Genomic DNA, 57671 nt, shown 5'->3' on the forward strand with positions numbered 1-57671 from the left:
TATCACCTCGGCGTTTCACATTGGCGTGTCAAATCAGCGGCGGTATTATATCTCAGCGCGAAGGCTTTGTCGGTGGCTATACATAAAAGTCACGCACCACTGCAATGCACCCAGTAAAGGCGCACCGTATTGCGTGATAGCTGAAGCATCGCTGCACAATAATAGTAAGTGTGGAAGCCCATAAGGCTTAGAAACGAGATCCCGGATTACCAACAAGGCTCATTTCCCTGCATTGTATAACCATATTGGAATTGATGAGGCGATTATTAGCGCTATTCGACTCATAATGTGAGGCGAATAGGTTTGTTAATCGCCTCATTATGTGAGTAGAATAGGCTTGTTATTCGACTCATGGGGTAGATATGTGGATTTGGCAGCAAGCCGATTGGCCTAAGTTTCATTGGAACACCAGCAACATTGATGCCTTGCTGCGTCAGGTCTATTTCAATCAGGGCCAGTTACTTGGCAAGCAAATGCTAAGTCACGACGATAGCTTATTAACTTCAGACGCTGCACTCGAAACTTTACTCGCTAACATTATCCATTCCAGTGCCATCGAAGGTGAAAAGCTCAATGCTGCTTCGGTACGCTCATCCTTGGCTAAAAAACTCGGCGTGACTGAAGATAAACCGTATCCGACAACAGCGCAAACCGATGGTTTAGCTGACATTATGCTCGATGCTTTAAAAAATTTAGAGACTGAATTAACCCTCGAACGGATATTGGGCTGGCATAAACAGTTATTTCCCCAGGGTTATACATTGTTTAACCCCGTTATTGGTGGAACGCTGCGTGGCGATACACCTATGCAGGTTGTCTCTGGCCGCATTGATAAACCAACAGTACATTTTGAAGCACCCTCTAGAGCGTCATTGGATGCTGAACTCTCGCAGTTTATCGAATGGTTTAATGCTTCACGGCAAGCGCAGGTTTTAGATCCGCTTATCCGTGCGGCGATAACACATCTTTGGTTTGTTACTCTGCATCCACTTGATGATGGTAATGGGCGCATCACGCGTTTATTGACTGATTTGGCTTTGGCGCAAGCGGAGAAACGCTCGATTCGTTTTTACGCTATGTCGGTCAGTATTCTTGCCCGTCGCCAAGCTTACTATGACATTTTAGAGTCTACCCAAAGGGGTGATGTCGATATTACTCCTTGGTTAGTATGGTTTTTTGAAACCCTCAATGATTGCTTACTCAATGCGATGGCAGATGTGAGCAGAACGCTGTTGAAAACTCAGTATTGGCAAAGTGTCGACCAACCTTTATTGAGCCAGGAGCAAGCCAAAGTGCTCAATCGGATGTTAGATGGCGATTTTGAACTAGGGATTAATAGTAGCCAGTATCAAAAAGTCGCGAAGGTGAGTCGCGCCACCGCCACCCGTCATCTTGCGCAAATGGTCGAACAGCACTTTTTAGTGAAAGCCGACGCCGGCGGCCGCAGTACCAGATACTTATTGCCACTTAGTTTGAAACGATAAGGGTTAGGCATGTTATCAAGCACTTGCATTCCAGTGACTCGGTGAATAGAAACCTAGGGTTTCTAAGTTTATGAACGAGAGCCATGGAAGGCGAACTGGCAGTTAAATAGGGAAGTTGTTCAAGTCCTTGGATGCTCAACCGTGACGTCCTGTCACGGATGGTCGCTTCCATGCGAGTGCCTAATCCTGTTAGCCTTCGCGCATATCTGTTAGCTATTAGAACCAATCGCTTAATAGAAATTTGAGATAGATTCTGGCTCAAAGTCGACGTCGGCGGCCGAAGTACAAGGTACTTATTGCCGAGTGGTTGGTAAGTAGATTGCGGAATTTGCCGTCTAAATGTAATCAGCGGCAACAATCATTTTGCATTTTGTGAGTGATTACCCTGTGCGATGTTATGTCCAAATCATTAAGTGCTAGGCATTTGATGTGACTCATAGTCCGTAGACGTATTGTCTACAAGTAAAGATCATCATGAAAACTCTTCAAAGGATTATTCATGGAAGATCATTTGCTTACCTCATTCGGTACTCATCTAAAAAGTTTGCGACTTGAGAGATCTTTTTCTCAGGAGCAGCTTGCATTAAAAGCTGACATGGACAGAACCTATGTCAGCGGCATTGAACGTGGGCAACGCAATGTTAGTTTGATTAATCTTTTTAAGCTTGCCAGTGCTTTAGATATCCCGGCGAAACAACTTCTTGATTTTACCGTTGAGGGATCATTATGACTCAACGAGCATTTTATTCGGCGAGTTTTAAAGATTTTCTATCTGCTGAGCCCGATGCGATTACCGGGCAGATATCACGTTTCCATACTCAGCATTTATTGCATGCACAAACTCGTGCTTGGTGTGCTGAAATTGAAGTTCTCAAACGCTCCTTGGCCGAGAGCGTTGAGCGAGAAGGGCATATTTTCATTGAGTTTATGATCCCACGAATGGGACGACGTGCCGATGTCGTGATTATATTTAAAGGGATTGTTTTTGTTGTAGAGTTTAAAGTTGGCGCAAAAGTATTTACTGCTGCAGATATGAGGCAAACTCATGGATATGCTTTAGATTTAAAAAACTTTCATCGCGGTAGTCATGATAAATATCTAGTTCCTCTGCTTGTCGCCACTAAAGCGACGAGCCAATCGAAAGATCCAGTATTCGCAGGCGATAATGTTGCTTCGACCTTGTGTATTTCACCCAGTGAATTGTTTTCAAGAATGCGCCAAATCGCTGAACGGTTGAATCAACCTACTTTTGACCCAAGCTTGTGGGCTGATTCTGGCTATTTGCCGACACCAACAATTATCGAAGCGGCGCAAGCGCTATATGCGCAGCATAAAGTCGAAGATATAGCTCGTAGTGAAGCCGACACTCAAAATCTTGGACAAACGAGTCAGCAATTACTTCAGTTGATTCACGATGCTCGTATCAATAAGCGAAAAATAATTTGTTTCGTTACCGGTGTTCCGGGGGCGGGAAAAACCCTTGTTGGGCTTAATATTGCGAGTATTCACGCAAACAGGGAAGAGAACGAGTATTCTGTTTTCCTCAGTGGTAATGGGCCTTTAGTGACGGTATTACAGGAAGCCTTAGCTAGGGATAGATCTTCTAGAACTGGTGATTCTATCAGCGAAACCAGAAAGGAGACTGAATCATTTATTCAGAATATCCATCGCTTTAGGGATGAATATCTGAATGGCGGTGTGCCGCCTGAAAAAGTGGCCATATTTGATGAGGCTCAACGGGCGTGGGATAAAGAGCAGGCAAGCGATTTTATGCGTCGTAGGCGAGGTATTGTCGACTTTGATAAATCAGAGCCTGAGTTTCTCATCGAAGTAATGGACCGTCGTCAAGACTGGGCGTTTATTATTGCACTAGTTGGTGGTGGGCAGGAGATTAATAAAGGTGAGGCAGGCCTAGCAGGTTGGTTGGACGCACTTAAGGACAGGTTCTTAGATTGGGATGTCTATTTTTCCACCGCTTTATTGTCTGGTGAGTATGTCTCAATGGGCGTAGACCTGAATGCGGTTTCAAGGGCGAATATCTTACCTAACTTACATCTTGCCACATCCATGCGATCTTTCCGTGCTGAAAAGTTATCGAGCTTTGTTCATTACTTGGTTTCTGGGCAATGCGGACTTGCAGTTAGCCTCTATAAAGAGATAGAGCATGTCTACCCAATCAAAGTCACTCGGGATATAGCTAAAGCCAAAGCTTGGGTTAATCTGCACAAACGAGCCAATGAGTCTATGGGGCTGCTTGCTTCTTCTAACGGCATTAGGCTTAAAGCTGAGGGTATTTTCGTTAAGAACGAGATAGACCCTGCTAAGTGGTTTTTAAGTGGTGCTGAAGATATTCGTTCTGCCGAATTTTTAGAGGATGTTGCTACTGAATTTGATGTACAAGGGCTAGAGCTAGACTGGTGCGTTGTGGCTTGGGATGCAGATTACCGTTTCAATGCTCAAGCATTTGAGCACTGGCAGTTTGTAGGAACCAAATGGCAAAAACGAAGCCAATTAGTTCGGCAAAAATACCTTGAAAATGCTTATCGCGTATTGTTGACGCGGGCTCGTCAGGGCATGGTGATATTCGTTCCTAAAGGCGATAAATCAGATGAGACTCGAGATCCCAATTTTTATGATCATACTTATAAGTACTTGATAGATTGTGGGATTGGTGTGATTTAGTAAAAGAAAGGGTCGGAATTGTTCGACCCTTTTGGTTATTTTGAAACGAAAAAACTAATAAATTCATCAAGGTCACTAAAGACCTTGATTTGTTTGTCTTGAATATTACTTGCAGCAGTTTTTATCCAGTCAAAAGCTTTTTGTTTATAGCCTTTCCCACCTAGTAAAATGACTAAATTGTGCTCTGGCGCGAGGCGAAGAGACTCTAGGAAAAAAGGAAATTTTTGATCGACAGAGCCGCTTTGCTCTTGCTTATGAGCTTCAATTCGGACTGCTCCTAGTGTTTGATGTTGTACTAAGAATGCCGCTTTTCGAATTCCACCATACATATCTGTATAAGGCACACTTTTAAGGAACTCGTTTTGAGACGGAACACCTTGTACTTCACGGAAGCCAAGCGCCACAAGGGATTGTTCTACTTGATCACAAAACTTCTGATTGGATAACATGCTTGCTTCATATTTACCTGAGTCGACTTCAGGTAGATCTTCAAAAAGTGATTCTTGGTTCATTCTCCATCCTTGGTTATTAAATCGCCCTTTAATGTATCATTGAGAGTGGCTGATTTTCAATCAGTTAGAGCAACTACACAAAATTGTTCTATCACTTTGAAATTTATCTTAACTTGCCACTCCCCAACAACTCCATCAAAAACTCGAGCAATACACTCACCTTAGTCGGCAAATGTTTTCGCTGTGGATAAACCGCATAAATGCCATGTTCGGGGAGGGGATGGTCTGTGAGCAAGGCTTGTAGGCGGCCTGCTTGTAAGTCGGCGTCGATCATGAAACAGGGTAGGTTGGCTATGCCTACACCATCGAGTGTGGCTTGGTGGATGGCATCACTATTTGAGCGCTGTTATAGCAGTCGCCTTACCCTATGCTCTAACCCGTTCAGGATGCTGTGCTGGATATGTGGGGGGAAATCATCTGGCAGTTGCGCTTGTATCCGTTGGATAACCATAGGCGTTTTTTCAACAAACTCCTCAAGAAGCTCGTTCATGGCTTGTTGACTAAAGCCGACTCGATTTGCTGTAGCGAGAAAATGGTGGGGAAAGATTTGTTCAATCTGGTATTTTTTCCCTTTAGTGGCTGTCAGTCCCATGGCCAGTTTCGCATCGCGGATGTTAAGTCCTGTACCACCCAGCACTGGATAAACGGAGATGATGTCGTAGAGTGGGGTAAGCTCGTATTTTCCTTCGGGCCTGATAAATAGCGAAAAGTTTTTAGCGTGGCCGTCTGTCGCCGCCAGTAACCAAAATAACACTTGTGCTTTCATGAAGATGCGCCGATCTCTTTCTGGGGCAAGCGATCCCATCAATACGTACATTATCTCGCTAATGCCTGGTCCGTCTTGGTTCTCGTATTTCCTCGCTGAGGGGATATTGAGGGTTTGGCAAAAATCTTCCTGTGGTAGGCGCATCAGCCAACTATTGTCCGCTGCGTAGCGGCGATCGAAGCGTTCAACAGCGAGTGCTTTGATATTCCCAACCTTAAGGATTTCGCAATCGGGTACAGGTAAACCATATTCTCGAGCAATAGACATGCACAGGTACTCGTTTTCGACACTGTCCGATAGATCTAAGGTGTGGGAATGGGTGACTATCTGGCCGATAGGGAGTTTTATTATGTGACTGGTTGGCGTTGAACCATGGGGTAAACACCACAGACCATCATATTTCAGCAGGGCGGTTTTTTCCTGTGCTCCAGCAACTGAGATCCGAAAATCGTCATATTCTTCGAGCATGCCTAATGGGATCTTGGATTGGTAACCTGCTAAGACCCGTACTAGGGCTGCGTCATCCAGTGGTTCACATTCAATTTTTTTAATGTCTTTGGGTTCAATACCTTGTGGTACCAGTTGCAAGGCTCCGACACTATCTTGGCCGACTTTAGTCAATAAATCGAAGGGTTGGGTTGAACTAGCTTGATAGCGTGCGAGGATACGCTGGCGAATTTCCGGTGAGTCAGGCAGTAAGTTATCAAAGAAGTTATAAACTTCATTGCCCTGATAATGGCGTTGGCGTAGAGGCATAGACAACGATATGGGGCGATTTCCTGGAATAGCCAGCCAGTCGCTATTGTATTGAAATCGATGGGCGCCTGTCTCTTCTTTAGAGAAAGTACCGACTAAAAAGCCATTCATATAAACGTCAAGTGCTGCCATTACCACTCCTGAGCCCATTGTTTATGGTTAGATGGGCCTGTATCACTGTCACTCGCGTTGCGAGGTTTGAGTTCTATTTCGAGTTCGAGGGCTGATAAGAGTTTGAAAAATGTATCAAGTTTAGTGCTGTCGGGATTCTGTTCGAAGTTGGAAATAGTGCCTTGGCGTAAGCCAATTTTCTCACCAATTTTAGCCTGGGAGAGTCCCTGTGATTGGCGAACATCTTGTATATAAGCGCTAAGCTGTTTGGTTGTGGTGATCTTCATCTTGAATTCCCATTATTTCCCAATACGCTTTAAAGTATAAACATAACTTAACACGCTACAGCGTGTAGTTAATGTTTAAGACGTTACAGCGTATAATTTTTTTATATACGTTATAGCGTATAAATATGGGCTAAAAATGCAAGTGTAGTATTGATTAAAAACATAAATCTGATTGTTCAAATGATTCGCTATCAGCCGCTCGAGAGAGTCAGTCTGATGGTCTCTGGTCTATTGTTTATTTTTCATAGGGGGTGAAAGAGAGTTGTCCTTCCTCATTACTGACAAGTGAAAATTTACCCTAACTTGCCACTCGCCAGCTTCTCCATCAAAAATTCAATCAATACACTCACCTTAGTCGGCAAATATTTCCGCTGTGGATAAACTGCATAAATGCCATGTTCGGGGAGGGGATGGTTTATGAGCAAGGCTTGTAGGCGGCCTGTTTGTAAGTCGGCGTCGACCATGAAGCGGGGTAGGTTGGCTATGCCTACACCATCGAGTATGGCTTGGTGGATGGCATCACTATTGTTGACTTGATAGTTACCGTTCGGCTGGATGCGAGTTGGGCCCTGCGGGCTTAAGAAGGTCCATTCAACACCATCACGAAAGTATGAGTAGAACAAACAGTTATGTTGGCTAAGTTGCTGTGGCGTTTGTGGCGCAGCGTGGCGAGCAAGATACTCGGGTGAGGCGCAAATGACACTTAAACAAGGGGCGATTTTACGGGCAATAAGGTTTGAATCTGGCAGATCGCCGATGCGAATTGCCAGATCGAATCCGCCAGCAATTAAATCGGTTGTCTTATCATCCATCTGCATTTGTAGCTGTATTTTTGGATAGCGGCGTAGAAACTCGGGGATTAAAGGGGCGATATGTAAGCGACCAAATACCATAGGAACTGCGATGCGCAGACTGCCCTGAGGCGCTTGTTGTAGCTCAGAAATGGCGTCCAAGCCGTCTGCTGCGAGTTTAACGGCAGGACGAACATAGTCAAAATAGCGGGCGCCCGCTTCGGTAAGGCTTAAGCTGCGAGTGGTACGGTGCAAAAGTTGAATACCCAGACTTTGTTCTAATAGGGTAATGCGTTTACTCACCGCCGATTTACTCAGTCCAAGCTTTTGACTGGCCAGCGAAAAGCTACCGCATTCTACTACAGTGACAAAGATAGGTAGTGCTGAAAAGTGCTCCATGGTGTCCTTAGATTATCGCGTTCCCTTGCCATTATTGTTGATGATACCTCAACAGTCAGTTTTTATTATCGTGGTTATCATCGCCCTTGATGCAAGGTAGACTAATGCACTTGCTGGTTGCGGGTGTCGACTGTGAAGCCTAGTTATTTTCGCGCTCATCGCTCATGTTTATCGCTTATCTTGATTACTGCTAGGCAGTTAGCCACAGTGTTGCCGCAATCGCCGATGTACCATTCTCGATGCCACTGAACGGCATGGGATGGGTCTTAGCTATTTTGTCAGAAAGAGAGTTCCTATGTCCTTGCCTTACCAATGGATTTTGTTTGATGCCGATGAAACCCTATTTTATTTCGATGCTTTAAAAGGGCTTAAGTTGATGTTTAGTGAGTTTGGGGTCGATTTTACCCAAGCCGATTTTGACGAGTATCAGTTAGTTAACAAACCACTTTGGGTTGATTATCAAGATGGCAAGATAACTGCCGCCGAGTTGCAAACCATACGTTTCGAACCTTGGGCAGCCAAATTATCTGTCACGGCCATGACGCTCAATGGTGCATTTTTATCGGCAATGGCCGAAATTTGTTCGCCGCTACCCGGTGCCCGCGAGTTATTAGCCGCGCTCCAAGGCAAAGCCAAATTAGGTATCATCACTAACGGTTTCACTGAGCTACAAACCGTGCGATTAGAGCGTACAGGATTACAGCATCATTTTGATATTTTAGTGATTTCAGAAAAAGTCGGCATAGCCAAACCTGATGTGGGTATCTTCGAACATGCCTTCGAACTCATGGGCCATCCTGAGCGCGATGCTGTGCTCATGGTCGGTGATAACCCGCATTCAGATATCCAAGGCGGTATCAACGCCGGTATTCATACTTGCTGGTATAACGTCCACGGCCACGATGTACCCGCTGGTATCGCCCCGCACTATCAAGTGAGCTCGCACCAAGAGCTGCAAAAAATCCTGTTACCGTAAACGATTGTTCACTGAGCCTAGCTCAGCACTTGATATTAGTGACTCAGAGTGAGTGCTTTAACTGATACTCCCTCAGTGTCATAAAATACAAAAAGCCCTTACATTAAGGGCTTTTTGGTATCTAAAACGCGTTAACTATCATTACTCAACGTTTTGGATCTGCTCGCGCATTTGCTCAATCAGCACCTTAAGTTCAACTGCGGCTGAGGTGATTTCAGTGCTGATGGATTTAGAGGCGAGCGTGTTCGATTCGCGGTTGAATTCCTGCATCATAAAATCTAAACGGCGACCCTCGCTGCCGCCTTTTTTGAGGATGCGGCGCGCTTCGGCGACATGGGCTTCGAGTCTGTCCATTTCTTCGGCGACATCTTGTTTCTGCGCCAGAAGCACCATTTCTTGCTCGATACGGGCGGGGTCGAGTTCACCTTTGATTTCTGCAAGGCGGTTGGTGAGCTTTTCGCGTTGATACAGCATCACCGTTGGCATGTGCTCGCGTACGACGGCGATTTGCTCGCTGACTCCGTCTAAGCGGCTTAGCAGCATGTCTTTGATGGCTTCGCCTTCACGGCCACGGGCTTCGATGAATTGATCTATGGCTGAGTCGAAGGCTGTCATCAGATCGGCGCCGATCGCATCCATATCTTGTTCACCGCTCGCTAGCACGCCCGGCCAGCGCAGGATGTCGGTCAGATTGACATCGCCTTGTCCCGCTTCTTGCTTGAGCCAAGTGGCGGCGCCTAATAGCTGTTTTGCTAGCGCTTGATTCAACTGCAGCTCGTTATTGCTGTTGTCTGCCAATTCGTAGCGCAGATTGACTTCCACTTTGCCGCGGCTTAAACGTTTACGAAGGCGGTCGCGCAGTACGGGTTCGAAGCTGCGGAAATGCTCGGGTAAACGTAGGTAAGTTTCGAGATAACGTTGATTGACTGAGCGAATTTCCCAGGAGGCAGTGCCCCATTGTGCTTTGTGCTCGATGCGAGCGTAGGCTGTCATGCTTTGGATCATGGGTTGTCCTAATGGTGTAATCGTCATAATGAGAGGCGATTATAGAGTCAATGGCTTTAGGATTAAAGGCATACAGCAAATATACCCAAGCTGCTTCGTCCCGGCGGGTTTTAACGCACTTTATGCTGCGTTGGTTATTTTTAACTTAGTCCACTAGGTCCGCAAATAACCGCAATCGCCATGGATGGCGTGAATGCCATTTATGCAGGAGCAATAAATGGCCTTGCCTAAAGTGCGTTAAACTTCCGCTGAATTCTGCATCTTCAGGTTGTTTGGGTATAAGGACACGGATTAGGCGTTTGAGTGTGATGAGTTTGCCAGAGAATCACCCTAAGCATGGCATCCTAAGGCTCAAGCCCTTATAATATGCAGCCAAAATCGGTCAATGACTCAGAATACAGGAATCTCGCATGCGTCCAAGTAACAGAACGCCAGCACAAACTCGTCCCATCACTATCACTCGCCAGTTTACGGCCCATGCCGAAGGTTCTGTGTTAGTGGAATTTGGCGAAACGAAAGTGCTTTGTACCGCCAGTTTTACTGAAGGTGTGCCACGTTTCCTTAAAGGTCAGGGTCAAGGCTGGGTGACGGCGGAATACGGCATGTTGCCACGTTCGACCCATAGCCGTATGGATCGTGAAGCCGCTCGCGGTAAGCAATCTGGCCGTACGCAAGAAATTCAACGTCTTATCGGTCGTGCTCTGCGCGCTTGTGTGGATATGAAAGCTCTAGGCGAAAACACTATCGTGATCGATTGTGATGTGATCCAAGCTGACGGTGGCACGCGCACTGCTTCTATCACTGGCGCTTGTGTGGCCTTAGTGGATGCGCTGAACTGGGCACGCGGTAAAGGCATAATTAAATCTAACCCGCTTAAATTCCTTATCGCTGCAGTCAGCGTCGGTATTTACAAGGGTGAAGCGATAAGCGATCTAGAATATATCGAAGATAGCGCCGCTGAAACTGACATGAACGTGGTGATGACGGAAACGGGCAAGATCATCGAAATTCAAGGCACCGCCGAAGGCGAGCCATTCAGCCACGAAGAATTACTCGAACTGTTGGCATTGGCGAAGAACAGTATTCGTGAAATCGTCGATGTGCAGAAAACCGCATTGAACTAATATTGTGGTGATGAAAAGGCCCCGTCATGTTATAGAGTGCGGGGCTTTTTATTAACTGCAGCTTTTTATCTGCAGCAAGATGCTAGTGTAGTGCAAGCCCTGTACCGAATAAAAATTCCCCATAATACAAAACCAATAAAAGACAAAGTCGTAAGGAGATATTGTGAAAGCTTATCAACGTGAGTTTATTGAATTTGCCCTAGAACGTCAGGTGTTGCGATTTGGCGAATTTACCCTTAAATCGGGCCGTATCAGTCCTTATTTCTTCAATGCGGGTTTGTTCAATACTGGTCGTGATTTAGCGCGTCTGGGCCGTTTTTATGCCGCTGCGTTAGTGGATTCTGGTATTGATTACGACTTGCTGTTTGGCCCTGCTTACAAAGGTATTCCGATTGCCACCACAACGGCTGTTGCCCTGTGTGAGCATCACGATATCGACATTCCTTACTGCTTTAACCGCAAAGAGAAAAAAGATCACGGCGAAGGTGGCAGCTTAGTCGGTAGCGAGCTGAAAGGCCGCGTTATGTTGGTGGATGATGTGATCACTGCCGGTACTGCGATTCGTGAGTCGATGGAAATCATCGAAGCCCATAAGGCGCAGCTGGCTGGCGTACTAATCGCGCTGGATAGACAAGAAAAGGGCAAGGGCGAGTTATCGGCCATCCAAGAAGTTGAGCGTGATTTTGGCTGCGGAATAGTGGCAATTATTAAACTCGCCGACCTAATCAGTTATCTGTCTGAAAAACCAGGGATGGAAGTGCAACTTGCCGCCGTGAGCCAGTATCGCGAGCAATACGGGATTTAAGTGAAATCAGTTAATCAGCCAGTAATGACCTTATCTAGACCGAGAAGGGTTTGATTGGGTTGGTATGAAAACAAAAAAACGCTGCGATTCTATAGAAGGAATCGCAGCGTTTTTATTGAGCTGTATTGATTACTATTGATTTAGGCACGTTTTAAATAGCGTTAAGTTTCAATACATTTATTTAGACTGGTGCAAAAACTCGGCGCGAGTTGCGGGGTTAGATTTGAAAATACCGCCCAGCGCTGTGGTAGTGGTCGAACTGGTGGAGTCCATCACGCCACGGGATTTGACGCAGTAATGCACGGCATCCATTTTAACGGCAACGTCTTTGGTTTCGAGCAAGGTTTGTAGCGCGACTAACACTTGCTGAGTCAAACGTTCTTGCACCTGTGGACGTTGAGCGAAGAAACGTACTATACGGTTAATCTTTGATAAACCGATGATTTTTTTGCGTGGCAGATAAGCTATGGTGGCAGTGCCATCGATCGTCACTAAATGGTGTTCGCAGGTGCTGGTAAGACTAATGTCTTGCACTCGCACCATTTCATCGAAGCCCATCTTATTGTCGATCACCGTGATCTTAGGGAAGTTCGCATAATCTAAGCCGGAGAAGATTTCATCGACGTACATTTTAGCAATGCGGCGCGGCGTATCGGCAAGGCTATCGTCTGACAGATCCAATGACATTAATGTCAGGATTTCTTTCATATGATGTTCAATCTTGTCTTTACGTTCTTCACTGCTGTAAACGCTTGGGAGCATTGGGGTTTCAAGTCCACGTTCTAATAACGCGGCTTGTACTTTTACTGCTGCTTCACTTAATGCCATCTTATCCTCCACTACGTCGTAGCGGCTATAACAGAAAACCTATGCTGATCATCGCGTGGTACTAGGGCTGTTCAGCATCAGATACAAATTATTGTTATTCTCGCTAGGGCAAGAATAGGGGGACGAGGATAGCGCGAATTGCAGACAATTCATACCGAAAAACGCGCATAGACCACATGAAAAAGCCGATAGTCCTTATCGGATATCGGCTTTAAATCTGCCACTGCCAATCGAGTTTAGCCTATCAGTGTCGGCAAGTTTGAGTTAATTCTAAAGTTTCAGATTGGTTTTTAGGAAACTGAGCATTTGTTCATAGTATTTCGCTCTATGCTCATCGTTATAAAAACCGTGGCCTTCATTGTCCATCACCAGTTTTTTGTAAGGATAATCGTGAGCTTTTAGGGCTTTTTCGAGGGATTCGAGTTGAGTTATTGGGGTTCGCTCATCATCTCCACCATGAACTAGCAACAAGTTCGCTTTGAGTTTGTTGACATTATAGCTTGGTGACATTGCTTTAAGTGTCTCTAAATTGTTTCCAAGCACATCTGCTTGATAGCTACTTCCAGATGCTGAGTTTGCAACATCACTGTCATCTTTCCATAGTGGTAAATCGTAGATACCAGCCATACCTATGGCACATTTAAACATATCTGGCGCTAATACCGCGCTTTGCAGGGCACTATAACCACCAAAGCTGCCGCCAGCGATACAAACCCGTTCCTTATCGGCAAAACCTTGGTCAATAACGTACTGGGTTGCGTCGATAATATCAAATTGAATATCACTGCCCCATTTTTGGTATCCCGCTATCGTAAAATCTGCTGCATAGCCTCCAGAACCGCGAAAGTTAACTTGTAATACTGCTATACCTTGGTTGGCGATCATTTGGGTTTCAGGATTAAATTCCCACCAGTCTCTTCCATTTTTGGGGCCTGTATGAGGGCCACCATGGGGATTGACCACTAGCGGTAGATTTTTAGCTTCTTTTCCATAGGGTAATGTAAGGTAACCATGGATCGTTTTACCATCGCGGCTGGTAAAACTGATGGGTTTGACCTCAGCCATTTGCTCGGGATCGAGCCACTTTCTGGTGGCGGCGAGATACTCGAGTTTAAGTTTTTTCGTATCAAAGACGTAGTAGTCACCAGGATTTCGGTCGTTAAATGCAATGACCACGAGCTTCTCGCCATCCCTAGTTTCGCTGACAATCCGTACTTGGTGACCCGGCAGCGCGGCAAGCAAATCCTTCAGCAGCTTGGCATGGCTGTCTTCGTTATTAACGAAGGCATAGCTTGGGTAGCCATTTTCAAACTCAACGGCGTAGAGTTGTTTATTAGTGCCATTGATCCAAAAATTACTCGGATCGACTTTTTCATCTTGAATAATCTCGGTTTTATCGCCAGTTTCAAGGTTGATTCTGTACACGCCTAAGGTCTCACCTTGGGGGCGGCCAGCGGCATAAATGGTGTTTTTATCATCGGCGAAGGAGATGGGATGAAAATCATTTAAGCCCAGATTGAGTTTGTCGGTATTTACCCATTCGCCATCTTTGCGGTAAAACACTTTAGTGGTGTTTTTACTGTCTTCACCGGCAACGAAGCGAACTTCACCCTGATGGTCTGTCATAAAACGTGCTTGGCCTATGGGTGAGCCAGTGATGCGTTTGCGCGTGCCAGTAAATAAATCGACGCGATAAACATCCTGTGTTAACTCAACATCGAGATTGACCTTATCATTCCAAGGGATGGCATTAACCAGCATATAACGTTCATCATCGGGCAGGGGATCGAGGATAAATGCGCTCGCCCGCATAGGGGTGTTTTTCTTGATATTAGAACCCGTTTGCTGTTCGCCACTATTGTAACCGAATAGGTAAGCCTTACGTGAGCCATCGGCATTTACCGCCATCAATTCTCCGTAATAGATGGGGGTGTCGTGCCAGCCTTTTAGGTATTCCTTCGCTAAAACGATGCGTTCACTGTTAGCCCATTCATAGGTGCCAACCTGTGCGTTACCCGGGAAACGTATCGCATTGAGCAATTTTTTTGTCTGAGCGTCTAAGACTAACAGTACATTTTTACCCTCGACACTGGTAATCGTACTTAAGTATTTGCCTGTTGGAGATATTTTAACATTGGAATATTCATCGCCTTTGCTAAATAACTGCGCCTGCGATAATGCATTCGCGGCTGAAGTAGTGGCAGCAAACGAAGATATAGGCAGCATAGGTAAGCAAAGAGCAGCCAAAGTGGCTAATCGAAAGAGTTTCATCCGACATCCCTGTAAAATTATTGTGATTTTTGTTTCTTAAATGATTTTTGAGAATAAAACAAAAGTGAGAGCGAAACAAGGACGGGCTATAAAAATAAAGGACGCTAAATAGCATCCTTTATTTAAGTAAATCATTAACTTTGCAAAAGCTGGTGTTGGATAAATCGCCACTGTTCATCGAAGTGTGTGGTTGGTTTGAGTTTGAATTCACTTCGTACAAATTGAGCGATGCGGCCTTCGGCAAAGGCTAACAGTAAATTGGCTAATATGGCTTCGTCTAAGTTGAAGCCTTTACCTTCTCGTAGGGTTTTTTCCCGTAAAATTTGCTTTAACTGGGTTTCAATTTTGGCAAATAAGTTACCAATACGACTTCGCAGGCGTTCATTTTCACCGAGTAGAGCATCACCGTTGAGAACGCGGGAAATTCCTGGGTTACGCTCGGCAAAGATCAGCAGCAGTTGCAGTACCAACTGGCAGCGCTTCATGGTGTCTTTTTCGTCATCCATGATTAAATTGATGCGCGACAATAACGACTCTTCGATAAATTCGATTAGGCCTTCGAACATCCGCGCTTTACTCGGGAAGTGGCGATACAGTGCGGCTTCCGATACACCGACTTCTGAGGCCAGTTTCGCTGTGGTGATCCTTTGTCCTGGGTTGGTTTCTAGCATCTGCGCTAGACATTGCAGAATGTGTTCACGACGATTAATTTTTGGGCTTACAGCCATTGCAGTATCCTTGGCTCAATAACGACTTAGGGGATTATTTAGTGCCTGAATGGCCAAATCCGCCTTCACCACGGTCTGAGCTGTCGAACTCATCAACGAGTTTGAATTGTGCTTGTACCACAGGAACAAACACCAGTTGCGCGAGACGATCGCCCATTTCTAAGGTGAATGGACTGTCACCACGATTCCAACAAGATACCATTAAGGGGCCTTGGTAATCTGAATCTATGAGTCCGACTAGATTCCCCAGTACGATACCGTGTTTATGGCCCAGACCTGAGCGCGGTAAAATCACCGCTGCAAGTCCTGGGTCGGCCACATGAATGGCAATCCCTGTTGGAATAAGCACAGTTTCACCCGGTGCTATGGTCAAAGCCGTGTCTATCATGGCGCGAAGATCCATGCCTGCACTGCCTGCGGTGGCGTAAGCGGGCAAGGGAAATTCTGAGCCGATACGGGAGTCGAGAATTTTTAATTCAATCGGTGTTTTCATGTATTTGTTTTTTCTTTCACTATCAACGAAAGTAATTGCCGTGCCAACGTGAGTTTGTCAGTAGCAGGCAAATCTTGACTGCCGTGCGGCCAGAAAACACGCAGGGCATTAGCATCGGCATTAAAGCCTAGGCCAGCAATGGAAACGTCGTTTGCGGCGATCATGTTCAAGTTTTTACGTTTGAGCTTATCGCGCGCATAGGCTTCTACATCATGGGTTTCGGCGGCAAATCCCACCACAAAAGGACGGTTAGGTAAGCTCGCAACCGTGGCTAAGATATCAGGATTCCTCACCAGCGCAAGTTGCATTTCTTCGGTCGATTTTTTGATCTTACAGGTAGCAATATCACTAATGCGGTAGTCTGCAACGGCGGCGCAGCCAATAAAAATATCTTTTTTATCAACGTTATCCATAACAGCATCGAGCATATTTTGCGCCGATTCAACATCAATCCGTGTCACGCCTTCTGGGGTGCTGAGATTTACTGGGCCTGAGACTAAGGTGACTGCTGCACCCATATCTGCCGCGGCTTTGGCCAGTGCAAAGCCCATTTTTCCAGAACTGTGATTTGAAATGTATCTGACGGGATCAATTGCTTCACGGGTTGGTCCGGCGGTGATCAGCACCGACTGTCCTGCGAGTGGCTTAAATTCAACGGCGTCAGGCGTGGCAAAAAATTGTGTAGCCAGTTCCGCTATGTCTAATGGCTCTAACATACGACCAGGACCCACTTCACCACAGGCCTGACTGCCACTGGCGGGTCCCCAAAGTGTAAAACCACGTGATGCTAGGCTAGTTAAATTCGCCTGCGTAGCCAGATTGCGGTACATCTGCTGATTCATTGCTGGACACAGGGCAATTGGCGCCTCAGTGGCAAGACACGTGGTGGTGATTAGCTCATCGGCCATGCCTGCATTAATCCGCGCCAATAGGTTTGCGGTTGCAGGGGCGATGATGACGAGATCTGCCCAACGAGCAAGTTCTATATGACCCATGGCTGCTTCTGCTGCGGGGTCGAGCAAGCTAGATGCCACTGGATGTCCAGACAACGCTTGCAGCGTCAGAGGCGTGATAAATTCCATCGCACTTTGGCTCATCACCACGCGCACATCAAAACCACGCTCTTTCAAGCGACGTACTAAATCAGCACTTTTATAGGCCGCAATACCGCCGCCAATGCCCAGCAGGACGTTTTTATTTGTCAGACTCACAGACATCATCCGAGATAGAAATAATGCCGGCAACAATATCACAAAGCGGTGAATTTTAGTGACTATCCCAGTTCAAAAAATCTCGTCCATACTCAGTAAAGTGAAAATATGTGAGATGACAGGGAGGTCACATGGGGATTAAAGATTGGCCTGAGGGCGAAGGTCCCAGAGATAAACTGTTACAAAAAGGAGCTGCACATCTCTCGGATGCTGAATTACTAGCAGTATTGCTGCGTAACGGTTTAGCCGGATTAAACGCTGTTGACCTTGCTAGGTCGCTTATTAGCGAGTTTGGCGGCCTCAGAAATCTGCTCTGTGCCCCAAGAAATCAGGTGTGTCGACTTCCGGGCGTAGGACCTGTAAAATACGCCCAGCTTCAAGCTGCGGCCGAATTAGCGCGGCGTGTAGCGCAGGAAAATCTGCAAAGAGGTCAGGTTTTGACAAATCCCGATTTAACTCGGGACTATTTAATGCGACAATTGGCCGATCGCTCCTATGAAGTGTTCGCAGTTTTACTGCTGGATAGCCAGCATAGAGTGATTCAATTTGTCGAATTATTCCGCGGCACAATAGACTCAGCCTCAGTGTATCCACGTGAAGTGGTGAGCTTAGTGCTGGAGAAAAAGGCCGCAGCAGTTATAGTTTGTCATAATCATCCGTCTGGTATTGCCGAGCCCAGTCAGGCTGACCGACGAATAACTGAGCGATTAAAAAATGCGTTAGCAACCATAGACGTATCCTTGTTGGACCATATGGTTGTAGGTGATCGAGAGATAGTTTCTTTTGCAGAACGAGGCTGGATTAATTAATCTAACACTTGATCTTCACTCTGTGATCGTGTATAAAATGCGCCCTCTTTGTGCCTCGGGCGACGGCCATACGAGGCACATTAATGCTCGAGCGTTAAAATTGTTTTTGGAGAAGATTGACATGTCAAGAGTATGCCAAGTTACTGGCAAGAAGCCGATGGTTGGTAACAACCGTTCGCATGCAAAAAACGCGACCCGTCGTCGTTTTTTACCTAACCTACAAAACCACCGTTTTTGGTTAGAAGAAGAAAAGCGTTTCGTACAGTTACGTGTATCTACTAAAGGTATCCGTCTGATCGACAAAAAAGGTATCGAAGTTGTTGTTGCTGAACTTCGTGCCCGTGGCGAGAAGGTATAATAGATCATGGCTAAAGCTAAAGGTAATCGTGAGAAGATCAAATTAGTTTCTACAGCTAAGACTGGTCACTTCTACACAACTGAAAAAAACAAGCGTAACATGCCTGAAAAAATGGAAATCAAAAAATTTGATCCAGTTATTCGTCAGCACGTTATCTACAAAGAAGCAAAAATCAAGTAATCCTTGGTTAGTGTTTCGAGAAAAGCCCCTTATTTAAGGGGCTTTTTTTTGCATTTTTTTAGTGGCTAGTCATCAAGTTGAGATAATTGCCTCGCAAACTTAAGCCGCTGAATCATCCCCTGTGAAGTTAAAAAAGTGTGAACACTTACTGAAAATATAAAATAGTGCGGTTCTAAGCACTTTAAATCATAAAATCTGCACTTTAGTGAGAATAAATTCTTTATATGTGAATTAAAATGCAATACCATACGCGAAAGTTAGCGATTCATTCCTGGTGTGTCATCGTGACGCTGCCAGCTCAAAAATGAGGTGTAAATAACGCGTGCGTACCACTGAACTGGTTGATGGATTTCGTCATTCTGCCCCCTATGTTAATGCTCACAGAGGTAAAACTTTTGTGGTCATGCTTGGCGGTGAAGCTTTGGCTCAAAATCAATTCCGCGCCATCTTAAATGATGTCGCCCTGCTGCACAGTTTAGGGATCAAAGTGGTGTTGGTATATGGCGCTAGGCCGCAGATTGATGCTGCATTAGCCGTCAACGGTATTGAACCTGCCTACCACGAAGGTGTGCGTATCACGGATGAAGACTCGCTCAAAGTGATCAAGCAAGTTGCGGGTGCACTGCAATTTGATATCACAGCGCGTTTATCCATGAGCTTAAGCAATACGCCGATGCAAGGCGCGCAAATTAACTTAGTGAGCGGCAACTTTGTGATTGCTCAACCGTTAGGCGTGGATAACGGCATCGATTTTTGTTTGAGTGGCAAGGTGCGTCGTATCGATGTGCAAGGCTTAAAACGTCAGTTAGATAATCACTGCATAGTGTTGATGGGGCCGATTGCGGCTTCTGTGACCGGTGAAAGCTTTAATTTAACCGCCGAGGAAATCGCGACCCAAGTGGCGATCAAGCTCAAAGCCGACAAGATGATCGGTTTTAGCTCACAGAACGGTATTCTCGATCGCAATGGCGACGTGATTGCCGAATTGATGCCAAACGATGCGCAAAACATCATGAGCAAGCTGGCCGAGCAAGGTTCTGCCTGCGTAGGCACTATGGCTTTTTTGAAAGCCAGTATCGATGCTTGCCGTAATGGCGTGCCGCGTTGTCACTTAGTCAGCTACCTCGAAGATGGCGCTTTGCTGCAGGAACTGTTTTCTCGCGAAGGGATAGGCACGCAAATCGTGACTGAGAGTGCCGAGCGTTTACGCTGTGCGTCAATCGCCGATATTGGCGGTGTGTTGAACCTTATCCGTCCATTGGAGGAACAAGGCATTCTGGTGCGTCGTAGTCGTGAGCAGCTTGAGATTGAAATCGAACAGTTCATGTTGATTGAACGTGATGGTTTAGTGATTGGTTGCGCTGCGCTCTATCCTTTTGAAGAGGACAATGCGGGTGAGTTTGCTTGTTTAGTGGTGCATCCCGATTATCGCGATGCCGACAGAGGGAGCTTACTGCTGAAGAACATTATCAATCAGGCTAGAAACCGTGGTTATTCACGCTTGTTTGCATTGACAACTCGGAGCATTCACTGGTTCTTAGAGCATGGTTTTGTGATTGAAGATGTTGAAGCACTGCCGCAGAAGAAAAAGCAGTTGTATAACTATCAACGCCGCTCAAAAATTCTCGCGCTCGATCTTTAAGCCGTTCTAAATCAATCCAATCAATGCCAGCCTAGTACTCATATTAGCGCTGGCATTTTTATTGACATAATATGTCTTTATTGGCAGATTAAGACTTCACTGCACGGGAGATACTGCCAATGAGTCCTCAATTTTTTGAACTCGCCCCTTTAACCCAAACCTCTATCTTCAGTTTTATCGTCTTATTGCTCGGTTTAGCGGGTATCTTGCTGATGTTATGGCTAAAAAATATGCCTAAGATAGCGAAGTCGGCGAGTTTAGGTATATTGCTGGTGGTGATGGGCGGATTTTCTTGGGTCTTCTATCAATCGAATAGCGCCGAATTAGTGTTAACCGATACAGAGCTCACAGTGGATGTTCCCTTCTATAAAGTGCAGTTATCCCGCGCGGATTTATTGCCCGCCGAGGCACGTATAGTCGATTTGCAACAAGAGGCAGATTTAACGCCGAGATTTAAAACGAATGGTATAGGCATGCCAGGATTTCAATTGGGTTGGTTTAATCTACAAGGGAAAGGCAGGGCATTTTTGGCGATAACAGATAAATCGCAGTTAGTGTTAGTGCCAACGACTAAAGGCTACAGTTTATTACTGACAGTACCGCAAGGGAGTGAGTTTTTAGCACAGTTACAGAAGTAATCATCATATGTCATCATTTCTGCCACTGTGTTTATCGGCGTGATAATGCTCACGCCGTTTTGCGTTTATAGGCCATATCTAAGGTAAAGACGAGCAGCGCGCTCCAGATAAATCCGAAGGTCACGCCTTTTTCGGCATCGAAGGGCTCATTGAATAGACTCACCGCGAGGATAAACATAATACTCGGGCCAATATATTGGAAAAAGCCGAGCATAGACAATGGAATACGTACCGCTGCCCCTGCAAAACACAGCAAAGGAATGGTAGTCACTATCCCCGCCGCCATTAACATCAGATTCAATTGCCAATCGTTAGTCAGCATGCTCGCCGTGGCAGTGTCTAAGGTTGCGACGAGATAAATCAGCGCTACCGGTAATAACACTGCGGTTTCGACCAATAATCCGGCCTTAGCATCCACATTGACCTTTTTTCGCAGCAGTGCATAGAAACCAAAGGTGCCCGCGAGTGCCAGTGAGACGATGGGAATCGAGCCAAAAGAGATTAACTGGATCAATACGCCAGCGCTGGCGAGTGAAACCGCAAACCATTGCAGTTTACGCAACCTTTCGCCTAGAAATAACATACCGAGTAAGACGTTGAGTAAAGGATTGATGAAGTAACCTAGGCTGGCATCGAGCATGTGATCGTTATTTACCGCCCAGATAAATAGTAGCCAGTTTCCCGCGATCAATATGGAAGTAATGGTGAGAACCATCAACTGTTTAGGCTGTTTAAACAGTAAGCGTAAGCGAGAAAAACCGCCGATAAACTGCATAATGATCAGCATAAACACGAATGACCAAATCACTCGATGGAGCAAAATTTCGGTGGCGGAAACATGGTTGAGTAATTTGAAATATAAAGGCGCAAAACCCCACATACAGTAAGCACTGACGGCAAGTAGGATCCCTTTGCGGTATTCAAGATTTGGCATGAGACATCTTCGAAGAACAACAAGGTGGCGATTGTAGGTGTGTCTGACCGCTGACTCAAGGGTATCGCCGTGTTCTTTTCGTTACAGAATATCTCCGCAATAGATTGAATGGGCGATTAAAGTGAGTAAACATCCTGTTGATCAAGACGTTTACCTTAGTCAATTTTGAGCCCTAAGGCAGTAATACACATCTAAATTTAACCGCCTAACCCACCATATAAGTCCCTGTTCCAAAAGCGATATGGGTGCCTTGCTCATTATGTAGTTCCATGCGGCATACTGAAACTCGATTACCCGCACGAATGACGCTGCCCGTGCCCGTAAAGGTGAGGCCGCGTCCCGGCCGCAGATAATCGACGCGCATATCAATTGTCCCTAGGGTTTGCAGGCGTTGCTGCAGCTCTTCGACCGTCCAATCATCACGACTGGCGACCAGTCCTGCAAAGGCCGTGAGTCCGCCAACCACATCGAGTACCGTTGCTGTCACACCGCCGTGGAGGATTTGCTGGTGGATATTGCCAATCAGCTCAGGCTTCATGTTGATCACGACTTCGACGCCATCAATGTCATAACGCTTGATATCGAGTCCGAGTAGATTATGGAAAGGGACATGTTGATCAAATACTGCTGCGACTCTTCTCAAAGCTTCGGCTTGGATTGGGCTGGTCATTTTGGGGTCCTTGTCACTGAGTGACGGTATTAGGCGTAATTGGATTTGTTATCAACACTGAGATAAACAAAGTGCGGCTTAGAGCAATTAATCTACAGTGAAGCTTACGGCTAATGCAACTCCGTCGCTAAAATGACGACACAGTTTCGGCAGTTTTTAAAGTATTTTACCCCGCGTTCGTTATTTTTGGCTTAGCCCACTAGGGTTAAAATAGCTGCAATCGTGGTGAATTGCCTCGTCTAAAACGCTTTAAATTACCGTTGAATCCTGCATTTTGAACTAGTTTGGGTATAGAATAGGCCCCCTCACTTTTGACATAGAAGATCCATGGAAAAGCTCGTACTCGACACGCATGATGATCCGCTCTCGCAACGCCTCGCACAGGTGTTTGGTTACCGTGACTTTAGGGACGGTCAGCGGGAGGTGATAGAACGTGTCTGTGGCGGGCAAGATTGCTTAGTGATCATGCCAACGGGCGGCGGTAAGAGTCTTTGCTATCAACTCCCCGCGTTGCTGATGAATGGCATCACTATTGTCGTATCTCCATTGATTTCTTTGATGAAAGATCAAGTCGATAGCTTGTTGCAAACCGGTGTTGCAGCGGCTTATCTCAATTCTTCATTGCCGCGAGAGCAGAGCGCCGAAGTATTAAGGCAGCTGCGCCACGGTGAGTTAAAACTACTTTATGTGTCACCTGAGCGCTTATTAACCGCTGATTTTATTGAGTGTATGCAGTCGTTGCAGTTGGCGATGTTTGCCATCGATGAGGCGCACTGTATCAGTCAGTGGGGCCATGATTTTCGCCCTGAATATGCGGCGCTTGGCCAGCTAAAACAACTCTTCCCCTATGTGCCCATGATGGCGCTGACGGCAACGGCGGATCAGGCGACTCGGCAGAGTATTTGCGAGCGACTTGGGATTGACCCGTTCCGTTTACTTTCGAGTTTCGATCGGCCCAATATTCGCTACACAGTGGCGGAAAAGCTCAATGCTGCGAATCAGTTACGGCATTTTTTAACCCAGCAAAATGGCACTAACGGGATTATTTACTGTAGCAGTCGCCGCCGTGTCGACGAGGTTGCCGATCGTTTATGTCTGCAAGGTTTTAATGCTAAGGCCTATCATGCGGGAATGACGCAGGAAGATCGTGGTGCCGTGCAGGACAGTTTCCTTAAGGATCAAATCGATATTGTTGTCGCCACTGTGGCTTTCGGTATGGGGATCAATAAATCGAATGTGCGCTTTGTGGTGCATTACGATATCCCTAAAAGTATCGAAGCCTATTATCAGGAAACGGGCCGAGCAGGACGTGATGGGCTCGATGCAGAAGCTTTTATGTTGTTCGATCCCGCCGATATTGGTCGGGTGCGACATTTGATTGAACAGTCCGAGCCAGGGCCGCAGCAACAGGTCGAATTCCACAAACTTAATACTATGGCCGCCTTTGCCGAGGCGCAGACCTGTCGCCGCCAAGTGTTGCTGCATTACTTCGATGAGAGTGCATTAGAGCCCTGTGGTAACTGCGACATTTGCCTCGACCCGCCTAAGCGTTATAACGGCACCGAAGATGCGCAGAAGGTGTTGTCATGTATTTTCCGTTTAGGCCAGCGTTTTGGTATCAATCATTTAATTGAAGTGTTGCGCGGTTCGAAAGGCGCACCGATAGTCGATCGAGGGCATGACAAACTCACGACTTGGGGGATTGGTAAAGACAAGAGCCATGAGTATTGGCTGAGTGTGATCCGTCAATTGATCCACTTGGGACTGGCGAGTCAAGATGTGACTCGTGGCTCCTCTATTACCTTAAACCCATCGGCACGGCCTGTGCTCAAAGGGGAAGTGGCGCTAATGCTTGCTGAACCGCGTATTCAGTTAACAACCACAAAACGTAAGGCGAGTCAGTCTAAAGCACCGTTGAATTATGACCGTAAGTTGTTCGCACGGTTGAAGTTATTGCGTAGAACCATTGCCGAGCAGCAGGATGTGCCGCCGTATTTAGTCTTTAACGACGCTACCCTCGCAGAAATGGCAGCCATGATGCCAACGAGCGCGGGGGAAATGCTCGCAGTCAACGGAGTGGGCGAGCGTAAACTGAGCCGTTTCGGTGACGCTTTTCTCGATGAAATCGCGGCTTATTTAGCGGGAGAATAATAGTTTGGATTATTCTCATTGACTTTAACCTTGCCCAATTGATTGATACTGGCTCGCTTAATTAAAGACTCTAAGGTATCAAACTGTTGCATCGCCGCTATACCAATATTGACCTTACTTGAACCCTGCCAAGGCTGAATGCAAGCAACTAACTGACTAACGACTCTTTTAGCACCAGTTGCCGAGGTATGCGGCAGGATAATGACAATTTCATCCATAGAATATCGGATTAACTTATCTTGCTCCCGTAGTCTGTGTTGTAGCTCATCCTGTAAGAGAGGTAGGTCAACTTGACGGATCTGACTCGCATTAAACAATAATAAAGACAGTGGGTAATTACCTTGTTTGGCACTGTTTAATGCTGATGTGACTTGTTGGAGCAGCGTTTCCGCAGGTTCATTACCTTCAAGATGTGGGGCACGATTATTCTGTTTATCAATCAAATACCAAATAGCTCCGCCCAATAATGCCATCGCGATTAAGAACAGTGTGCTATAGGCCCAATCGACATTTAGCTCTTGTAAGATTGAATCTTTTTCTGGTGCAGTGCTATTTGGCTCCTGCTGCAGATCTTGTTGATTTAGACGGGCCTTAAACTGCAATATCCGAGCATTATTCATCGCTTGATTGGTGAGCTCGGCCGCTCGATAACGTTTGAGCAAGCAAGAATAGGCTTGTTTAAAATCCCCTTTTTCTAAGTAGTGATCGCTCATGATCCCGTAAAACCCTTTAAGATCTGAGTATTGTTTTAGGTTTTCAGCTTGCTCAATAGCGTGATTCATGAGGATTAAAGCGGCATCTTCTTGATGCTGAGCAAAACGAATTTGGGCGAGTAGGCGAGTTGAACGCATTGTCGCTAATTGTTGATTTTGTTTTTTAAACGTATTAATCGCGATAGAAAGATATTCTTCGGCATTATCGATGCGGCCTTTATCGAGCGCGATTGAGGCCAAAATGGCATAACTGTAGGCGAGTTCAAGTGGCGAACCGAGCTCAGGTAAAAGCGCTTTAGCTTGTTGTTCGAGTTTATCACTGTAATCAAACTCTTGATTATCAAGCGCTATCCGAGCTGCATTGCGTAAAATAAAGTGTAAAACTTTCCCTTTTGCATCGGCACTTTGTATACCTAAGTTGGTGTAATACATGGCTTGGGGGAAATCATGGGTGGCATAAAGTAAATTTCCCATCGCGGCATACACATAGGCCTGTGGTGGCCAAATCCAATTTTGGGTTTGAGCATGAATATCCGGATAAATATCAATCGCGAGGCGTAAATCTTCGATAGCAGAGGAGAAGTTATCAGTGTCAGTATCGAGTTGGCCACGTAAGCGTAAAGCATCGACTAAGGCTTGTGGTTGCTGGTAACGTCGCGCTAGGTTAATGGCTGAATCAAGCAAAGGTAGGGCATTTTGAACATTGTTATAGCTAAGGTTGGCGTCGGCTTGGCAGATCAAAAAGTAAGGTCGTACTTGATCTAGCTTAAGTTGTTTAGCGCTTGCTTCGCCTAATTGAGCGACGTTGATAGCGGCTTCATTTTCCCCTATTTGTAGTAGGTTTTGGCATTTCAACACACTTAATCTGAGTCGATTGATATCTGAGCTTACACTGGTCGCAAATTGTTTTTCTAACGCTGTTATTTGAGTGAGTGCTTTACTGGGATATTGGTAGACGAGTTCAGTGAGTTCATCTAATTGGTCTATAGCACTGGCCCCAAAGGGAAACAGCCATAACAACAGGCTCAGTACCAAGACGCGAAAATCCATTTTGTGCTCCATATAAAATGCGTAAGTTCTAATATCCCTAATCACTAAGGCGGGATTATAACTTTTCTTAATCGTTTTTTGCATAAAAAACTATTTTTTTCTAAGGGGAATAAGTTAACACATCCCAGTGATTTCTGAATCCAAACAGCTGGTTAATTCTGTGGTATCGATCACTAATTTGGGGATGAAACTCACCGTTATTAGCCTTAAGACAGGTTGAATGAGTGGAACATGAAAAAATTAGGGTTGACACTATCGGCTAGGCAAGTTAAATATTAACCGTCCTCAATAATTCAAACAGAATAAATATACAGATTAAATGAATATTATTAGCCGCAAACTCGACCTCCTCCTCCTCCTTCTCTCTCTCGCGGTTTATACGCGGAGGTCTTAGTGTTGCACGCTCGATAAAGAGGCAAAGCATTCACAAACCCCGCACCGATGTTGCGGGGTTTTTTGTATCTGAATACGGCAAAAATTAACTAACGAACGGTGACGTTCCATGGAGAAGCGAGATGTCTAACAGAGTCATAATATTTGATACTACCTTGCGTGATGGTGAGCAGGCGTTAGCCGCAAGTTTGTCGGTCAAAGAAAAACTACAGATCGCTATGGCGCTGGAACGTCTGGGTGTGGATGTGATGGAAGTGGGTTTTCCGGTTTCTTCGCCCGGTGATTTTGAGTCAGTGCAGACCATAGCGCGTACCATCAAAAATAGCCGCGTTTGTGCCTTATCCCGCGCATTGGAAAAGGACATAGATGCTGCGGCGCAGGCCTTGTCTGTTGCAGATCAATTCCGTATCCATACCTTTATCTCGACCTCGACGATTCACGTTGAGAGCAAGTTGAAGCGTTCTTTCGATCAAGTGTTAGAGATGGCCGTAGGCGCGGTGAAGTATGCCCGCCGTTTTACCGACGATGTGGAATTTTCCTGTGAGGATGCGGGGCGTACGCCCATCGATAATCTATGTCGTATGGTAGAAGCCGCTATTCGTGCGGGCGCGCGCACCATTAATATTCCCGATACGGTCGGTTACACAGTGCCCAGCGAGTTTGGCAATATCATTCAAACTTTGTTTAATCGGGTACCGAATATCGACCAAGCGGTGATCTCAGTGCATTGCCACGATGACTTAGGTTTGTCTGTGGCTAACTCGATAACTGCAGTGCAACACGGTGCGCGTCAAATTGAATGTACGATCAATGGCATAGGTGAGCGTGCGGGTAACTGTTCACTGGAAGAGATCGCGATGATTTTAGCGACGCGTAAGGGGATGTTGGGATTAGAAACGGGCATTAATGCCAAAGAAATTCACCGTACTTCTAATTTAGTCAGCCAGTTATGCAATATGCCAGTGCAGGGAAACAAGGCGATTGTCGGTGCCAATGCCTTTACCCATTCGTCGGGCATTCATCAGGATGGCATGTTAAAAGCACAAAATACCTATGAAATCATGACGCCAGAAAGCATAGGTTTGAATCGTAACAACTTGAATATGACCTCGCGCTCGGGTCGCCATGTGATCAAGCATCGCATGGAAGAAATGGGCTATAGCGAGCACGATTACAATATGGATACTCTGTACGAAGAGTTTCTAAAATTGGCAGATAAAAAAGGCCAAGTATTTGATTATGATTTAGAAGCCTTAGCCTTTATGGAAGCGCAGGCCGAAGAAGACAATCACTATCAATTGCAGCAATTAGTGGTGCAGTCTGACTCAACTGAAGGCGTAGCTACGGCGACTGTGCGTATCGAAGTGGGCGGCGAAATTAAAACCGAAGCCGCAACGGGTAATGGTCCTGTCGATGCTGCCTATAACGCGATTGCCCGCGCAACCGATCGCCGAATCGATATCATCAGCTATAAGTTAGGTGCTAAGGGCGTAGGTCAAAATGCCTTAGGCCAAGTCGACATTACCGCGGTTTACCACGAGCAGAACTTTCACGGCGTAGGTTTAGCGACCGATGTGGTTGAAGCCTCGGCACGCGCTTTAGTGCATGTGATGAACTTAACGTGCCGCGCAGACAAGGTCGCCGATTACAAACAAAGCATGCAAAAAAACCGAGAGCTAGGCGGCGTCTAGTCGCTAAAAGCATCCAAAGAATAGCAAGGTCGAGCATAAAGCATTTACATTTAAAGGAGTTGGCTGGCGTATGAGTTATCAAATAGCAGTATTAGCAGGGGATGGGATCGGCCCAGAAGTGATGGCAGAGGCGCGTAAAGTGCTGCGTGAGGTTGAAGCGCGTTTCGATTTGAATATCGAATACACTGAATTCGATGTTGGCGGTATTGCCATTGATAACCACGGTTGTCCCTTACCTGATGCCACGCTAAAGGGCTGTGAAGCGGCTGATGCGATCCTGTTTGGTTCGGTAGGTGGCCCTAAGTGGGAAAAGTTACCACCAAATGAGCAACCTGAGCGCGGCGCGCTATTGCCACTGCGTGGTCACTTCGAACTGTTTTGTAATCTGCGCCCAGCAAAATTGCATTATGGCTTAGAACATATGTCACCGCTGCGTAGCGATATTTCCGCCCGTGGCTTTGATGTTTTATGTGTGCGTGAGTTAACCGGCGGCATTTATTTTGGTAAGCCAAAGGGCCGTCAAGGCGAAGGCGAGAATGAAGAAGCCTTCGATACCATGCGTTATAGCCGCCGCGAAATTAGCCGTATCGCCCGCATCGCCTTTGAAGCCGCCCGTGGTCGCCGTAAAAAAGTAACCTCAGTGGATAAAGCCAACGTACTGGCTTGTTCAGTGTTGTGGCGCCAAGTGGTTGAAGAAGTAGCGGTTGATTTCCCCGATGTTGAGCTGGAACACATCTATATCGATAATGCGACCATGCAGTTGCTACGTCGTCCCGATGAGTTCGATGTGATGCTATGTTCTAACCTGTTCGGCGACATTTTATCCGACGAAATCGCCATGTTAACGGGCTCTATGGGCTTGTTGTCATCGGCGAGCATGAACAGCACTGGCTTTGGTTTATTCGAACCAGCGGGTGGCAGTGCGCCGGATATCGCGGGCAAAGGCATTGCAAACCCTATCGCCCAAATTCTGTCGGCGGCATTAATGCTGCGCCACAGCTTAAAGCAAGAAGAAGCCGCCTGTGCGATTGAGCGTGCCGTCAGCAAAGCATTAAATTCTGGCTACTTAACCGGTGAGCTATTGAGCAGCGACAAGCGTAGCCAAGCTAAATCAACCGCCGAGATGGGTGACTTTATCGCCAATGCTATAAAGGAAGGTGTGTAATGACGACTGTGCCAAAAAACGCGGTGGCAAAAACGCTGTATCAAAAAGTATGGGATGCCCACGTTGTAGCGACTCCAGAAGGTGAAGCGCCGATCATTTATGTCGACAGACATTTAGTCCATGAAGTGACTTCTCCGCAAGCATTCAGTGGCTTAAAAGTGGCGGGCCGCAAACTGCGTGCACCGGAAAAAACCTTTGCCACTATGGATCACAACACTTCGACCCGTAGCGCCAGCTTAGATGCTTTAAGCCCTATGGCACGCACTCAGGTGGAAACCCTAGCGCAAAACTGTAAAGACTTTGGTGTACGTTTATACGACATTCATCATCCTAATCAAGGAATTGTGCATGTGATGGGCCCTGAGTTGGGTATTACCTTACCCGGCACTGTGATTGTCTGTGGTGATTCCCATACCGCGACCCATGGCGCCTTTGGCGCGCTGGCGTTTGGCATTGGCACATCTGAAGTTGAGCACGTTTTAGCGACGCAAACCTTGCGTCAGTTAAAAGCTAAAACCATGAAGATTGAAGTGCGTGGTCATGTCACCGATGGCGTGACCGCCAAAGATATCGTACTCGCTATTATTGGCAAAATCGGCATGGATGGTGGCACGGGTTATGTGGTGGAGTTCTGCGGTGAGGCGATTGAAGCCCTGTCGATGGAAGGCCGCATGACAGTGTGCAATATGGCGATTGAGATGGGTGCTAAGGCGGGCATGGTCGCGCCGGATCAAACCACTTTCGACTACTTAGCAGGCCGCGAGTTTGCACCCAAGGGCGAAGATTGGGCTGAGGCTGTCGCTTACTGGCAAGCCATTAAGACCGATGACGGCGCCGTGTTTGATGCTGTCGTTGAGTTAGATGCCGCCGATATCGCACCGCAATTGACTTGGGGTACTAACCCTGGCCAAGTCGTAGCGATCGATGGCAAAGTGCCTAATCCTCTTGATGAAGCCAACCCAAGTACCCGAGCTAGTATGGAAAAGGCCCTAGAATATATTGGCCTGAGTGCGGGTACGCCTATGACAGACATCAGCATCAACAAGGTATTTATCGGTTCATGTACTAACTCGCGGATTGAAGATTTACGCAGCGCCGCCGTGCATGCTAAAGGTCGTAAAGTCGCGAACGGTGTCACTGCGATTGTCGTACCTGGTTCTGGGCAAGTGAAAGCGCAAGCCGAAGCCGAAGGCTTAGATAAAATCTTTATCGAAGCGGGATTTGAGTGGCGTTTACCGGGTTGTTCCATGTGTTTGGCGATGAACGATGACAGATTAGAGGCGGGCGATCGTTGTGCTTCGACCAGTAACCGTAACTTCGAAGGTCGCCAAGGCCGTGGCAGTCGCACCCATTTAGTGAGCCCGGCGATGGCCGCCGCCGCTGCGGTGGCAGGGCATTTTGTCGATATTCGTAAACCTTACTAATTACCGTAAACCCAAGAGGAGAAGTTTATGCAACCTTTTACGACCCATACCGGGCTTGCGGTCATGATCGACAGCACCAATATCGATACGGATCAGATCATTCCGAAACAGTTTTTGTCTAAGGTGACGCGCGATGGTTTTGGCGTGCACTTATTTCATGATTGGCGTTATTTAGATGATGCGGGCGATGTGCCCAATCCTGAGTTTTCATTGAACCAGCCTCGTTATAAAGGCGCTTCAATTCTTTTGTCGCAGGAAAACTTTGGTTGTGGTTCAAGCCGCGAACATGCGCCTTGGGCGCTGGCAGACTTTGGTTTACGCGCCATTATAGCGCCCAGTTTTGCCGACATTTTTTACGGCAACTCAATCAATAACGGCCTATTGCCTGTGGCGTTAACCCACGCGCAGGTGTGTCAGTTGATGGATGAAGTGGCGGCAGAAGAAGGCGCGCAAATCACGGTTGATCTCACCAGCTGTAAAGTGATTGCACCGTCAGGTGCCGAGTTTAGTTTTACGCTGGCAGAGTCGGCAAGGCATAAGTTACTCAATGGGTTAGATGCAATTGGGCTGACCTTGTCCCATGCTGCGCAAATCCGTCAGTACGAAACTCAAATCCAAGGTTGGCGCCGCTAAACTTTCAGCGCACATTTGTACTCGTGTTGAGTATATATTTAAGCGCCTAGGTTAATACCTAGGCGTTTTTGTTTTGAATCTCAAAACTCTCTTAATTTAATTTATTGTATTTAAAAGCATAAATTTTTATTGTCGTTTTGATACTAGAAAATTTTATTCTCTGCAGTGATTTATGCTGAATTTGTCGAGTTTAAATGATTTACACGTGTTCCAAAGTTTTAATTTTTATCTTGTTGTTTAATATTGATATTTTTTGGTTTATTAATTTAAATCTCACGACTGTTGTGAATGATTTTTGAGTGCTTAAAGGTTAGTCTTTGTTTGAATGGTGATGTGCGTCACTAAATCTGTTTTAAACTTGTATTTCTTTAGAGTTTTTATCTGTTTTATCTCCTTTGGTTGCAAACATCTTCTGCATAAGTAAACTGCTGCGCATTCAATATGGAGTGTTTGCTCTATTTTGCCTGAACGCCGCAGTACTCATCTAAGTAGTACAGATAACAATAATATGATTAGAGAATAACAATGCAAAAACGTCTTCTGACTTTGGCTGTCACTGCAGCCTTGTTAAGTTCAACGACTCAACTCCATGCCGCGGGTTTTCAACTTGCGGAATACTCTGCTACAGGTTTAGGTCGCGCCTTTGCGGGTGAAGCCGCTATGGCGGATAACGCTTCGGCTCAAGGTCGAAATCCTGCAATGCTCACTTATTTAGAAGGACGTCAGTTGTCCGCGGGTGGCATTTACGTTATGCCAAACGTCGATGTGACAGGTGATGTGAGCCTTAGCTCATCGTTAATTGGTCCTAATCCTGTTGTTATGAAAGGTGGCGATGCACTAGATGTAGCTGATGACGCACTTGTGCCAAATTTTTATTATTCAAATCAGCTAAATGATCAATGGACTTGGGGCCTAGCGGTAAACTCTAATTATGGTCTAGCCACTGAATTACCCGCGACCCACGCAGCGGCTATTTTTGGTAACAAGACTTCGGTTACGACCGTTGAATTTAATCCAAACATCGCTTATCGCATCAATGATGCTGTTAGCGTAGGTGCTGGTGTACGTATCGTTTATGGTGAAGGCGAAATCGGTGCCTCATTACCAGGTTGGGTCGATGGTATCAAACCTGCTCTGCCGGCTCCTGTGCAGGCTATGTTACCTCCAGGTGGCACTGAGCTGAAAAGCATGAAGGGTGATGATGTGGGTTACGGCTGGCAGTTAGGTGCGAGTTGGCAAATTAATCCGGCTCACCGTTTGGGTTTTGCTTATCACAGCGGCGTGCAACTGGACTTGGATGGTCATGCCTCAGGTGTGTTGTACACTGGCGGCCAAGATGTGTCCATTGAAGGTTATTTACCGCTTGAATTGCCCGCTTTTGCAGAGATAGCTTCCCATCACCAATTGACCGATAACTGGGCCATGCATGCGAGTGTGAACTGGACCGATTGGAGCGTATTCGATCAACTAGTGGCTTATTTCCCTGGTGAAGTTAAACCTAAGGGCGGTTTAGAGTCTGATTTAGTTAAAGAAGAGCACTTCGAAGATAACTGGCGCTTCGCGCTAGGGACGACTTATCAAGTGAATAACGACTGGTTAGTGCGTGTCGGTGTTGCTTTAGATAAAACGGCGGCAAATGACGAGTGGCGCACAACCACAATTCCAGACTCTGACCGTCTGTGGTTCTCTGTCGGCGCAGGTTATAAGGCAACTAAGAACCTGAACGTTGATTTTGCTGTGACTTATATTAAAGCGACTGGCGATGCGCCAATCAACGAACAGCAAAACCTATTGAACCTCGCGACTGTTAACTTTAACGGTGAAGCAAGCGGTGATGTATGGCTTGCGGGTATCCAAATGAGCTACAAGATGTAAGTTCAGTATGTTAAAAAAAGCCCTGAATCTTCAGGGCTTTTTTATGGCTATAGCATGGTGGAGTGATCTTGTTTTACGGCTTGCTTGCTGGTCACGGCGGTAAATTCCGAATATATTCACTGCATAAGTCGGTGGATCATGTTAATTCTCCCTAGCATAAAAAGGCGGCGGAGAGTTCAGATAGGATAGTAGCGTGCAGAAAAAATACGTGGTGGCCTTAGATCAAGGCACAACCAGCTCAAGGGCGATAGTGTTCGATCACGACGCAAACATTGTCAGCGTGTCCCAGCGGGAATTTACCCAGTTGTACCCTAATCCGGGTTGGGTCGAGCATGATCCCATGGAGATTTGGGCAAGCCAAAGTTCAGTGTTAATTGAAGTATTGGCGCGTGCGGGTATTCACAGCGATGAAGTGGCCGCCATTGGCATTACCAATCAGCGGGAAACCACTGTTATATGGGAGAAGGCCACAGGTAAACCTATTTATAACGCGATTGTGTGGCAGTGCCGTCGCAGCGCTGAGATTTGTGAGCAACTCAAAGCTCAAGGGTTAGAAGAATATGTGCGTGAGAATACCGGTTTATTACTCGACCCTTATTTTTCAGGCACTAAGATCAAATGGATTCTAGATAATGTGCCCAATGCCCGTGAGCAAGCCGAGCGTGGTGAGTTGTTGTTCGGCACTATCGATACTTGGCTCGTGTGGAAGTTAACCGAGGGCAAGGTACATGTTACCGATCCCACCAATGCTGCCCGCACTTTGCTATTCAATATCCATAGCCTGACTTGGGATAATAAGTTACTCGAAGCCTTAGATATTCCCTTGTCTATGTTGCCTGACGTTAAACCCTCCTGCAGCGTGTATGGTACGACACGGATTGCGGGTGAAGGCAGTGAAATCCAAGTTGCAGGAATGGCGGGCGATCAACAGGCTGCGCTTTTTGGTCAGTTATGTGTCGAGCCCGGCATGGCGAAGAATACCTACGGTACTGGTTGTTTTTTGTTGATGAATACAGGGACAAAAGCGGTGCGCTCAAACCATGGCTTATTGACTACAGTTGCCGTGGGGCCTAAGGGTGAAGTGAACTATGCCCTTGAAGGTTCAGTCTTTATGGGCGGCGCGACCATTCAATGGTTGCGAGATGAACTGGGGCTTATTCGTGATGCCAGTGATACTGAATACTTTGCCTCTAAGGTCGCCGATACTAATGGCGTGTATCTGGTGCCCGCTTTTGTGGGACTCGGTGCGCCCTATTGGGATCCCAATGCCCGTGGTGCGCTATTTGGTCTGACACGCGGGGCGAATCGTAATCATATTATTCGGGCAGCGTTGGAATCTGTCGCTTACCAGAGTAAAGATTTACTCGATGCTATGACCAAAGACAGTGGCGTCAGCCTTAAGCGTTTAAAGGTGGATGGCGGCGCGGTCGCTAATGATTTTTTGATGCAATTTCAAGCCGACATTACCGATGTCGAAGTGTTAAGGCCAAGCGTTTGTGAGACAACCGCTTTAGGTGCGGCATTTTTAGCTGGGTTGGCAGTGGGCTTTTGGGAGAGTGTGATAGAGCTTGAGCACAAAGCCTGCATTGATAAGCATTTTATCCCTAATATCGATGCCCAGACTCGAGTACAGCTATACGAAGGTTGGCAGGACGCGGTGGCCAGAACTCGAACTTAAACAATACGCCTTGAGGCGGCATTGGTTTGAGATAAAACTTAATTTGAGGTATCGCATGATTCGAAATCTGGCCTGATTTCAGACATGCTCGATAGTGCTGCTAAAAGAGGCTAATAAAAAGGCGCTAATCCAATGGGATTGCGCCTTTTCCGTTTTATATCAGTACGGATTTATACTTCTACATCTATGATATGTTGGCTCGGTGGCTTCTTGATTTCTGCGGAATCATCGGTCACTTCAAGTACGACACCTTCTTTTAGTTTTAGCGTTTCGGTTTCATCCGATGCACGGCGTTTCTTATTTTTATTGTTATCTGATTCTTTGCGTCTTTCCCTGACTTTAGTATTGCGGCTTTCTAACGCTGGAGGTAACTGCGACTGCGGTGTTTCATGGCTATCGGGGGCATTTGCGCTTGCACTGCTGACTTGGTCAACAACCCGTTTAGGGTGAAACACGGCTTTTACTGGCTGTGCCAGCATGGCATAAATGCTATCCAATCCACTCATAACGCCTCCTTGTTATTACACCTCTTAATATGATATCGGCTGAAGTAGGTCAATATTTAGACTATACGCCGTTTAACTTGTTAAGGCGAATAAGGCGAGCCATTAGGTAGCTAGTGCTGGTATAAGGTGAATGTATAGGGAGAAAGTGGTTCTTTTGGTGGATTTTACGTGGGATTTTTGATCTTTCTCGCAATCGCGACATTAATATTCAGCCATTAGTAAAAAGATGAACGTCTTTATTTGGAATAAAAATTTAGATTTTTATGCTGATTTCAACTCTTTTTTGACTGTCGAATAAGGATGGACGTAAGTTTGTTTTGTTGCGTTTTTGAGTTTGACGTTATTTCTCGACCCGTAAAATCCCACAAATACAGAAATAATTCCCTATTTTTTTCATCGCAAGCACCTGAAAGCAAAAGGTTGCTGAATATATCGGCGCTATTTATTCCTGTTGTTTCCTCTGTTTAGTCAATCTCTAATGGTTTTTCTTGTCAAAAGTTTGTCGCGAGGTTAAGTGCTCAACATGCGGCTAACCCGCTTGCCGACTGGATTTATAAAAGGATCCCATCCCTTGACAATGCTTGTCGACTGTCCCTAAACTTAGCAGTTGTGGGAAATAGTGGATATTTGTGGATCAAAAATCAAAGGATAGGATGAATTAGCGTGTTTCGTGGGGCCAGTGCTATCAACTTAGATACAAAGGGACGGATCGCTATTCCAGTGCGATACCGCGAACCTTTGCAGCTTGAGCACCAAGGCCGCATCGTGATTACCGTCGATATCCAATCCGCCTGTTTACTCTTGTATCCCATTCACGAATGGGAATTGATCGAAGCTAAGTTGTTGAAGCTTTCAGATACCGATAAAACCCAGAGATCTTTAAAGCGCCTGTTACTCGGCTACGCCCACGAAGTGGAGCTCGACAGTAATGGGCGCATATTACTGCCGCCACCGTTAAGGCAATATGCCAATTTAGATAAGCGCATCATGCTGGTGGGGCAATTGAATAAATTTGAGCTGTGGGATGAGCAATCTTGGCTGCAGCAAATTGATGAATGTCAGGAAACGATTCGAAGTGAGGATCTCGTTAATAACGAGCGCCTCGCGGATTTTTCACTTTAACGAGTCGCGATAACTAAATAAGAAGAGAGTAATGAGTCAAGAATTTGCCCATTTATCCGTACTGCTAGCAGAAACGGTTGGCGGTTTAAACATCAAAGACGATGGCATCTATATCGATGGCACGTTCGGCCGCGGTGGTCATTCAAGACAAGTATTACAACAACTCGGTGAACATGGTCGATTGATCGCCATCGACCGCGATCCTCAAGCGATTGAAGCGGCCAAACAATTTAGCGATGATCCACGCTTTCAAATCGTGCATGGTGGCTTTGGCCAATTAGCCGATTATGTCGAAGAGCTTGGGCTTGTGGGCAAAATTGATGGCGTATTACTCGATTTAGGTGTGTCTTCGCCCCAGCTAGACGATGCTGAACGCGGTTTTAGTTTTTTGCGCGATGGTCCACTCGATATGCGTATGGATAACAGCCAAGGCCAAACGGCTGCGCAATGGTTGGCTCGTGCCGAAATTGAAGATATGGCTTGGGTATTTAAAACCTACGGTGAAGAGAAAAATGCTCGCCATATTGCCCGTTGTATTGCTGCCGATCGTGAGAAAACGCCGTTTTTACGTACCAAAGATTTAGCCGATTTAATTGCGCGTATCACTAAAAATAAAGAACGCAATAAGCACCCTGCGACTCGGGTTTTTCAAGCGATCCGCATTTATATCAATAGTGAATTAGATCAAATTGATCAGGCACTTGAAGGAGCAGTCAATGTGCTCGCTCCCCAAGGACGTTTGTCGGTCATCAGTTTTCATTCTTTAGAAGATCGTATCGTGAAGCGTTTTATTCGTCGTCATAGCCAAGGCGAGAGTGTACCGCACGGTTTTCCGGTGACTGAAGATCAAATTAACAAGTCGCGTAAGTTACGTGCCGTGGGCAAGGCGATTATGCCATCCGACGAAGAAATCGAACGCAATGCCAGAGCTCGCAGCTCAGTGTTACGCATTGCCGAGCGTTTAGATTACTAAGGGGCGCACTGTGAGTAAGCCCTCGATTAATCTGCCACGGATCGTTTTACATGATTTATGGCTGCACAAATGGATCTTGTTATTAGCCTTGCTTGTGCTGAGTAATGCGGTTGCCGTGGTTTATGGCAGCCATGTTAGCCGTCAACTGACAACCCAGTGGGACCAGTTACTGCAGGAGCGAGATAGATTAGATATTGAGTGGCGCAATTTATTATTAGAAGAGCAATCGCAGACTGAGCACAGTCGTATTACGCGTATTGCCTCTAAGGAACTCAACATGAGTCGTCCGTTACCCAGCGAAGAAGTTGTGGTAAAGGTGCCGTGAGTATAGGGAAGATATGACTAGGCAAGCGAAAATCAAACGGGTAAGCAAACCGCAAAAACCTCAATTGATCCACTGGCGTTTATACGTAGTGGTCGGGTTTGTGTGTGCGTTGTTTTGCAGCCTAGTGGGACGCGCAGCTTACATTCAAATTATCGAGCCTGACAAATTACGTCACGAAAGTGACATGCGAACATTGCGGACCACTAGTCGTGAAGTGCAGCGTGGCTTGATCACCGACCGTAATGGCGACATGTTGGCCGTGAGCGTACCTGTACGAGCCGTCTGGGCCGATCCAAAACAAGTCAATGATAGTAATGGTTTTGCCGATATGCGCCGCTGGCAAGCCTTAGCAGATGTGTTGCATGAGCCCCTCGAAGATTTGTTAGAGCGAGTGCGCAGTAACCCCACCAAACGCTTCACCTACTTGAAACGCCAAATTACCCCTGCGGTTGCGGACTATATTACTCAGCTTAAATTACCCGGTGTATTTCTAAAGTCCGAATCTCGCCGCTATTATCCTGGTGGTGAAATCACAGCTCAATTAATCGGCATCACTAACATAGATGATGTTGGGATTGAAGGTGTTGAAAATGCTTATAATAGTTGGTTAACAGGTACGCCTTCCAAACAAAAAGTGCGTAAGTCACGCGATGGTCATGTCGTCGAGCGTCTCGATATAGTGCAGGAAGGCGAGAGTCCAAATGATCTCGTGCTGAGTATCGATCATAGGATCCAACAATTAGCCTATCGCGAACTAAAACGCACCACTGAGATGAACCAAGCGACTTCGGGTTCGATTGTCGTCCTCGACATTCACACGGGTGAAGTCTTGGCTATGGTGAATACGCCTTCGTATAACCCCAATGCGCGCGACAATCTGCAAACCTTCAGAATGCGTAACCGTGCTATGACAGATACCTTTGAGCCGGGTTCGACCATTAAGCCATTTGTGGTAGCCGCAGCGCTTGAAGCTGGCACAGTTAAATCGACCGATATTATTGCCACTTCACCGGGTTGGATGCGTTTAGGTGGTCGCCAAGTACGTGACCCCGCGAACTACGGCGATATGAGTTTGGCGCGTATTTTGGCTAAATCCAGTAACGTCGGCATCAGTAAATTGGCTTTGTCTATTCCGGTGCAGCAACTGCTCGGTACTTATCAATCCATGGGACTTGGCAGCTTTTCGGGAATTAACCTCACGGGTGAAAGCGCTGGCTTGATTCAAGATCGCCACCGTTGGTCAGACTTTGAACGTGCCACCTTGTCGTTTGGTTACGGCTTAACGGCAACAACACTTCAACTTGCGCGCATGTACGCCACCTTAGGCAATGGCGGTACTTTGTTCCCTGTCTCGATAATGAAACTGAAAAAGCCACCTGTCGGTGAGCGAGTCATTTCTGAAAATGTGGCCCACGATGTAATGCAAATGCTGGTCGGTGTAACGGAAAAAGGCGGCACTGGCACCTTAGCGCACATCGACGGTTATCCAGTTGCAGGTAAGTCTGGCACAAGTCGTAAGGCAGTTGCTGGTGGTTATGGTGATGATTATGTTGCTTTATTTGCGGGTGTTGCGCCTGCGAATAATCCTAGATTAGCGATAGTGGTGGTAGTGAATGAGCCTAAGGGCGATCTCTATTATGGTGGTTCAGTGGCGGGGCCTGCATTTGCCAAAGTCATGTCTGGCGCACTGCAAATGTTAAACGTTGAACCCATTACCGATAAAGAACAAGTGCAATTGGCGGGAATCGCCGCTGGGAGAGCAGAATGATGTTATTACGGGATTTGCTAGCGCCTTGGCTACATTATGCTGGCGCGCAGTCCTTCAATGATCTGACCTTAGATAGCCGCGCAATACGTAGCGGCGATGTGTTTTTGGCGCTGCCAGGACATAAGGTCGATGGCAGACAGTTTATTGAAAAAGCCTTAGATTTAGGTGCCGCAGGCGTAATAGTTCACACGGATGATGCTGACCAACATGGCAAAGTGTTGCTGGGCGATAATGCCGAGCACGGTGTGCAGATTTATTTCTTTCAGTTAAGTCGTCAGGTATCGGCAATTGCCGCCCAGCGTTATCCCTTAGCGCACAAGTCTGCCGTTATGCCATCCCTTGGGGTTATCGGTATTACTGGAACTAACGGTAAAACCTCTACGAGTCAACTCATTGCACAACTGGTGACTTCATTGGGGCGCAAAGCCGCCGTCATGGGCACCCTTGGCAATGGTCTCTGGGGCGAGCTTGTTGATAGTGGTAACACCACAGCCGATGCGATTACCTTAATGCGTCAGTTGCATGAGTTTGAAGCCCAAGGCGCGAACGTCTGCGCCATGGAAGTGTCGAGCCACGGCTTAGTGCAAGGCCGCGTCGACGCAGTACCATTTGATGTTGCCGTGTTCACTAATCTGACGCGCGATCACCTCGATTACCACGGCGATATGGAAAGCTATGCCGCCGCTAAACAAAGCCTATTTCGTTTCAGCACTTTAGGTCACGGTTTATTGAATCTCGATGATGCAGTTGGCGCGTCTTGGTTGACTGAGCTTAAGCCTGCGCCTGCGCAGATTTGGGGTTTTAGTATTGAAGGTCATCAAGGTGCGGCTTTTTATACCAAAAATGCCAAGTTTGACGATCAAGGTGTCAGTGCAACCTTAGTGTGGCCCGAGGGCGAGACTCAAATCCACTCGCCACTTCTTGGTGCCTTTAATCTCTCTAATTTACTCGCGGCGTTATCGGCCCTGTATCTGCTAGGTTTTGATATGAAAGCGTTAGCCGAGCAGGTGCAATATTTAACGCCCGTTGCAGGTCGTATGGAGCGTTTCACTACAGCGGATAACATCACCTTAGTGGTCGATTATGCCCATACACCCGATGCGATCGAACAAGCGTTAAACGCGCTACGTCGCCATTGTGCTGGTGATTTATGGTGCGTGTTTGGTTGTGGCGGCGACCGTGATAAGGGCAAGCGTCCTTTGATGGGCCAAGCAGCTGAACAGTTTGCCGACCGCATTATGGTGACCAGCGACAATGCGCGCAGTGAAGACCCCGCGCAAATTATTACCGATATTATCCAAGGGCTTGCAACACCAGAGCAGGCATTGACTGAGGTTGACCGTATCGCAGCAATTAAAGAGGTTGTGGCATTGGCTAAACCTGGCGATGTGATCTTGCTGGCGGGCAAGGGCCACGAAACTTACCAAGAGGCGGCAGGTGTGCGTCATGACTATGATGAACGCGCCCTGGCACGCCAGTTATCGGAGCAATCAAGATGATCCCTCTTTCTCTCGAGACTCTAAGTCAACACTTAGGCGTGCATCGAGTCGGTGACGACGTCACCATCCAAGATTTAAGCAGTGATAGCCGTAAAATCGGCGCTGCAACCCTGTTTGTTGCCTTAAAGGGTGAGCGCTTTGACGGCCATGATTTTGCAGCTACAGCTATTGCGAACGGCGCCGCGGCGTTAATGGTTGAGCGTGAGTTAGCTTTTGATATTCCGCAGCTCATAGTGGCTGATTGTCAAAAAGCCATGGGTGCGATTGGTGCTTATGTTCGTGACCAGATCAATCCGATTTGTGTTGCTTTGACTGGCTCAAACGGCAAAACCAGCGTGAAGGAAATGATCGCGACCATTCTGTCGGCAAAGCATCAAATCCTCTATACCGCTGGCAATTTTAATAATGAGATTGGTGTGCCGCTCACTTTGCTGCGTTTAACGCCAGAGGATGAGTTTGGGATATTCGAGCTCGGCGCTAACCATAAAGGTGAAATCGATTACACCTCGGGACTTGTGCGTCCAAACGTCGCGCTGGTGAATAACGTCGGCAGCGCCCATTTAGAAGGATTTGGATCGCAAGCGGGTGTCGCACAGGCGAAGTCAGAGATTTTTAATCATCTGCAGGCCGATGGCACTGCCATCATCAACGCCGATGATGCCTTCGCTGATTTTATGAGCGTTAAGGCAAGACCTTATAAGCAACTGAGCTTCTCCCAGCAAGATGGCGCCGCTAAACGTCATATCGACGTGATAGCGACAGGCCATAAGACTAATGCGGATGGTTGCTATCGTTTTATGCTCAATTATTTAGGTGAATCTTGCCAAGTGGTATTGCCGTTGGCGGGTCGTCATCAGGTGAGTAATGCACTCGCCGCTGCAAGTGTTTGTATTGCTTTGGGATTGAGTTTGACTGAAATATCTGAACGCTTGAGCCAATTAACGCCAGTGAAAGGACGTATGCAGCCGAGTCAATTGGGGCGCGTGCGTCTAATCGACGATAGCTATAACGCAAATCCTGTCTCCGTTGGCGCTGCTATCGCTTGGTTAAAGGAAATTTCTGAAAATCGCTGTCTGGTACTGGGAGATTTAGGAGAATTAGGCGACAATGCGCCCCTTTTACACGCTGAACTAGGGCAACTGGCCAAGCAACAGGGGATTGATGCCTTGTTTTGTACCGGAACTTTAAGTCAGCACACGAGCCAAGCTTTCGGTGCGGAGCACTATGACAGTGTGGCGACGTTAGTAGAAAAACTTATAAAGCATATAAACCAGTTGCCGGGACAGGTAACGGTTCTCGTTAAAGGTTCACGTAGCGCCGCCATGGAGCGGGTCGTGGATGGCCTAACAGTAGCCTTCGGGCGTGGGGAGTTAGTGTAAATGCTGGTATATCTGGCCGAGTATTTAACCCGTTTTCATACCGGGTTTAACGTGTTTTCCTATGTGACATTTCGAGCCATTTTAGGCTTATTGACCGCATTGGTTTTTAGCTTATGGTTTGGCCCTAAACTGATTGAACGTTTGCAATTACTGCAAATTGGTCAGGTTGTGCGTAACGATGGTCCAGAATCACATTTTAGTAAGCGTGGCACACCGACTATGGGTGGTTTGCTGATATTGGCTGCTATTTTCATCAGCGTGTTGCTGTGGGGCGATCTGGGTAGCCGCTATGTGTGGGTCATGCTGTTTGTGCTCGGCAGTTTCGGTTTGATCGGCTTTATCGACGATTACCGCAAAGTGGTGCGTAAAGACACTAAAGGCTTGATCGCGCGCTGGAAGTACATTCTGCAATCTTTGGCTGCGCTGCTTATTGCTTTTTTTCTGTATGCCACAGCGGCAAATCCAGGTGAAACCCAGTTAGTGGTGCCTTTCTTTAAAGACGTGATGCCGCAACTCGGCGCCGTATTTATCGTATTGGCGTACTTCACGATAGTGGGTTCGAGTAATGCGGTGAACTTAACCGATGGTCTCGATGGTTTGGCGATTATGCCGACGGTAATGGTCGCGGCGGCGTTTGCGTTGATTGCTTATTTGTCGGGTCACGCTCAGTTTGCGAATTACTTACATATCCCGCATTTACCCGGTTCGGGTGAGCTTGTGATTGTCTGTACCGCCATTGTCGGTGCGGGTCTGGGCTTTTTATGGTTCAACACTTATCCCGCGCAAGTCTTCATGGGCGATGTGGGTTCACTGTCATTAGGTGCTGCACTGGGCACGATCGCAGTGCTTGTTCGCCAAGAAATTTTGTTAGTGATTATGGGCGGCGTGTTTGTGATGGAAACCCTGTCAGTCATTCTGCAGGTGGGTTCGTACAAGTTACGTGGACAGCGTATTTTCCGCATGGCGCCGATCCACCATCACTATGAGTTAAAAGGTTGGCCTGAACCTCGAGTGATAGTGCGTTTTTGGATTATCTCGATATTCCTAGTCTTACTTGGCTTAGCCACGTTGAAGTTAAGGTAATTGGTTATGCAAAATCAGTATTCACACATAGTGTTAGGTTTGGGGGCCACGGGCTTGTCCGTGGTGCGCTATTTGTGTGGAAAGGGCATTACGCCATTGGTGATGGACAGTCGTCGGCAGCCTCCGGGCGCCGAAACGTTAGCGACGTCTTTTCCTGATGTAAAGCTGATTTCTGGCGGATTCGATTGCCGTTATCTTGTGCAAGCGACGCAGATCATTATCAGTCCAGGCATTGCCACTTATACCTCAGAGGTACGTGCCGCGGTGGATATGGGTATCGAAGTGATTGGTGATGTTGAGCTATTTGCCCGTGAAATTGCTGACCGTAAACCTTGTGTGATTGGGATTACTGGCTCTAACGGAAAATCGACCGTCACTACGCTGGTGGGCGAGATGGCAAGGGAAGCGGGTATTGCTGTTGCCGTCGGAGGTAATATCGGTGTGCCTGCGCTGGATTTACTGCATGAAAATGCGGACTTATTTGTGCTTGAGTTGTCGAGCTTTCAATTGGAAACCACCCACAGTCTTAAGTGTGTGGTGGCGACCTGTTTGAATATCAGCGAAGACCACATGGACAGATACAGTGACATTGATGCCTACCGCGAGGCTAAATTACGCTTATACAAACAAACCCGTGCCGTACTCTTTAATCGTGACGATAAACTGACCGTACCGCCAGAACCAATGAACCAAAACAGTTTTGGTTTAGCTGCGCCAGAAGCGGACGAATGGGGCATCAGCGACAGCAAGATTTATCACGGCAGCAGCGAAATAATGCCGATCACTGAAGTGTCGCTGATTGGCAGTCATAACCATGCCAACCTACTTGCGGCGATGGCGCTTGTGGATGTCGTGGGTGTCGACAAGCACGTTATGGCAAAAGTGGCGCGTACTTTTACTGGCTTATCCCATCGCTGTGAAGTGGTTGGTGTTAAGAATGGCGTGACCTATGTCAATGACTCTAAAGCGACAAATGTCGGTGCCACAGTCGCCGCACTCGATGGCTTGAGTGACCACTTAGGCGATATTATTTTGATTGCTGGCGGTGACGGTAAAGGGGCTGATTTTAAGCCTTTAGCTGTGGCTTTAGCTAAAGTCACACACCTCATCACCTTAGGCCGCGATGGTAAAAAGATTGCTGCATTGAAAGACGGCTCGATAAGAGTCGACACTATGGCTGCTGCGGTAGCGAAAGCCGCTGAATTGGCAACCTCTGGTGATATCGTTTTATTATCGCCAGCCTGCGCCAGTTTAGATATGTACAGTAACTTCATGGCTCGAGGTGATGATTTTAGAAACCTCGTGGGACAACTTAATGGCGAGTGATGCAAGACAACTTAGCCTATTTGGGCGTTTGCGTTTAGCAATACCCAATTGGCAACGTGATACCGAAGTCCCGGGCGTGCAATTGTACGACCGTGCTTTGCTCGCGGCTGTGTTGTCTTTGATTAGCTTCGGCTTTGTAATGGTGATGTCAGCCTCTATGCCTGAAGCGCAAACGCTCACGGGGAACCCATTTTATTTTATGACTCGCCATGTGGGTTATTTAGTGGGTTGCTTATTCATTGCGGCATTTGTGCTAAGAGTAGAGATGCAGACTTGGCAGCGCTGGAGCCCCATGTTGTTGTTGATTGTGGGTTTGATGTTGTTAGCTGTATTGGTGGTTGGCACTACGGTAAACGGTGCGACGCGTTGGTTATCCATAGGCCCTATTCGCATCCAGGTGGCGGAGGTCGCTAAATTTGCCTTCGCCATCTATATGGCGGGTTACTTAGTGAGGCGTCATCAGGAAGTGCGCGAGAATGCTAAAGGCTTCTATAAGCCGATTGCAGTATTTGCGATTTACGCTGTGCTGATTTTGATGCAGCCCGACTTAGGTACTGTGGTAGTGCTATTTGTGGGAACGGTTGGTCTATTGTTTTTAGCCGGTGCGCGTTTACTCGATTTCTTTGCCTTGATTTTTGCGGGCGTATTGGCGTTTGTGGCCCTAGTGCTATTGGAACCGTATCGTATCCGCCGAGTGACCTCCTTTATGGATCCTTGGCAAGATCCCTTCGGTAGCGGTTACCAGTTGACTCAATCTTTGATGGCCTATGGTCGAGGTGATTGGTTTGGCCAAGGGCTCGGAAATAGTATTCAAAAATTAGAATATTTACCCGAAGCGCACACTGACTTTATCTTTGCCGTGATCGGGGAAGAATTGGGCTTTATCGGCATTATTGCTGTGTTATCTGTACTGCTATTTGTGGCGCTGAGATCGATTCGTTTAGGTAATTTGTGTTTAGCCATGGATAAGCCATTTGAAGGTTATTTAGGTTATGCCATCGGTATTTGGATTTGTTTCCAGACTGTGGTGAATGTCGGCGCGAGTATCGGCATGTTGCCAACCAAAGGGCTGACATTACCTTTTATCAGTTACGGTGGTAGTAGTTTATGGGTCATGACTGCGGCAGCGATGATGTTGCTGCGCATTGATTACGAGCGGCGCATGACATTAGTTCAGGCCGTGCAAGGGAGATTGAAGTGATGACTCCAACAGGAAAACGTATTTTAGTCATGGCGGGTGGTACGGGAGGACATGTGTTCCCAGCACTGGCGGTGGCTAAGTATTTAGCTCAACAGGGTTGGCAAGTGCGTTGGTTAGGCACGGCAGATCGTATGGAGGCGCGTTTAGTGCCCCAGTATGGATTTGATATTGATTTCATTGATATCAAAGGTGTGCGCGGTAATGGTTTGATCCGAAAACTCGCGGCGCCCTTTAAAGTGGTGCGTTCAATATTGCAGGCTAAGGCCGTGATTGCTGAGTTTAAACCCGATGTGGTCCTTGGCATGGGCGGATTCGCCAGTGGCCCAGGTGGTGTTGCGGCAAGATTAGCCGGTATTCCACTGGTGCTGCATGAACAAAATGCTATCCCAGGGATGACAAACAAGTTGTTGTCGCGGATTGCGACGCAAGTGTTATGCGCTTTTAAAAATACCTTTACCACAGTGAAGGCCAAGGTCGTTGGTAATCCGATTCGCCAAGAACTGATTGCCTTAGGTGCAGAACCTAAGCATGAGGCTGATGAAGCCTTAAAAGTGCTCGTGGTCGGTGGCAGCCTTGGCGCCAAAGTATTTAACGATCTTATGCCAGAAGCTGTCGCGATACTGAGTCAGCAGCAGTCAGTGACGGTTTGGCATCAAGTGGGTAAAGATAATCTTACGGGCGTGAAGGCGGCATATCAGCAACAAGGACAAGATGGTGGCGTGAATATCGCTGAGTTTATCGACGATATGGAAGCCGCCTATCGCTGGGCTGATGTGGTATTGTGCCGAGCTGGCGCCTTGACTGTGTCTGAGTTAGCGGCGGTGGGGCTACCGAGTATTCTGGTACCTTATCCCCATGCAGTGGATGATCATCAAACCCGTAACGCTCAAGTATTGGTTGAGGCTGGCGCAGCTTTCCTATTGCCACAGGCCATCTTGGACGTGAATAAACTGGCGAACAAATTACAGTTGCTCGCCAATGACAGAACAGAATTAGCCCGTATGGGCCAAAGAGCGAGAGACGTTGCGGTACTGGATGCGACTGAACAAGTTGCCGCAGTGTGCATCAGCCTTGCTGAGAAAGGATAAGCATGACTAAGACAGAAAGATACGCACAACTGAGAAGCATGATCCCAGAAATGCGCCGTATTAAGCGTATTCACTTCGTCGGCATTGGCGGCGCGGGCATGGGCGGGATCGCCGAAGTGTTAGTGAACGAAGGCTATCAGGTGAGTGGTTCGGATATTGCGCAAAATGCCGTGACTGACAGATTGTGTTTACTCGGAGCCAAGATCCAAATTGGTCATGCCGCTGAAAACGTGCAGCAAGTGGATGTGGTCGTCATATCAACCGCGATTAATCTGGAAAATCCAGAAATCCTTGCCGCTAAAGAATTACGTATTCCTATTGTGCGTCGTGCTGAGATGTTAGCCGAGTTGATGCGTTATCGACATGGTGTGGCGATTGCGGGCACCCATGGTAAAACCACGACAACGAGCCTTATCGCCAGCGTTTATGGTCAAGCTGGGCGGGACCCAACCTTTGTGATTGGTGGCTTGCTCAACAGTGCCGGTACCAATGCCAGATTAGGCACCAGCCGTTATTTGATTGCCGAAGCCGATGAGAGTGATGCGAGCTTCTTGCATTTGCAGCCTATGGTCAGTGTGGTGACCAACATCGAAGCTGATCATATGGATACTTATGGCGGTGATTTTGAAAAACTGAAATCGACTTTTGTGGATTTTCTGCACAACTTGCCGTTCTACGGTGTGGCTGTGGTGTGTATCGATGATGCCGTCGTGCGTGAGATTCTGCCGCGTATTGGCCGTAAACACGTGACCTATGGTTTCAGTGACGATGCGGACGTGCAAGCACTTAATTTTAGCCAGCAAGGTCATCAGTGCCGTTTTACTGTTAGACGTAAAGCTAAAGAAGATCTCGATCTGGTGTTGAATTTACCGGGCCAACATAATGTGCTCAATGCGTTAGCTGCCATTGCGGTGGCGACTGAAGATGAAATCGACGATAACGCTATTACTCAGGCTTTAGTGGAGTTCCAAGGTATAGGGCGTCGTTTCCAGCATTTAGGCAAATTTGCCACGCCGAAGGGCGAAGTCATGTTAGTGGATGATTATGGTCATCATCCCAGCGAAGTTGCGGCGACCATTAAAGCTGCGCGCGCAGGATGGCCTGATAGACGTTTGGTCATGGCGTATCAGCCGCACAGATACACTCGTACCCGTGATTTGTATGAGGATTTTGTGGAAGTGTTATCACAAGTGGATTGCTTATTGTTACTCGATATTTATAGTGCGGGTGAAGCGCCGATCACAGGTGCGGATGGTCGCGCATTATGTCGTTCAATTCGCTTGCGTGGTCAGCTAGATCCGATCTTTATCGCAAGCCCAGATCTGCTTGCAGAAGTGTTGCCCGATGTATTGCAGGACGGGGATTTATTACTCACCCAAGGTGCGGGTAATATTGGCGCCCTGTCACGACAGTTAGCGTCGTCTGGATTAGGGTTTGCTGTGGTGGAATTACCTGCGCAAGCAAGCTGATCTTTAGCGCTTGATCTGCGAGAAAAAGGAAATTTTGACCAAAGGATTTTGGTCTATATAATGGCCGGTTTTCTGTGGTTTTTAATGGGTGTCGTTAAAGGTGGGATGAAGCGTGTCTTGGAGTGATAAGAGGCGGCACTGGCGGGCAAGAATGTCACGGTTTAATTGGTATCAATGGAGCGGGGCTGGCTTTTTATTTTTCATCGTAGCCAGTTTTGTATTTGGTGGCTATCAGTTACATAAATTTTTGAATGATGCCAGCAACTTGCCGATTGAGGCCGTTGCCATCAAAGGTGAGCGGGTTTACACCACAGATAAAGATATACAAGTAGCACTACAGCATTTAATGCAGCGCAGTTTTTTTAGTGCTGACATTACCTTAGTGCAGCAGGCGTTAGAAGCTTTACCTTGGGTGTATCGCGCATCGGTAAGGCGTGAGTGGCCAGCGAAACTCAGGGTGTATTTGCAAGAGCAACAACCCGCAGCCCATTGGAATGGTGACTTGTGGTTGAACGTGCATGGAGAAGTATTCGAAGCGCCATCGCACCCAGAGCTTGAGCATTTACCGCAGTTATCTGGACCAAATGATATGGGCCTTGAGGTGTTGACTGTCTATGCACAGATCAACTCCCTACTAAAGATTAACGGCTTTACCTTAGCCAGTTTGAATTTAACGCCACGACATGCGTGGCACGCGACCCTTGGAAACGGTATCGTTTTAGATTTGGGTCGAGAAGATAAAATTGCACGGATACAACGATTTATTACTGTTTATCCGGTTTTGGCGAAACAAGAGAAATCCGTTGCCAGAGTAGATTTACGCTACGACACAGGGTTGGCCGTAGGCTGGGGCGATGCACAAACAAGAGAGCCGATAATTAATGATCAAAAACCAAGATAGAAACCTTATCGTCGGATTGGACATAGGAACCTCTAAGGTCGCAGTGATCATAGGCGAAGTTCTGCCCGATGGCGAAATTAGCATAGTCGGCCTTGGTAACCATCCCTCAAGGGGAATGGATAAAGGTGGCGTGAACGATTTAGATTCGATAGTTCGCAGTGTGCAACGTGCGCTCGATCAAGCGGAATTAATGGCGGATTGCCAAGTGTCATCGGTTTACTTGAGTATTTCGGGTAAACACATCGCCTGCCAAAATGAAAACGGCATGGTATCGATCAACGATGAAGAAGTGACACAGGAAGATGTTGATAACGTGATCCATACGGCTCGCTCGGTGAAGATCCCGACCGAACGTCGCATTTTACACGTGCTGCCGCAGGAATATGCAATCGACGTTCAAGACGGTATTCGCAGCCCAATCGGTATGTCCGGTATGCGTATGGAGGCCAAGGTACACATAGTGACCTGCGCCAATGATATGGCGAAGAATATTACTAAGAGCGTTGAGCGTTGTGGCCTTAAGGTCGACGACTTAGTGTTCTCTGGGATTGCTTCAGCCGATGCTGTGTTGACCTTCGATGAGAAAGATTTAGGTGTGTGTATCGTCGATATCGGCGGTGGCACTACGGATATCGCGGTATATACCAATGGCGCCTTGCGTCATTGTGCGGTTGTACCGGTTGCAGGTAACCAAGTGACGAACGACATCGCAAAGATTTTCCGCACGCCGTCGTCACATGCTGAACAAATTAAAGTGCAGTTCGCCTGTGCGCGCAGTTCTATGGTGAGCCGCGAAGACAGTATTGAAGTGCCATCGGTAGGTGGTCGTCCATCGCGGAGCATGTCACGTCACACGCTCGCCGAAGTGGTTGAACCAAGATACCAAGAGCTGTTTGAGCTTGTGCTTAAAGAGTTGAAAGACAGTGGGTTAGAAGATCAAATCGCCGCAGGTATTGTGCTCACAGGTGGCACAGCGTCGATTCAAGGTGTGGTCGATATTGCGGAAGCGACTTTTGGCATGCCAGTTCGCGTAGCGTCACCGCTACCGATCAAAGGTTTATATGAATACGTGGACCAGTCTATTTACTCCACAGGAGTCGGACTGCTTCATTACGGCGCACGACGGGTGATCGAACGTCAGTTCGAACGTCCTGAGCGCCAAGGGGTAACTAGCGCTTGGAATCGGGTCCAAAGCTGGTTTAAGGGCGAATTTTAATTTTCATAACGCAGGCAACACGGAGATCAGACAATGTTTGAGATCATGGATACTCACTCAGACGACGCGGTGATTAAAGTCATCGGCGTTGGCGGCGGCGGCGGTAACGCTGTCGAACATATGGTCAAACACAACATTGAAGGTGTTGAGTTTATCGTTACCAATACAGACGCTCAGGCCCTGAGAAAATCAGGCGCTGGCTCAACAATTCAATTAGGACGCGATGTCACTAAAGGTCTTGGAGCAGGGGCAAACCCAGATGTGGGTCGTGCTGCAGCTGAAGAAGACCGCGAAAACATTCGCGCGGCAATCAAAGGTTCTGACATGATCTTTATCGCTGCCGGTATGGGCGGTGGTACAGGTACAGGTGCTGCACCTGTTGTGGCTCAAATCGCACGTGAAGAAGGTATTCTGACCGTTGCGGTTGTGACTAAGCCTTTCCCATTCGAAGGGAAAAAACGTATGGCTTACGCTGAGCAAGGCATTGCCGAGCTGGCTAAGCACGTGGATTCGTTAATCACTATCCCGAACGAAAAATTATTAAAAGTATTGGGCCGTGGTACTTCTTTACTCGATGCGTTCGCCGCAGCGAATAACGTGTTACTTGGTGCGGTACAAGGTATTGCTGAGCTTATCACTCGTCCAGGTCTGATTAACGTCGACTTCGCCGACGTGAAGACTGTGATGTCTGAAATGGGTAATGCCATGATGGGTACAGGTGTCGCTCGCGGTGAAGACCGTGCTGAAGAAGCGGCCGAAGCTGCTGTTGCCAGCCCATTATTAGAAGACATCGACTTAGCCGGTGCGCGTGGTGTGTTAGTTAACATTACTGCGGGTATGGACATGAGTATCGAAGAATTCGAAACTGTCGGTAATCATGTTAAGGCTTATGCCTCTGACAACGCGACTGTGGTTGTTGGTGCTGTCATCGACCCAGAAATGAGTGATGAGCTGCGTGTAACGGTTGTTGCGACTGGTATCGGTGCTGAAAAGCGTCCTGATATCCAATTGGTTTCTAAACCTGCACCTCGTCCAGAGCCTGTAGTTGTTGAACCAAAAGTCGAAGCCTATGTCGAAGAAGCTGCACATGTGAACTATGCAGCGCCAAAAGGCAACGTGTTGCCAGCGGCTCCGCAGCCAGCTCCTACGCCTGCACCATCGACAAAGCATGAATTGGATTATCTTGATATTCCAGCATTTTTGCGTAAGCAAGCCGACTAGCGAGAGCGTTTGAGTCCAGCGTAATATGTGAGGTGTTGTTCGTTTTGGGCAATACCACAACATAGCTGCATTTGTGTGACATAATAAAGTTATGTTATTATGTTGAACCAGTGCGGCTCGATTTGCCGACGCTGAGTGTACAAATATTAGGCTTTATAATTGGCATATAAACGGGTAACTGAATGATATTTCAACGAACTGTTCAGAAAATGGTGAAAACAACTGGTGTCGGATTGCATTCTGGCAACAAGGTCACTTTGAGCATTATGCCCGCGCCCGTTAATTCAGGGATCGTACTCGTGCGCACCGATTTGAGTCCTGCCGTCGCCATCCCAGCGAAGGCGGAGCAAGTTCGTGAAACCACTATGTGTACGGCACTTGTCAATGACGAAGGTATTCGTATCTCGACCATTGAGCATTTATTTGCAGCTCTTGCGGGTTTAGGCATAGATAACGCTGTAATCGAAGTGGACGCGCCTGAAATTCCTATTATGGATGGCAGTGCAAGCCCATTCGTCTTCTTGTTGCAGTCTGCTGGTATTAAAGAGCAGGCCGCGCCTAAGAAGTATTTAAAGATTAAGCGCCCTGTGCGCGTTGAAGATGGCGATAAATGGGCCGAGTTAAAACCTTTTAAAGGTTTTAGAGTCAATTTTAAAATTGATTTTGCGCATCCAGAAATCGCTCGTAGCCAACAGCATGTGGTGATGGACTTTTCAACTTCTGCTTTCGTGAAAGATATCAGCCGTGCCCGTACTTTTGGGTTTATGCGTGATATCGAATATTTGCGAGCCAACAACCTAGCGTTGGGCGGCAGCATGGAAAACGCTGTTGTACTTGATGAATATCGCGTCCTTAATCCCGACGGCCTGCGTTATGAGGACGAATTTGTTAAGCACAAAATTCTAGATGCGTTTGGTGATTTATATGTGGCTGGGCACGCTATTTTAGGTGAGTTCACTGCGTATAAAACTGGTCATGCGTTGAACAACCAATTGGTGCGTGCTTTGCTTGCGCAACAGGATGCGTGGGAGTTGGTCAGCTTCGAAAAAGAAGCCGATGTTCCCGTCAGCTTTACTGTACCAGGTGGCGCTGTATTTGCTTAAAAAGCGGTAAGATTATTTATTACGGCTGGCCAATGAGGCCAGCCGTTTTAGTTTTTCACCCAGTGAACCGCCAATATTTTCCGCTAATGCTGCAATGTGCTCTGCTGCTGCTGGGCTTAATTCTTTATGTCCCTGTTTAGGCTTTGCGTCATACATTGCTAATCTCGGGTTGACTTTAACTTCAATTGCGGTAAGGATTGGGAGCGTTTCTGCTTGAAGCTGGGTTAATAGCTTCGGCTTTTGGAAATTAATTCGCGCAGCCCAAGCTGCCGAAGTGGTTTCAACCACAAGAACACCCTGGCGGAAATTAGCGACTTTTAGTTGCTCCGCAACAGGACCTGCAATAATCTGCTTCACATGCTGATCCAGATACATAAGTAGTTCCGCTTTCTCAGCAAGGTCGGGTAATTTTCCCGATTGATGCAGTAATTGGCTGAGATCTTGAGGGGGCTTTTTCATATGATAATAAGATGGCTGAATTAGGCTATGAGTGTAACAGTATTTATTCAAGGTCGGAATGGCGTCACACGCTGGCAGCCCAGTAAACGCTGGTTGCTACTTCCAATACTATTGTTGGCCACTGGGTCCGGTATTTATCAACACAACTCCGCTCGATTTCAAGATCAGCAAGCCAGTGTCGATAACGATCGTCTCGTGCGCGAACAACAAAAGAAACAAGTCTTAGAGCTTAAAAGTGCTACTGAGTCTCAACTGGCTATGCTTGTGACTCATGTTGCACGTATGCAAGCCAAGATCACCCGTCTCGAAGCTTTAGGTCAACAGGTCGCCCAGCAGAATAAGTTGGATGAAGATTTTGATTTTTCATCCGAGGTTGGTGTGGGTGGTTTGAGCGAACTAGGCACTAACATCGAGCTCGGACAGCTTATCGACGATATGGATAAGTTGGCATCACGAATTGACAATAATAATGTTCAGCTTTCACTACTTGAAACAGTGTCATCTAACCACCATATAGATGATGAACGTTATATATCAGGTATCCCGCTCGATAAAGGTTGGTTGTCGTCGCCCTACGGATTACGTAATGACCCTTTCAACGGTCGCAGGTCTGTGCATAAGGGGATTGATTTTACCGGTCGAGAAGGAGCTAAAGTTGTTGCGACTGCTGCAGGCGTGGTGACTTTTGCTGGAAATATGTTCGGTTATGGCGAATTGGTTGAAATCGACCATGGTAACGGTTTGCATACGCGTTATGGCCATAATAAAGCTTTGTCAGTGACTGTAGGTGATGTGGTCGCAAAAGGCGATGCTATCGCCAGTATGGGAAGCACTGGGCGCTCAACTGGGGCTCATGTGCATTATGAAGTGTTGCGCGGCGGACAGCAGATAGATCCACAAAAGTTTGTCTACCGCAAAGCAAGTTAATTGAAACATTGGCTTCTAGTTTCCATCATGGACTTGGCCTACAGAGAATAAGTGATTCAGATGTTTGGTAAATTACTGACAAAAGTATTTGGTAGTCGCAACGACCGCACCCTTAAAGGGCTTCAAAAGATCGTTATTAGCATTAACGCATTAGAAGCTGATTATGAAAAATTAACCGATGAAGCATTAAAGGCGAAAACCGCAGAGTTCCGTGAGCGTTTAGCTGCTGGAGCTTCATTAGATAGCATCATGGCTGAAGCCTTTGCGACAGTACGCGAAGCGTCTAAGCGTGTATTTGATATGCGTCATTTCGACGTACAGTTACTCGGCGGTATGGTACTCGACAGCAACCGTATTGCTGAAATGCGTACGGGTGAAGGTAAAACCTTAACGGCAACCTTACCCGCCTACTTAAACGCATTGACAGGCAAAGGCGTCCACGTGATTACAGTGAACGATTACTTGGCACGTCGTGATGCCGAGAATAACCGCCCACTGTTTGAGTTCCTTGGTTTAACCGTAGGAATCAACGTCGCAGGCATTGGCCAACATGAGAAGAAATCTGCCTATAACGCCGATATCACTTATGGGACCAACAACGAGTTTGGTTTCGATTATCTGCGCGATAACATGGCGTTTTCACCGCAAGAACGGGTTCAACGTCCGTTGCACTACGCCCTAATCGATGAAGTGGATTCAATCTTAATCGACGAAGCGCGTACGCCGCTGATCATTTCTGGCGCTGCCGAAGATAGCTCTGAGCTATACATCAAGATCAACACCCTGATCCCCAATCTTATCCGTCAAGATAAAGAAGATACGGAAGAGTTTGTGGGTGAGGGCGACTACAGCATCGATGAAAAAGCCAAACAAGTGCATTTTACCGAACGTGGTCAAGAAAAAGTAGAAAACCTGTTGATCGAGCGCGGCATGTTAGCCGAAGGCGATTCACTCTATTCTGCAGCTAATATTTCCCTGTTACACCACGTCAACGCGGCGCTTCGTGCGCACACGCTGTTTGAACGTGATGTGGATTACATAGTACAAGACAACGAAGTCATCATAGTCGATGAACACACGGGTCGTACTATGCCAGGTCGTCGTTGGTCAGAAGGCTTACATCAAGCTGTCGAAGCCAAAGAAGGCGTACACATTCAAAACGAAAACCAAACATTAGCTTCGATCACTTTCCAGAACTACTTCCGTCAATACGAGAAGCTGGCAGGTATGACAGGTACAGCTGACACTGAAGCGTTTGAATTCCAACACATCTATGGATTAGACACAGTCGTTGTGCCTACTAACCGTCCAATGGTGCGTAAGGATATGGCGGATTTAGTTGGTCAGCCAGTATTGGTGGGTACAGTATCAATCGAACAGTCTGAACTGTTAGCGCGCTTAATGGTGCAGGAAAAGATCCCGCACGAAGTTTTAAATGCTAAATTCCACGAACGAGAAGCAGAAATCGTCGCGCAAGCTGGCCGTACTGGCTCTGTGACTATTGCGACGAACATGGCAGGTCGTGGTACCGATATCGTGCTTGGCGGCAACTGGAACATGGAAATCGATGAACTCGATAATCCAACAGCAGAGCAAAAAGCTAAGATCAAAGCCGATTGGCAAATTCGTCATGATGAAGTCGTTGCTGCGGGTGGTTTACATATCCTAGGCACAGAACGTCACGAATCACGCCGTATCGATAACCAGTTACGTGGTCGTGCGGGTCGTCAAGGTGACGCGGGTTCATCACGCTTCTACCTGTCGATGGAAGATAGCTTAATGCGTATCTTCGCCTCGGATCGTGTTTCTGGCATGATGAAAAAGCTGGGTATGGAAGAAGGCGAAGCGATCGAGCATCCATGGGTGTCACGCGCAATCGAAAACGCTCAACGTAAAGTTGAAGCCCGTAACTTCGATATCCGTAAGCAATTACTCGAATTTGATGACGTCGCTAACGATCAACGCCAAGTGGTTTACGCCCAGCGCAATGAGTTGATGGATGCGGAAAGTATTGAAGATACTATCCAAAACATCCAAGACGATGTGATTGGCGCAGTAATTGATCAGTATATTCCACCGCAATCAGTAGAAGAGCTGTGGGATATCCCAGGTTTAGAGCAACGTCTACACCAAGAATTTATGCTCAAATTACCTATCCAGGAATGGTTAGATAAAGAAGACGATCTGCATGAAGAGAGTCTACGTGAGCGTATTATTACTGCTTGGGGCGATGCGTATAAGGCAAAAGAAGAAATGGTTGGCGCACAAGTGCTACGCCAGTTCGAGAAAGCCGTTATGCTGCAAACGCTCGATGGTCTGTGGAAAGAACACTTAGCGGCGATGGATCATCTGCGCCAAGGTATCCACTTACGTGGTTACGCACAGAAGAATCCAAAGCAAGAATATAAGCGTGAGTCGTTTGAGTTATTCCAACAACTGCTGAACACCTTGAAACATGACGTCATCAGTGTGCTGTCGAAAGTACAAGTGCAGGCTCAGTCAGATGTGGAAGAAATGGAAGCGCGTCGTCGTGAAGAAGATGCCAAGATCCAGCGCGACTATCAACACGCAGCGGCAGAGTCGCTTGTTGGCGGTGGTGATGAGCATGAAGCTGTCACTGCGCAAGCACCGATGATCCGTGATGGTGACAAAGTGGGTCGCAACGATCCTTGTCCTTGTGGCTCTGGTCGTAAGTACAAACAATGTCACGGCAAGTTAAGTTAATCTGCTGACAGATTAAGCCTACTGAATAAGTAGAATAAAACGTACACTAAAGGCAACTTATCTAAGTTGCCTTTTTATTTCTTCATTAATTTAGAATTAAGCCTCACGTTTACTTCCATGTCATCCGGATTACATTCTTACTCTTCTT

General features: G+C 47.0%; 50 protein-coding genes and 1 pseudogene. 35 read left to right on the forward strand and 16 right to left on the reverse strand.

Features of this window, described 5'->3' with window-relative positions; all coding sequences use genetic code 11:
* Positions 1–362 precede the first annotated feature (362 nt).
* The 3 genes from L5L77_RS13230 to L5L77_RS13240 all read left to right on the forward strand — a co-directional run bounded on the left by L5L77_RS13230 (position 363) and on the right by L5L77_RS13240 (position 4166).
* Positions 363–1484, forward strand: coding sequence for a Fic family protein (locus tag L5L77_RS13230; RefSeq protein WP_263185215.1), 1122 nt, complete (start codon positions 363–365; stop codon positions 1482–1484).
* 499 nt (positions 1485–1983) lie between these two features.
* A complete protein-coding gene (locus tag L5L77_RS13235) occupies positions 1984–2214 on the forward strand; it encodes a helix-turn-helix domain-containing protein (protein WP_076497128.1) in 231 nt (76 codons plus the stop codon).
* Complete coding sequence (locus tag L5L77_RS13240; RefSeq protein WP_263185214.1) at positions 2211–4166, forward strand: DUF2075 domain-containing protein; 1956 nt, start codon at positions 2211–2213, stop codon at positions 4164–4166. Before L5L77_RS13235 ends, L5L77_RS13240 begins: the two co-directional genes overlap by 4 nt.
* A 35-nt stretch (positions 4167–4201) precedes the next feature.
* Here the strand turns inward: L5L77_RS13240 and L5L77_RS13245 are convergent, their stop codons facing one another.
* From L5L77_RS13245 to L5L77_RS13265, 5 genes and pseudogenes are all read right to left on the reverse strand, one after another.
* Positions 4202–4678 (reverse strand): PD-(D/E)XK nuclease superfamily protein, encoded by a 477-nt coding sequence (locus L5L77_RS13245; protein ID WP_259566514.1) that lies wholly within the window; start codon positions 4676–4678, stop codon positions 4202–4204.
* 103 nt (positions 4679–4781) lie between these two features.
* Positions 4782–5024: pseudogene (locus L5L77_RS13250) on the reverse strand (LysR substrate-binding domain-containing protein); the annotation flags it as partial.
* The gene (locus L5L77_RS13255) at positions 5025–6332 is read right to left on the reverse strand and encodes a type II toxin-antitoxin system HipA family toxin (protein ID WP_263185213.1); all 1308 of its coding nucleotides are present in this window, start codon (positions 6330–6332) and stop codon (positions 5025–5027) included. It lies immediately after the preceding pseudogene.
* Positions 6332–6598, reverse strand: a complete 267-nt coding sequence (locus tag L5L77_RS13260; protein ID WP_263185212.1) for a helix-turn-helix domain-containing protein — start codon at positions 6596–6598, stop codon at positions 6332–6334. The genes L5L77_RS13255 and L5L77_RS13260 overlap by 1 nt, the downstream gene beginning before the upstream one ends.
* A 293-nt stretch (positions 6599–6891) precedes the next feature.
* Positions 6892–7788 (reverse strand): LysR family transcriptional regulator, encoded by an 897-nt coding sequence (locus tag L5L77_RS13265; RefSeq protein ID WP_263222901.1) that lies wholly within the window; start codon positions 7786–7788, stop codon positions 6892–6894.
* A 295-nt stretch (positions 7789–8083) separates the two neighbouring features.
* Here L5L77_RS13265 and yjjG point away from each other — a divergent pair, with 295 nt between their 5' ends.
* Entirely contained in the window at positions 8084–8764 is a 681-nt protein-coding gene (gene yjjG, locus L5L77_RS13270; RefSeq protein ID WP_263185210.1) for a pyrimidine 5'-nucleotidase, read from the forward strand.
* 141 nt (positions 8765–8905) lie between these two features.
* On the opposite strand, the gene L5L77_RS13275 is transcribed toward yjjG, so the two are convergent.
* Complete coding sequence (locus L5L77_RS13275) at positions 8906–9769, reverse strand: YicC/YloC family endoribonuclease (protein ID WP_263148942.1); 864 nt, start codon at positions 9767–9769, stop codon at positions 8906–8908.
* A 410-nt stretch (positions 9770–10179) separates the two neighbouring features.
* Here L5L77_RS13275 and rph point away from each other — a divergent pair, with 410 nt between their 5' ends.
* Positions 10180–10893, forward strand: a complete 714-nt coding sequence (gene rph, locus L5L77_RS13280) for a ribonuclease PH (RefSeq protein ID WP_263222903.1) — start codon at positions 10180–10182, stop codon at positions 10891–10893.
* A 163-nt stretch (positions 10894–11056) separates the two neighbouring features.
* Positions 11057–11698 (forward strand): orotate phosphoribosyltransferase, encoded by a 642-nt coding sequence (pyrE, locus tag L5L77_RS13285; protein WP_006079863.1) that lies wholly within the window; start codon positions 11057–11059, stop codon positions 11696–11698.
* Between the two features lie 177 nt (positions 11699–11875).
* Here pyrE and folE read toward each other — a convergent pair whose 3' ends face one another.
* The 5 genes from folE to coaBC all read right to left on the reverse strand — a co-directional run bounded on the left by folE (position 11876) and on the right by coaBC (position 17238).
* Entirely contained in the window at positions 11876–12526 is a 651-nt protein-coding gene (gene folE, locus L5L77_RS13290; protein WP_006079864.1) for a GTP cyclohydrolase I FolE, read from the reverse strand.
* Between the two features lie 270 nt (positions 12527–12796).
* On the reverse strand, positions 12797–14797 hold the full coding sequence (locus L5L77_RS13295; RefSeq protein WP_263185191.1) for an alpha/beta hydrolase family protein: 2001 nt from the start codon (positions 14795–14797) through the stop codon (positions 12797–12799).
* Positions 14798–14931: 134 nt separating this feature from the next.
* The gene (gene slmA / locus L5L77_RS13300) at positions 14932–15525 is read right to left on the reverse strand and encodes a nucleoid occlusion factor SlmA (RefSeq protein WP_113941097.1); all 594 of its coding nucleotides are present in this window, start codon (positions 15523–15525) and stop codon (positions 14932–14934) included.
* A gap of 34 nt (positions 15526–15559) precedes the next feature.
* Positions 15560–16018: a dUTP diphosphatase gene (dut, locus tag L5L77_RS13305; protein WP_105251173.1), complete on the reverse strand. Its 459-nt coding sequence runs from the start codon at positions 16016–16018 to the stop codon at positions 15560–15562.
* A complete protein-coding gene (coaBC, locus tag L5L77_RS13310; RefSeq protein WP_263222910.1) occupies positions 16015–17238 on the reverse strand; it encodes a bifunctional phosphopantothenoylcysteine decarboxylase/phosphopantothenate--cysteine ligase CoaBC in 1224 nt (407 codons plus the stop codon). Before coaBC ends, dut begins: the two co-directional genes overlap by 4 nt.
* A 122-nt stretch (positions 17239–17360) precedes the next feature.
* On the opposite strand from coaBC, the gene radC reads away from it, so the two are divergent.
* The 5 genes from radC to L5L77_RS13335 all read left to right on the forward strand — a co-directional run bounded on the left by radC (position 17361) and on the right by L5L77_RS13335 (position 20856).
* A complete protein-coding gene (gene radC / locus L5L77_RS13315; protein WP_105251175.1) occupies positions 17361–18038 on the forward strand; it encodes a RadC family protein in 678 nt (225 codons plus the stop codon).
* Positions 18039–18159: 121 nt separating this feature from the next.
* Positions 18160–18396, forward strand: coding sequence for a 50S ribosomal protein L28 (gene rpmB / locus L5L77_RS13320; RefSeq protein WP_006079870.1), 237 nt, complete (start codon positions 18160–18162; stop codon positions 18394–18396).
* A gap of 6 nt (positions 18397–18402) precedes the next feature.
* Positions 18403–18576 carry a 50S ribosomal protein L33 gene (gene rpmG, locus L5L77_RS13325; protein ID WP_006079871.1) on the forward strand — a complete coding sequence of 58 codons (174 nt, stop codon included), beginning with the start codon at positions 18403–18405 and terminating at the stop codon, positions 18574–18576.
* Between the two features lie 322 nt (positions 18577–18898).
* Entirely contained in the window at positions 18899–20218 is a 1320-nt protein-coding gene (gene argA, locus L5L77_RS13330; RefSeq protein ID WP_263182029.1) for an amino-acid N-acetyltransferase, read from the forward strand.
* Between the two features lie 119 nt (positions 20219–20337).
* Complete coding sequence (locus tag L5L77_RS13335; protein ID WP_263222905.1) at positions 20338–20856, forward strand: PH domain-containing protein; 519 nt, start codon at positions 20338–20340, stop codon at positions 20854–20856.
* A 49-nt stretch (positions 20857–20905) separates the two neighbouring features.
* Here the strand turns inward: L5L77_RS13335 and rarD are convergent, their stop codons facing one another.
* Together rarD and L5L77_RS13345 are read right to left on the reverse strand one after the other, a co-directional pair.
* Entirely contained in the window at positions 20906–21790 is an 885-nt protein-coding gene (gene rarD, locus L5L77_RS13340; RefSeq protein WP_198572571.1) for an EamA family transporter RarD, read from the reverse strand.
* A 205-nt stretch (positions 21791–21995) separates the two neighbouring features.
* Positions 21996–22460: a thioesterase family protein gene (locus L5L77_RS13345; RefSeq protein ID WP_006079875.1), complete on the reverse strand. Its 465-nt coding sequence runs from the start codon at positions 22458–22460 to the stop codon at positions 21996–21998.
* 327 nt (positions 22461–22787) lie between these two features.
* Between L5L77_RS13345 and recQ the strand changes: the two genes are divergently transcribed.
* Positions 22788–24611, forward strand: coding sequence for a DNA helicase RecQ (recQ, locus tag L5L77_RS13350; protein WP_263222906.1), 1824 nt, complete (start codon positions 22788–22790; stop codon positions 24609–24611).
* Here the strand turns inward: recQ and L5L77_RS13355 are convergent.
* The gene (locus L5L77_RS13355) at positions 24593–26374 is read right to left on the reverse strand and encodes a diguanylate cyclase domain-containing protein (protein ID WP_263222907.1); all 1782 of its coding nucleotides are present in this window, start codon (positions 26372–26374) and stop codon (positions 24593–24595) included. The genes recQ and L5L77_RS13355 overlap by 19 nt on opposite strands.
* Positions 26375–26889: 515 nt before the next feature.
* Here L5L77_RS13355 and leuA point away from each other — a divergent pair.
* The 6 genes from leuA to glpK all read left to right on the forward strand — a co-directional run bounded on the left by leuA (position 26890) and on the right by glpK (position 35233).
* Positions 26890–28458, forward strand: a complete 1569-nt coding sequence (leuA, locus tag L5L77_RS13360) for a 2-isopropylmalate synthase (protein WP_263192588.1) — start codon at positions 26890–26892, stop codon at positions 28456–28458.
* Positions 28459–28528: 70 nt separating this feature from the next.
* Positions 28529–29623 carry a 3-isopropylmalate dehydrogenase gene (gene leuB / locus L5L77_RS13365; protein WP_263192589.1) on the forward strand — a complete coding sequence of 365 codons (1095 nt, stop codon included), beginning with the start codon at positions 28529–28531 and terminating at the stop codon, positions 29621–29623.
* 23 nt (positions 29624–29646) lie between these two features.
* Entirely contained in the window at positions 29647–31047 is a 1401-nt protein-coding gene (gene leuC, locus L5L77_RS13370; RefSeq protein WP_263185243.1) for a 3-isopropylmalate dehydratase large subunit, read from the forward strand.
* 27 nt (positions 31048–31074) lie between these two features.
* Positions 31075–31680, forward strand: coding sequence for a 3-isopropylmalate dehydratase small subunit (leuD, locus tag L5L77_RS13375; protein WP_263185184.1), 606 nt, complete (start codon positions 31075–31077; stop codon positions 31678–31680).
* Positions 31681–32205: 525 nt separating this feature from the next.
* Complete coding sequence (locus tag L5L77_RS13380; protein WP_263185183.1) at positions 32206–33555, forward strand: outer membrane protein transport protein; 1350 nt, start codon at positions 32206–32208, stop codon at positions 33553–33555.
* Positions 33556–33748: 193 nt separating this feature from the next.
* Entirely contained in the window at positions 33749–35233 is a 1485-nt protein-coding gene (gene glpK / locus L5L77_RS13385; RefSeq protein WP_173247352.1) for a glycerol kinase GlpK, read from the forward strand.
* Positions 35234–35403: 170 nt separating this feature from the next.
* Here glpK and L5L77_RS13390 read toward each other — a convergent pair whose 3' ends face one another.
* The gene (locus tag L5L77_RS13390; RefSeq protein ID WP_168826581.1) at positions 35404–35739 is read right to left on the reverse strand and encodes a hypothetical protein; all 336 of its coding nucleotides are present in this window, start codon (positions 35737–35739) and stop codon (positions 35404–35406) included.
* A gap of 663 nt (positions 35740–36402) precedes the next feature.
* Here L5L77_RS13390 and mraZ point away from each other — a divergent pair.
* The 15 genes from mraZ (at position 36403) to lpxC (ending at position 53413) form a co-directional block, all read left to right on the forward strand.
* Entirely contained in the window at positions 36403–36861 is a 459-nt protein-coding gene (gene mraZ, locus L5L77_RS13395) for a division/cell wall cluster transcriptional repressor MraZ (protein ID WP_105251188.1), read from the forward strand.
* A gap of 31 nt (positions 36862–36892) precedes the next feature.
* Positions 36893–37834: a 16S rRNA (cytosine(1402)-N(4))-methyltransferase RsmH gene (gene rsmH / locus L5L77_RS13400; protein WP_131525721.1), complete on the forward strand. Its 942-nt coding sequence runs from the start codon at positions 36893–36895 to the stop codon at positions 37832–37834.
* Between the two features lie 10 nt (positions 37835–37844).
* Complete coding sequence (gene ftsL / locus L5L77_RS13405; protein WP_105251190.1) at positions 37845–38159, forward strand: cell division protein FtsL; 315 nt, start codon at positions 37845–37847, stop codon at positions 38157–38159.
* Positions 38160–38172: 13 nt separating this feature from the next.
* Positions 38173–39927 carry a penicillin-binding transpeptidase domain-containing protein gene (locus tag L5L77_RS13410; protein ID WP_105251191.1) on the forward strand — a complete coding sequence of 585 codons (1755 nt, stop codon included), beginning with the start codon at positions 38173–38175 and terminating at the stop codon, positions 39925–39927.
* Positions 39924–41426, forward strand: a complete 1503-nt coding sequence (murE, locus tag L5L77_RS13415) for a UDP-N-acetylmuramoyl-L-alanyl-D-glutamate--2,6-diaminopimelate ligase (protein ID WP_263185182.1) — start codon at positions 39924–39926, stop codon at positions 41424–41426. The genes L5L77_RS13410 and murE overlap by 4 nt, the downstream gene beginning before the upstream one ends.
* Positions 41423–42805, forward strand: coding sequence for a UDP-N-acetylmuramoyl-tripeptide--D-alanyl-D-alanine ligase (locus tag L5L77_RS13420; RefSeq protein WP_168826585.1), 1383 nt, complete (start codon positions 41423–41425; stop codon positions 42803–42805). The genes murE and L5L77_RS13420 overlap by 4 nt, the downstream gene beginning before the upstream one ends.
* Positions 42806–43888: a phospho-N-acetylmuramoyl-pentapeptide-transferase gene (gene mraY / locus L5L77_RS13425; RefSeq protein WP_006079891.1), complete on the forward strand. Its 1083-nt coding sequence runs from the start codon at positions 42806–42808 to the stop codon at positions 43886–43888. It abuts the gene before it with no gap.
* Between the two features lie 6 nt (positions 43889–43894).
* The gene (murD, locus tag L5L77_RS13430) at positions 43895–45214 is read left to right on the forward strand and encodes a UDP-N-acetylmuramoyl-L-alanine--D-glutamate ligase (RefSeq protein WP_263185181.1); all 1320 of its coding nucleotides are present in this window, start codon (positions 43895–43897) and stop codon (positions 45212–45214) included.
* A complete protein-coding gene (ftsW, locus tag L5L77_RS13435; protein ID WP_113941076.1) occupies positions 45204–46415 on the forward strand; it encodes a cell division protein FtsW in 1212 nt (403 codons plus the stop codon). The genes murD and ftsW overlap by 11 nt, the downstream gene beginning before the upstream one ends.
* Positions 46415–47503, forward strand: a complete 1089-nt coding sequence (gene murG, locus L5L77_RS13440; protein ID WP_168826594.1) for an undecaprenyldiphospho-muramoylpentapeptide beta-N-acetylglucosaminyltransferase — start codon at positions 46415–46417, stop codon at positions 47501–47503. Before ftsW ends, murG begins: the two co-directional genes overlap by 1 nt.
* Positions 47504–47505: 2 nt before the next feature.
* Complete coding sequence (gene murC, locus L5L77_RS13445) at positions 47506–48972, forward strand: UDP-N-acetylmuramate--L-alanine ligase (RefSeq protein WP_105251197.1); 1467 nt, start codon at positions 47506–47508, stop codon at positions 48970–48972.
* A gap of 151 nt (positions 48973–49123) precedes the next feature.
* Entirely contained in the window at positions 49124–49873 is a 750-nt protein-coding gene (locus L5L77_RS13450) for a cell division protein FtsQ/DivIB (RefSeq protein WP_168826587.1), read from the forward strand.
* Positions 49854–51089, forward strand: a complete 1236-nt coding sequence (gene ftsA, locus L5L77_RS13455) for a cell division protein FtsA (protein ID WP_006079897.1) — start codon at positions 49854–49856, stop codon at positions 51087–51089. The genes L5L77_RS13450 and ftsA overlap by 20 nt, the downstream gene beginning before the upstream one ends.
* A 33-nt stretch (positions 51090–51122) precedes the next feature.
* The gene (ftsZ, locus tag L5L77_RS13460) at positions 51123–52310 is read left to right on the forward strand and encodes a cell division protein FtsZ (RefSeq protein WP_106648312.1); all 1188 of its coding nucleotides are present in this window, start codon (positions 51123–51125) and stop codon (positions 52308–52310) included.
* 182 nt (positions 52311–52492) lie between these two features.
* Positions 52493–53413 carry a UDP-3-O-acyl-N-acetylglucosamine deacetylase gene (gene lpxC, locus L5L77_RS13465; protein ID WP_011845621.1) on the forward strand — a complete coding sequence of 307 codons (921 nt, stop codon included), beginning with the start codon at positions 52493–52495 and terminating at the stop codon, positions 53411–53413.
* A gap of 12 nt (positions 53414–53425) precedes the next feature.
* Here lpxC and L5L77_RS13470 read toward each other — a convergent pair whose 3' ends face one another.
* The gene (locus L5L77_RS13470; protein ID WP_106648311.1) at positions 53426–53872 is read right to left on the reverse strand and encodes a DUF721 domain-containing protein; all 447 of its coding nucleotides are present in this window, start codon (positions 53870–53872) and stop codon (positions 53426–53428) included.
* Positions 53873–53899: 27 nt separating this feature from the next.
* Here L5L77_RS13470 and L5L77_RS13475 point away from each other — a divergent pair, with 27 nt between their 5' ends.
* Both L5L77_RS13475 and secA read left to right on the forward strand, forming a co-directional pair.
* Positions 53900–54799 carry a M23 family metallopeptidase gene (locus L5L77_RS13475; protein WP_105251201.1) on the forward strand — a complete coding sequence of 300 codons (900 nt, stop codon included), beginning with the start codon at positions 53900–53902 and terminating at the stop codon, positions 54797–54799.
* Between the two features lie 60 nt (positions 54800–54859).
* On the forward strand, positions 54860–57523 hold the full coding sequence (secA, locus tag L5L77_RS13480; RefSeq protein ID WP_263222912.1) for a preprotein translocase subunit SecA: 2664 nt from the start codon (positions 54860–54862) through the stop codon (positions 57521–57523).
* The last annotated feature ends 148 nt before the right edge of the window (positions 57524–57671 follow it).

The sequence above is a fragment of the Shewanella sp. SM29 genome (genome assembly GCF_025654245.1).
GTDB lineage: Bacteria > Pseudomonadota > Gammaproteobacteria > Enterobacterales > Shewanellaceae > Shewanella > Shewanella oncorhynchi.

Excerpts from the sequence above, each read along its gene's own strand:
- L5L77_RS13255 (WP_263185213.1), bottom strand. The coding sequence starts at position 6,332 with ATGGCAGCACTTGACGTTTATATGAATGGCTTTTTAGTCGGTACTTTC.
- dut (WP_105251173.1), bottom strand. The coding sequence starts at position 16,018 with ATGAAAACACCGATTGAATTAAAAATTCTCGACTCCCGTATCGGCTCA.
- L5L77_RS13265 (WP_263222901.1), bottom strand. The coding sequence starts at position 7,788 with ATGGAGCACTTTTCAGCACTACCTATCTTTGTCACTGTAGTAGAATGC.
- L5L77_RS13470 (WP_106648311.1), bottom strand. The coding sequence starts at position 53,872 with ATGAAAAAGCCCCCTCAAGATCTCAGCCAATTACTGCATCAATCGGGA.
- leuD (WP_263185184.1), top strand. The coding sequence starts at position 31,075 with ATGCAACCTTTTACGACCCATACCGGGCTTGCGGTCATGATCGACAGC.
- murG (WP_168826594.1), top strand. The coding sequence starts at position 46,415 with ATGACTCCAACAGGAAAACGTATTTTAGTCATGGCGGGTGGTACGGGA.
- L5L77_RS13245 (WP_259566514.1), bottom strand. The coding sequence starts at position 4,678 with ATGAACCAAGAATCACTTTTTGAAGATCTACCTGAAGTCGACTCAGGT.
- leuA (WP_263192588.1), top strand. The coding sequence starts at position 26,890 with ATGTCTAACAGAGTCATAATATTTGATACTACCTTGCGTGATGGTGAG.
- L5L77_RS13420 (WP_168826585.1), top strand. The coding sequence starts at position 41,423 with ATGATCCCTCTTTCTCTCGAGACTCTAAGTCAACACTTAGGCGTGCAT.
- murD (WP_263185181.1), top strand. The coding sequence starts at position 43,895 with ATGCAAAATCAGTATTCACACATAGTGTTAGGTTTGGGGGCCACGGGC.
- ftsA (WP_006079897.1), top strand. The coding sequence starts at position 49,854 with ATGATCAAAAACCAAGATAGAAACCTTATCGTCGGATTGGACATAGGA.
- leuB (WP_263192589.1), top strand. The coding sequence starts at position 28,529 with ATGAGTTATCAAATAGCAGTATTAGCAGGGGATGGGATCGGCCCAGAA.
- L5L77_RS13345 (WP_006079875.1), bottom strand. The coding sequence starts at position 22,460 with ATGACCAGCCCAATCCAAGCCGAAGCTTTGAGAAGAGTCGCAGCAGTA.
- slmA (WP_113941097.1), bottom strand. The coding sequence starts at position 15,525 with ATGGCTGTAAGCCCAAAAATTAATCGTCGTGAACACATTCTGCAATGT.
- L5L77_RS13335 (WP_263222905.1), top strand. The coding sequence starts at position 20,338 with ATGAGTCCTCAATTTTTTGAACTCGCCCCTTTAACCCAAACCTCTATC.
- L5L77_RS13450 (WP_168826587.1), top strand. The coding sequence starts at position 49,124 with ATGTCACGGTTTAATTGGTATCAATGGAGCGGGGCTGGCTTTTTATTT.
- L5L77_RS13235 (WP_076497128.1), top strand. The coding sequence starts at position 1,984 with ATGGAAGATCATTTGCTTACCTCATTCGGTACTCATCTAAAAAGTTTG.
- L5L77_RS13230 (WP_263185215.1), top strand. The coding sequence starts at position 363 with ATGTGGATTTGGCAGCAAGCCGATTGGCCTAAGTTTCATTGGAACACC.
- rarD (WP_198572571.1), bottom strand. The coding sequence starts at position 21,790 with ATGCCAAATCTTGAATACCGCAAAGGGATCCTACTTGCCGTCAGTGCT.
- L5L77_RS13355 (WP_263222907.1), bottom strand. The coding sequence starts at position 26,374 with ATGGATTTTCGCGTCTTGGTACTGAGCCTGTTGTTATGGCTGTTTCCC.
- mraY (WP_006079891.1), top strand. The coding sequence starts at position 42,806 with ATGCTGGTATATCTGGCCGAGTATTTAACCCGTTTTCATACCGGGTTT.
- L5L77_RS13295 (WP_263185191.1), bottom strand. The coding sequence starts at position 14,797 with ATGAAACTCTTTCGATTAGCCACTTTGGCTGCTCTTTGCTTACCTATG.
- L5L77_RS13410 (WP_105251191.1), top strand. The coding sequence starts at position 38,173 with ATGACTAGGCAAGCGAAAATCAAACGGGTAAGCAAACCGCAAAAACCT.
- ftsW (WP_113941076.1), top strand. The coding sequence starts at position 45,204 with ATGGCGAGTGATGCAAGACAACTTAGCCTATTTGGGCGTTTGCGTTTA.
- ftsZ (WP_106648312.1), top strand. The coding sequence starts at position 51,123 with ATGTTTGAGATCATGGATACTCACTCAGACGACGCGGTGATTAAAGTC.
- radC (WP_105251175.1), top strand. The coding sequence starts at position 17,361 with ATGGGGATTAAAGATTGGCCTGAGGGCGAAGGTCCCAGAGATAAACTG.
- secA (WP_263222912.1), top strand. The coding sequence starts at position 54,860 with ATGTTTGGTAAATTACTGACAAAAGTATTTGGTAGTCGCAACGACCGC.
- murE (WP_263185182.1), top strand. The coding sequence starts at position 39,924 with ATGATGTTATTACGGGATTTGCTAGCGCCTTGGCTACATTATGCTGGC.
- L5L77_RS13260 (WP_263185212.1), bottom strand. The coding sequence starts at position 6,598 with ATGAAGATCACCACAACCAAACAGCTTAGCGCTTATATACAAGATGTT.
- murC (WP_105251197.1), top strand. The coding sequence starts at position 47,506 with ATGACTAAGACAGAAAGATACGCACAACTGAGAAGCATGATCCCAGAA.
- lpxC (WP_011845621.1), top strand. The coding sequence starts at position 52,493 with ATGATATTTCAACGAACTGTTCAGAAAATGGTGAAAACAACTGGTGTC.
- rsmH (WP_131525721.1), top strand. The coding sequence starts at position 36,893 with ATGAGTCAAGAATTTGCCCATTTATCCGTACTGCTAGCAGAAACGGTT.
- rpmB (WP_006079870.1), top strand. The coding sequence starts at position 18,160 with ATGTCAAGAGTATGCCAAGTTACTGGCAAGAAGCCGATGGTTGGTAAC.
- recQ (WP_263222906.1), top strand. The coding sequence starts at position 22,788 with ATGGAAAAGCTCGTACTCGACACGCATGATGATCCGCTCTCGCAACGC.
- coaBC (WP_263222910.1), bottom strand. The coding sequence starts at position 17,238 with ATGATGTCTGTGAGTCTGACAAATAAAAACGTCCTGCTGGGCATTGGC.
- L5L77_RS13240 (WP_263185214.1), top strand. The coding sequence starts at position 2,211 with ATGACTCAACGAGCATTTTATTCGGCGAGTTTTAAAGATTTTCTATCT.
- L5L77_RS13390 (WP_168826581.1), bottom strand. The coding sequence starts at position 35,739 with ATGAGTGGATTGGATAGCATTTATGCCATGCTGGCACAGCCAGTAAAA.
- L5L77_RS13475 (WP_105251201.1), top strand. The coding sequence starts at position 53,900 with ATGAGTGTAACAGTATTTATTCAAGGTCGGAATGGCGTCACACGCTGG.
- L5L77_RS13275 (WP_263148942.1), bottom strand. The coding sequence starts at position 9,769 with ATGATCCAAAGCATGACAGCCTACGCTCGCATCGAGCACAAAGCACAA.
- L5L77_RS13380 (WP_263185183.1), top strand. The coding sequence starts at position 32,206 with ATGCAAAAACGTCTTCTGACTTTGGCTGTCACTGCAGCCTTGTTAAGT.
- yjjG (WP_263185210.1), top strand. The coding sequence starts at position 8,084 with ATGTCCTTGCCTTACCAATGGATTTTGTTTGATGCCGATGAAACCCTA.
- folE (WP_006079864.1), bottom strand. The coding sequence starts at position 12,526 with ATGGCATTAAGTGAAGCAGCAGTAAAAGTACAAGCCGCGTTATTAGAA.
- rph (WP_263222903.1), top strand. The coding sequence starts at position 10,180 with ATGCGTCCAAGTAACAGAACGCCAGCACAAACTCGTCCCATCACTATC.
- rpmG (WP_006079871.1), top strand. The coding sequence starts at position 18,403 with ATGGCTAAAGCTAAAGGTAATCGTGAGAAGATCAAATTAGTTTCTACA.